A 57,671-nucleotide genomic window follows, 5' to 3' on the forward strand; every position below is an offset into this window, starting at 1 on the left:
CCCCTTAAAGACGATAAGGTAGATAGGTCAGGAGTGTAAGCATGGTGACATGTTAAGCGGACTGATACTAATAGGTCGAGGGCTTGACCGAAAAGGCAAGCGAGCTTGAAAGAAGAAAAACTACTGTCTGGTTTTGAGTGTCCTGAAGACACTTGAAAAGAAGAATCTGGTAATGATAGCATGATGGACACACCTGTACCCATTCCGAACACAGAAGTTAAGCATCATCGCGGCGAAGATAGTACATTGTGCGAAAATAGCTCGTTGCCAGTTCCTTCTTTTTTTTTATGTTTTTACATACTATTAATCATAAGTTCAAATTGAAATGATAATTTTATTCTATATGGAGGGGAAAAGATGTTACAAATAACAGATATCTGTAAACAGTATAAAACGGGAAATTTTATTCAAAAAGCTTTAGATCATGTCAGCCTTAATTTAAGAGATAATGAATTTGTGGCGATACTTGGTCCAAGTGGCTCTGGTAAAACCACACTTTTAAATATTATTGGTGGATTAGATAGATATGACAGTGGAGACTTAATTATCAATGGTATCTCTACAAAAAAATATAAAGACCGAGATTGGGATTCTTATCGTAATCACACAATCGGTTTTGTTTTCCAAAGTTATAACTTAATTCCACATCAGACAATTTTATCCAATGTTGAACTTGCGCTTACTATTTCTGGTGTTTCTAAAGCACAAAGAAGAGAAAAAGCAATTGATGCTCTTACCAAGGTAGGATTAAGACAACAAATTCATAAAAAGCCTAATCAGTTATCAGGAGGACAAATGCAACGTGTTGCTATTGCAAGAGCATTGGTTAATGATCCTAATATTTTATTGGCTGATGAACCAACAGGAGCCTTAGATAGTGAAACGAGTATACAAGTTATGGATTTATTAAAAGAAGTTGCTAAGGACAGACTTGTTGTTATGGTTACTCATAATCCAGAACTTGCCAAAGAATATGCAACACGTATTGTTACATTAAAAGATGGAGTTATTTTAGATGATACAAACCCATATCATGTTAAAAGTTTTGTCCCACAACATCGTAATATGGGGAAAACATCTATGTCTTTACTTACATCACTATCCCTTAGTTTTAATAATTTAAAAACAAAAAAAGGAAGGACTTTTTTAACATCTTTTGCAGGTTCTATAGGGATTATAGGAATAGCTCTTATATTATCTTTATCAAATGGTGTTAATACGTATATTCAAACAATTGAAGAAGATACGTTGTCAGAATATCCTTTACAAATTACAAGTACTGGTATAGATATGTCATCAATGTTAGTAGATGATAGTCAAGATAAAAAACAATCTTCTAAAAATGATATTCAAGTAGCTAATATGATGACTACAATGTTTTCTAAAATTGGATCAAATGATTTAGAATCATTAAGGAGTTATATTCAAAGTAATCAAAAACAATTAAAAAATTATTCCAATGCAATCGAATATACTTATAGTGTGACACCACAAATATATCGCTATCAAGATAATACTTATAGACAAGTTAATCCTGATAAAACATTTAGTTCACTAGGAATGGGATCATCTACAAGTTCAAATAATATGATGTCTTCCATGATGTCTACAGATGTCTTTAAATCCATGCCTAAAAATACCAACTTATTTAGTGGACAATATGATATGAAAGCAGGTCATTGGCCAAAAAAATATAATGAATGTGTTGTTGTTCTTACTTCCTCTGGAAAGATAAGTGATATGATGGCTTATACACTTGGTTTAAGAGATTCATCAGAATTAGATCAAATGGTACAACAGTTTGCTAATGAAGAAGATGTAGATGTGACATTAAAAGAGGATGATTATAGTTATCAAGATATTTTAAATAAAACATTCAAACTTGTTAAATCGGCGGATTATTATGAATATGATGAACAATATCATGTATATAAAGATAAATCTAATGATCAAACATATATGAATCAACTTGTTCAAAATGGTGAAGATTTAAAAATTGTAGGCATTGTCCAACCTAAAGATGACCAAACAGCGACCATGTTATCAACAGGAATTTATTATCCATCATCGCTTGTACAACATATTATAGAAAAGTCATTTACAACCCAAATTGTTCAAGATCAATTAAAAAATAAAAATGTGAATATTTTTACAGGAAATGCTTTTGAAGAAAAAAATTCACAATTTGATTTAAGTTCATTATTTACAATTGATCAAAACAAAATGCAATCAGCATTTAAGTTCAATACACAAGCTTTACAATTAGATTTTACGAATTTAAATCAAGAACTGACACATCTATCACTTCCAACATTAGACATGAATCAAATAATTAATCAAATTCAATTTAATGTTTCAAGTGATCAACTTGATCATTTAGCTAATTCTTTATTAAATGGTTATTTAGAATATGAAAAAAATCATCCAGAAGTAAATATTAATCAAGCTACACAAGAATTTATAAATTACTTGCAAACAGATCATGCACGTCAAGTTATAGAAGAACAAGTAAAGAAATATATTGAAGATGGTATTGATCAAAATGAAATGCAACAAATTATCAATGCAGTCTTAGACGATTATAAAAAACAATTAGGCGCAAATGACTTAGATATTACAAAAATAAATGAGTATTTAATGAGCTATTTAAATTCTCAAGAAGCAAAGAATATTTTAACTCAAGAAATGACATCTATTATACAATCAACAAACATAGAAACACAAATTTCTCAAATTATGTCTCAATATATGCAATCATCTATGCAAAATTTATCATCCTCTCTACAAAGAGGTATTCAAAAAAGTATGATGTCTATGAGTTCTTCAATGGCAAATGCTTTTCAATTTGATAGTCATGCTTTTGCAGAAGCAATGAGCTTTAGTGGTGATGAAAATGATTTTATGAGTATTATTTCATCAATGATGACAAGTGAACAAGATTCATATGATAATAATATAAAGAAATTAGGATATGCTGATTTTAAAAAACCAGCAAGTATTAGTATTTATCCTAAAAACTTTGAAAGCAAAGAAAAAGTGATTCACTTTTTAGATACGTACAATCATAAAATGGAAAAAACAAATCAAGAAGAAAAAGTCATTACGTATACAGATTTTGTGGGAACATTAATGTCTTCGGTAACTGATATTGTTAATGTCATTAGTTATGTCCTTGTAGCCTTTGTAGGTATTTCATTGGTTGTTTCTTCAATTATGATAGGTGTTATTACGTATATTAGTGTTTTAGAACGTAAAAAAGAAATTGGTATATTAAGAGCCATAGGTGCTTCTAAACGTAATATTTCGCAAGTATTCAATGCTGAAACATTTATTATTGGCTTGTTTGCAGGTCTTATTGGAATTATTATTACATTACTCGCTCTTATCCCAGCTAATATTGTTATTCACAATATTGCAGATACAACAGCTGTTAATGCTTCTTTACCACCAGTTGCAGGAATTGTTTTAATTATTTTAAGCGTGATTTTAACTCTACTTGGAGGAATTGTTCCTTCTAAAAAAGCAGCGAAAGAAGATCCTGTAACAGCGTTAAGAACAGATTAAAGAGTCTTTCTATTAGACTTTTTTTTCTTTAGATATATAATAAAATCAAGGAGTGAAGATTATGGTAAAAGTAGATTTAATAACAGGTTTTTTAGGATCTGGTAAAACAACTTTCATAAAAAAATATGCTCAATATTTAATTGATCAAGGATATAGAATTGGAATTATTGAAAACGATTTTGGTGCAGTTAATGTTGATATGATGTTATTACAAGATTTAGAATCAGAAAACTGTGAATTAGAAATGGTAGCAGGAGCTTGTGATAAGGATTGTCATCAAAGACGTTTTAAGACAAAATTGATATCTATGGGAATGAGAGGGTTTGATCGTGTTTTAGTAGAACCGTCAGGTATTTTTGATGTAGAAGAATTTTTTGATGTTTTACATGAAGAACCTCTTACAAATTGGTATGAAATAGGAAATGTATTTGCAATTGTAGATGCCTCATTAGAAAAGAATTTATCTAAAGAAGCCTCTTATTTACTTGCAAGCCAAATTGTAAGTGCAGGAAAAATTATTTTAAGTAAAGTAGATACTACAAGTAAAGGAAGAATTGTAGAAACAATTCAACAAATGAATGATGCACTTGCTTTATTTCATGGAAAACCTCTTCTACAAGAAAGATTAAAAATTAAAAAATGGGATGAAATGACCCAAGAAGATTATCAAGAATTATTAAATAGTCAATATACAAATGATTATATTGAAAAATTATGGTTTAACCAAAATGATGCTTTTCAATCTCTTTATTATATGAATAATAGATTCAATCAAGATGAATTTATTCAAAAAATAAATCATATATTTAAAGATCAAGATTGTGGTCATGTCATGAGAGTTAAAGGTTTTTATCAAAAAGAAAAACACTGGTATGAAATCAATATGACTCAAGAAGATACCTCTATACAAGAAATCAATCAAGGGCAAGATGTCATAATTGTTATGGGTGAAGAACTAAATAAAAATAAAATAGATCAATATTTTAAATAGAGATGTCAAAATCTCTATTTTTTGTTAGAATGAATCCAAGTAGGTGAAACAATGAAAATTATAAAATATTTATTACTGATATTTTTTATCATAAGTTTTATTATTTTTTTACTTCCTTTTTTATTAAAAGGAATCTTAAATATTGGAAATATAGCAGGAATGATAGTTTCTTTAGGCTGTTTCCTTATTATCTTTTTTAATAAGCCATTACATCATTTGATTTTTTCTAAAATAATATTATCTTTCATAATCATCCTTTTAGCAATTATTTCTACGTGTTCTTATAAAATACTTACAAATATGAATATATTACCTCAAGAAGAAACAACAGTTGTTGTTTTAGGATGTCGTGTTAAAAATAAAAAACCAAGTCTTGCATTAAAAGAAAGACTTGATAAAACATATCAATATTTAAATGAAAATCCTAAATTACAATGTATTCTATCAGGTGGACAAGGTGCTAATGAAGAAATATCAGAAGCTAAATGTATGTATCAATATCTTGTAAGTAAAGGAATTGATCCTCATCGCTTATATCAAGAAGATAAGTCTACTTCTACAAGAGAAAATATATTGTTTTCTTATCAATTAATTAAAAAAGAAAATTTACCTAAAGCAATCACGATTATTACAAATGAATTTCATGAATATCGTGCACAAACAATAGCTCGTCGATTAAATATCAAAAGTTATGCTATAAGTGCTCATACTGCTTGGTGGTTATTTCCTACATATTTTGTAAGAGAAATCTTTGGCATTGTTTATGAATTTATTCTTTAGGAGGTAAGATTATGGGAGGAATAAGTGTGTTAGTAGTTTTAGGTTTATTTATGTCTTTTTATGCATTATATCTTTTTTTGATCTTTATCAGCATCTTTTATCTTGTTGAAAATTATATTTTTGAAAGTCTTTTTCTATATAATAAAACACATTCAAAAAAATCATGGATTCCTTATTACAGTAAATATCTTCTAGGAAAAGAAGTAGCATTGGAAAAGGAAGGATTATTTTTAATGATGATTGAAATTATGGGAACAATTCTTTTTTATCTCTCTTTAAATGTTCAATTAGGTTCATTAGATACAATTATCTTTTTATTATTTTTAGGATGTGTTTTACTTTCTTTTATTATGAATATTTATATTTTACATCAAATTATAAAAAAGGTTTATCCTAAATATGGAGATTGGATCACTGTTTTCAATGTTTTAACATTGGGATTTTTTAGATCTATAAGTTTATTCCTTGTTAGAAATAAATAATAAAAAGACTATCTTTTTTTAAAGTTTGTGATAATATATTACACGAAATATGAGGTGATTGAGATGAAACAAGTTGTTTTAGAATTTGATGATGAAGAAATGGAATTATTAGAAGAACAATTTAAACAAATTCAAGATGTTGCTGGAATGGAAACAATTGAAGATTATATATATTATGCGACAATGTCACATTGTAAAACAATGCAAGCAGCATCAAAAATGTTTGGACAATCAGGTGATATTGAAAAACTTATGGCTGATGAAAATGTTCATGTTGGTGTTGTAAACATGCCTATTCAATTATCTAATGTAGAAGATAAAGATGAATTTAGTAGATATTTAAATGATGTTTTAAATGATGCCGTAAAAGACTTCATGAATCGTAATAATGAGCCACTAAATTAAAAAAGCACGTGAGTGCTTTTTTAAATATCTTTTACTTTTTGAGAAAACTCATCAAACCAATCAGAATGATAATTTTCAACATAACCTTGATCAGATAATTGAGTCAATTCACTATCAATAGGTAATTGACCAAGTAATGGAAGTTGATAACGATCAGCCACTTCTTGACTATGACTCTTACCAAACATATAAATTTTCTTATCACAATCAGGACATTTAACATAAGACATATTTTCAACGATACCAATAATATCGACATCCATTTTTTTAGCCATATTAACAGCTTTACTTACAATCATCCCTACAAGTTCTTGAGGACTTGTCACAATGATTATACCATCTAATGGAAGTGATTGAAAAACTGTAAGTGGAACATCTCCTGTTCCTGGAGGCATATCAACAAACATATAATCAACATCTCCCCACATTACATCAGACCAGAATTGTTTGATCATTCCTGCAAGTACGGGACCACGCCAAATAACTGGTGTATCATTTGATTCTAATAATAAATTCGTAGACATAATTTTAATTCCTTGACTACTTTCAACAGGTGTGAATTCTTTACCATTAGATAAAACTTGTTTGTTTTCTACGCCAAAAATACGCCCTATAGAAGGTCCTGTAATATCACCATCTAGAATAGCTACTTTATATCCTTCTCTTTGTTTAGCAAGCGCCAATAATGAAGTTACTGAAGACTTTCCAACGCCTCCTTTACCACTTACAACACCAATCACTTTTTTTACATGAGAATGTGCATTCATTGGTGCTAAAAAATCTTTTTTTGAACATGTACTTTTACATGAATTACAATCATGATTACAATTAGCCATACTACTCTCTCCTTTAACCTCTATACATTATAACCTAAAATCAAAAAATAAAAAAATAATATGATTGACTTTATATTAAAAACTCTTAATAATTAAATCTATGGAGGAAATTTATGAAAAATTTAACTACAGGTCATTCTTTAAAACTTATCTTTTTCTTTGCTTTACCTTTAATGTTCGGTAATCTTTTACAACAACTTTATATCATGGTAGATACCATGATTGTAGGGCGTTTTGTAGGTGTTGATGCATTAGCTTCTATTGGTGGGGCAGATTGGATCAACTGGGCTATTTTAGGACTTTTAATGGGCTTTACACAAGGATTTTCAATTCGTGTATCTAATTGTTTAGGGGCTAATGATGAAAAAGGAATGGAAAAATCAATTGCGATGTCCTATCTTTCATGTTTTGTAATAGCAATTTTAGTTATCATTTTTTCACAAATAATTATCGAACCTTTATTAAAACTATTAAATACACCAAGTCATACAATTCAAGGATCTATTACCTATTTAAGAATCATGTCTGGTGGAGCTTTAATTGTAATCTTTTATAATTGTTTTTCAAGTATTTTAAGAGCTATAGGAGATAGTCGTACACCGCTTATTGCAATGGTCATTGCTGCTTGTTTAAACGTTATACTCGATTTATTATTTGTTTATATCTTTCATCAAGGAATTGCTGGTGCAGCAATAGCAACATTGATTTCACAATTATTTGCAGCTACTTTTTGTTATTTTAAATTAAGAAAAGAATTACCCTTTAAAATTAAAAAAGATAGTTTTCAAATAGATCAAAAACTTATTTATCAACTCATTAAATTAGGTTTACCATTAGCTTTTCAAAACTTGATTATTGCTTTTGGTGGAATTGTTTTACAATCTGTAGTTAATGACTTTGGTTTCTTATTTATTGCTGGTTATACAGCAACAAATAAACTCTATGGAATATTAGAAGTTGTTGCTATATCCTTTGGTTATGCAATTACAACCTTTGTTTCACAAAACTATGGAGCTAAAAAATATCAAAGAATGAAATCCGGTGTTTTTCAAGCAAATATTTTATCTGTTTTTATTTCCATTGTTATTATGATCGTTATTCTATTCTTTGGTAAAAAAATATTATTACTTTTTATATCTACGACACCAAAACAAACACAAATTGTTTTAAAATATGCTTATGATTATTTATTTACAATGGCTGTTTGTTTACCAGTTTTATATATGTTATATTCTTATAGAAGTGCTCTTCAAGGGATGGAAAATACGATTATTCCAATGGTATCAGGAATTGTTGAGTTAATTATGAGAGTATCAGCAGCACTTATTTTACCGCATTATATGGGTGTTTATGGAATATATTTAGCAGAGGTTCTTGCTTGGATTGCTGCTGCAATCATGCTTTATATTTTTTATCATATAGATTTACATCAATTAGATAAAGGAGTTATGTAATTTGGGTTGGCTTATTTTTATGTGGTTTGTCATTTTAATTGTAATGCTTATTCTTTATTTTATCATGATTGCATTTAAGGTAAGTAAGTTATATCATGATATAGAAAAAAGACAAAATGATGATTTTGAAAATATATCAAAGTTTAAAGAAAGGATGATGAAATAATGTTAGGAACATTATATGTTGTTATATCAAGTTCAAAAGAAGAAGATTATCAAAAAGTAAAAGAGGAATTATTAGAAATCTATCCTGATTTTTCAGTATCTCCTTACAAAGAATCACAAATGGAAAAAGATGCTGTTGAATTCTTTGCGACTTGTCAAATAACAAAAGAAAAAGCACAAGAAGTTTTAGGTCAATTAAATAATGATTGGGATGGAGAAGTAGATGATTGTATTGCTTATGGATTTAATACAAAAATGTTTGATTCTCTTGTCTATCATTTAAATTTTCAATTATACGATTAAAATGGATGCCATGGCATCCATTTTAATTTGTATAAATTCCTGAAACAGTAAGCGTACTAGTACCTACAGGAATAGCTAAATTAGGAATTGTAAGTGTTGTTCCAGTAACATAAGTTGTTGGATCATAGATAATAGGTGTAGGTGAATCAGGTGTTGTTAGAGAAATACTATTAATTGTATATCCTGTTGGGAAAACATCACTAAATGAAACATTTGTTGCAGTTTCATTACCATTATTGATAATTTGGAAAGTATAAACAAGTGTGTCTCCACTATAAATACTAGCTTTATTTGCTGATTTGGTAATATCTAATGATACATAATTTGCTAGTGTGACAGTTGCACTAGGATTTGGTGTGACAGCAACGATAGGACCAGTGGTTGATCCACCATTGGCTGTAATTGTTTGTGTATTTGTAAGCACATCTGGTCTTGTTGTAGGTGTCGTTGTTTCAAAAATAATAAGCACATTATCATTAGGATTTATTACATTATCAATGGTAAAAATAACTGTATTATTTGTTATTTGTACGTTTACTTCAATCGGTGTACCATTTAAATAACCTTCTACACTATTATCAATATATTGAGTGAGTCCTTTAGCTAAATCATCGACAACTGTTAAATTATAAAGTGAAGCACTTCCTGTATTTTCTACTCTTGTTACATAAGTGATTGTTTGATTAGGGGTATAAGTATCAAGAAGTGCTTCTTTAGTAGCAGTTAAGTCATAGAGACTTAATATTTGAGTTGTTACTGTATTTGAATTAGTTGTCATATTGTTGTAAAGCAAAGTGGCTTGATTGGCTATATTGTCCATAAATAACCTCCTTTCATTGTACTATATGAGGAATTAAAAAAAGATGTATGGACAAAAGGGCATAGAATAATTATTATTTTTGTGATAGAATTTCAAGTAATTTAAGGAATCGAGGAAAGATATGGATAAGAAAAAAAGGTTATCGGATGATATTGCTGAGATGCTCCTTTCGATGATCGTCGTTGAAAAGAAATATTTACCAGGAGATAAACTTCCTAATGAGATTGAATTATCTAAAGAATTAGGAGTTAGTCGTATTACATTAAGAGAAGCGATACGTATTTTAGTAACACGACATGTTTTAGAAATTAAAAGAGGGAAAGGAACTTTTGTTAGAGAAGATTATGATGTTCAAAGTTATGAAAAGTTCAATATACTTCCAGAAGTTAAAATGGGGGCAGATGATCTTTATGAAATTCGTTTGATTTTTGAACCAGAAATTGCTTATTATGCAACCCTTCGTGCAACAGATAAAGAATTAGAAAGAATTAATGCTTTAAAAAACGAAATTGAAGAATGTATTACAAATAAAAAAAGTTATGCAAAACAAGAAATGTTATTTCACTGTTCTATTGCTCAAGCAACTCATAATGAATTTATGTCTAGGTTAGAACCAGTACTTCAAGAATCTATTCAAAAAGGGGTATTTCTTTATGAATATGAACATGTTTCTAATCAAAATATTATTTCAGATAATAAAACGATTATGGAGTTTATGAATGCAAGAAACGCTGAAGGAGCTAAAAGTGCTATGCGTATTCACATCTTGAGGGCAATCAATCAATTAAAGTTAGAAAAGAAATAATTGATGATTGTTAAAAAAATATTTAAAGAGAGCAGACAACGCTATTGACATAAGACAACGTTAGACGTATAATGGGTAACGAAAAAGGAAATCGAGTAATAAAAATTAAGGGGGATATTAAAAATGGCAAAAATTTTTTATGAATCAGATTGTGACTTATCATTATTAGATGGGAAAACAGTAGCCATCATCGGATATGGTTCACAAGGACATGCACATGCATTAAACTTAAAAGAATCAGGAGTAAAAGTCATCGTAGGATTATATGAAGGATCAAAATCATGGAAAAGAGCTGAAGAACAAGGATTAGAAGTTTATACTTCAGCAGAAGCTGCTAAAAAAGCAGATATTATCATGATCTTAATCAACGATGAATTACAAGCAAAATTATACAAAGAATCAATTGAACCAAACTTAGAAGAAGGAAACATGCTCATGTTTGCTCATGGATTCAATATTCATTTCAACCAAATCGTACCACCAAAAAATGTTGATGTAACAATGATTGCACCCAAAGCACCAGGACATACAGTAAGAAGTGAATATCAAGCAGGAAAAGGAACACCATGTCTAGTAGCCGTAGAACAAGACTACACAGGAAAAGCACAAGACATCGCCTTAGCATACTCACTAGCAATTGGAGGAGCAAGAGCAGGTGTACTAGAAACAACATTCAGAACAGAAACAGAAACAGACTTATTTGGAGAACAAGCAGTCTTATGTGGTGGAGTATGTGCTTTAATGCAAGCAGGATTTGAAACATTAGTAGAAGCAGGATATGATCCAAGAAATGCATACTTTGAATGTATCCATGAAATGAAATTAATTGTAGACTTAATCTATCAATCAGGATTTGAAGGAATGAGATATTCAATTTCAAATACAGCAGAATATGGAGATTATATTACAGGACCAAAGATCATTACAGAAGATACAAAGAAAGCAATGAAACAAATCTTAAAAGATATCCAAGATGGAACATTCGCAAAAGACTTCTTATTAGACATGTCAGCGGCTGGAGGACAAGCACATTTCAAAGCAATGAGAAAATTAGCTGCAGAACATGAATCAGAAAAAGTCGGAAAAGAAATCAGAAAACTTTATTCTTGGTCTGATGAAGATAAATTAATCAATAACTAATCAATTATGAGGATAGAAATATCCTCTTTTTTTATGCAAAAAAGCTATTGAATATAAAATAAATAAGTAAAGATTAAATTAATCTCTACTTATTTAAAACATTCAATAAATTGATTTATAAGAATAGGTGTTTCTTCATTCTTTCTCGTAATAAAAGCAATACCTGTATATAAATCTTTATCTTCTAAATAAGCATATTCTAAAGAAGAATCATAATTTAAAGATAAGCTACTTAAAGGAACGATAGCAACACCAATACCACTGTTTGCCCAAATAAGAGAAGTTCGGCTATCGTCACAAGTCACTTTTATTTGAATTTGAATGTGTTTATTTAGGCTATAATCATTGATTAAAGGAAGATATCTTTGATGGATAATCAAAGGTATCTTTTTTAAGTCTTTCATTTTAGAAATAGGTCTTTTAAAATATTCTTTTTTACCTATAACAATCATAGGTTCTTTTTCTAAATAAAACGTATTAACTTTAGAAGTATCAAAAGGAGTTCTAACAATCCCTAAATCAATATTATGAGACAATAATAAATCAAGTATTTCATAAGTAGAACCTTCATAAATACGATATTGAACATGATCATAGTGTTCAATAAAATGCTTAATATTATCTTGTTGAATTAAACCACCATTAGAAGAAGTAATTCCAATTCTTAATACATCTTGAAAAGATTCTTTTAATTCATTTTTAGTAATTTCAGTTAAATCTAATATTTGAAGACATCTTTTATAAAAACGCATTCCTGCATCTGTTAATTCAATTTGTTTATTTCCTCTTTTTAACAAAGTAATACCAAGTTCTTCTTCTAATTGTTTAAGTTGAATAGATAAAGGGGGCTGTGCCATATGTAAAACCTGTGCAGCTTTAGAAATAGTTCCTTCTTCTACAATTGTTTTAAAATACTTCATTTGTCGAATATCCATTATAAATCCTCCTTTATATGTTAATAATATAATTATTATATAATATATATATTTTACATATAGATAAATCTTATCATATAATAACGCAGAGGTGAAGAATGTGAAACTGTTAAAATATGTAAAAGAGTTTAAGTTTTCAGCAACTTTAGGTTTTTTATTTAAAATCTTTGAAGCTGCTTTAGAATTATGTGTTCCCGTTGTTATGGCCTCTGTCATTGATAAAGGAATTGCTTATAAAGATACCAATTATATTTTAAAATGTGGGCTCGTCCTTATTGGTTTAGCTGTTTTTGGTTATTTATTTGCACTTGTTTGTCAATGGTATGCTTCCCTTACATCACAAAGTGTGGGGACACAACTTAGAAAAGATATGTATCATCAAATCAATCAATATGATGATGCCAATTTAGATACCCTTACAGCACCATCATTAGTTACAAGACTTATTAATGATGTAGTACAAATTCAATTAGCTGTAGCGATGACGATTCGTCTTACATCAAGAGCTCCATTTTTAATGATTGGTTCATTATTTATGGCGTTTATGATCAGTGGTTCTTTATCAATGATCTTTGTTGTAGGGGCGATTATTTTAGCGGTATCGATGTTATCAATTACAATTATTTCGATGCCTTATTTCTCTCGTATTCAAAAGTTATTAGATAAGATTGCTTTAATAGCAAGAGAAAACTTAAAAGGTGTACGTGTTATTCGTGCTTTTTCAAATCAAAATCATGAAGTAAAAAGATTTAATTTAGAAACAAAAAATCAAAAAGATGAACAAGTAAAAGTAGGTAAAATACAAGCTTTATTAAATCCCTTTACTTATTTAATTGTAAACTTTGCAATCATTATTATTATTTATGCTAGTGGTTTCCAAGTCAATGTAGGAAGTCTTTCTCAAGGGGAAGTTATTGCCTTAATTAACTATATGAATAGTATTTTACAAGCACTCATTGTCTTTGCGAATGTTTTATCAATCTACAATAAAGCTACAGCAAGTTATCAAAGAGTTTTTGAAGTACTTGAAACAACACCGCAAGTAGAAGATCAAGGAAGTTATTCAACCCTTATTCCTAATGAAAAAATGATTGAATTTAAAGATGTCAACTTTGGATATCTTCAAAAAGATGTGTTACACAACTTATCATTTACGATCAATAAAGGTGAAACAGTAGGAATTATTGGAGGAACGGGTGCTGGTAAATCAACACTAGTATCCCTTATTGGAAGAAATTATGATGTTAGAAGTGGACAAATTAAAATAGCTGGTAAAAATATTCAAAATTATAAACTAGAAACATTAAGACAACATATCAGTTATGTTTTACAAAATACATCATTGATTTCAGGAACAATTAAAGAAAATATTTGTATGTCAAAACCTTACCAAGAAGAAACAATGAATAAAGCTTTAGAAGTTTCACAAGCTAAAGAATTTGTAAGTCGTCTTCCTCAAGGAATAGAAAGTGCTGTTGTTCAAGGTGGGAAAAACTTCTCTGGTGGACAAAGACAACGTTTAACAATAGCTAGAGCACTTTATAAACAAGCGGATATTTTAGTTTTAGATGATTGTTCAAGTGCGTTAGACTATGCAACAGATGCTGCTTTACAAAAACAATTACAAGAATTAAAAGAAATGACAAAAATTGTTATTTCTCAAAGAACAGCGTCTTTAAAAAGATGTGATCGTATTATGGTTTTATATCATGGTGAACTTGTTGGTTTTGATTGTCATGAAGAATTATTAAAAAATTGTACGGTTTATAAAGAAATTTATGAATCTCAAAATAGTAAGGATGGTGATCTCAATGGATAAAAAAACAATTAAAAGATTGCTTACATATTGTAAACCTTATCGTTTTTTAATTATGTTATTAACACTTTTATCAATTGTCTCTGTTGTCTTTACTTTACTTACACCTGTTTTAATAGGTCAAGCAATAGATTTATTGGTTGGAAAGAATCAAGTTCATTTTCAAGCGTTATTGAACAAACTTATTTTTATTGGAATTGTTATTTTAATTATTTCTTTGATTCAATGGATCACGGGACAAATTACAAATACAATTACTTATAATATTACGAATGATTTAAGAAATAGAGTATTTGATCAAATTCAAGTTCTTCCTTTAAAATATATTGATGCTACAAGTCATGGAGATATTTTAGGAAGATTGATCAATGATATTGATTTAATTGGACAAGGCTTATTACAAAGTTTTACATCCTTGCTTACAGGAATTGCAACAATTGTAGGAACGATTTTGATTATGGCTTATATTCATTTTTCGGTAGCTGTAATTGTGGTTGTTTTAACACCACTTTCTTTACTTGTCGCTTCTTTGATTGTTAAAAGAACACATTCTTATTTCCAAGAACAACTTGCTTTAAGAGGGGAAATGAATGGTTATTGTGAAGAAATGATAGGTAATCAAAAAATTGTTAATATTTTTGATTATCAAGAACAAAACGAAGAAAAGTTTAATGAAATCAATGAACGTATGCATAAAAGTGGGGTTATTTCACAATTCTATGGAGCTTTAATTAATCCTACAACACGTTTAGTTAATAGTATTGTTTATGCTGCTGTTGGTATTTTTGGAGCATTTCAAGTATTAAATGGTTCATTTACAGTAGGTATTCTTTCAAGCTTTTTAACATATGCTAACCAATATACAAAACCATTTAATGAAATATCATCCGTTATGTCAGAAATGCAAACAGCCATTGCGGCTAGTCAAAGAGTCTTTGCATTATTAGATGAAGAAACAATCCAAGAATTAACAACATCTAAAATCATTGAAAATAAACAAGGACATATTATCATTGATCATTTAAATTTCAGTTATGATCCAAGTAAACCATTAATTCAAGATTTTAACTATGAAGCTAAACCAGGAACAATGACAGCTATTGTAGGTAAAACAGGTTGTGGAAAAACAACATTAATTAACTTATTAATGCGTTTCTATGATCCTCAAGGTGGAAAAATTACAATTGATGATGTTAATATTGAAGATATGAACCGAGAAGATTTAAGAAAAATGTACGGTATGGTTTTACAAGATAGTTGGTTATTTAAAGGGACTATTAAAGAAAATATTGCTTATGGAAAAACAAAAGCTAGTGATGAAGAAATCATTGAAGCGGCTAAAAAAGCACGTGTGCATAAATATATTATGTCTCTTCCTCAAGGATACGATACAATGGTCGAAGAAGATGGTGGAAATATGTCTCAAGGACAAATGCAACTTGTGTGTATTGCACGTATTATGTTAACACATCCACCAATGTTGATTTTAGATGAAGCAACAAGTTCAATCGATACGCGTACAGAATTACAAATTCAAAAAGCTTTTGATGAAATGATGAAAGGAAGAACAACCTTTATTGTTGCTCACCGTTTATCAACGATTAAAAATGCCAATCAAATCATCGTTATGGATCAAGGACATATTGTAGAAATTGGTAATCATGAAGAATTGCTTCAAAAACAAGGTTATTATCATCAACTTTATTACAGTCAATTCGAAACTGAATAATCAAGAAAGTTACGATTTTAAGTCGTAACTTTTTTATTAGTTACTTTGAAGTAACTATACCACAATATTGTGCGTGCTTTTTTTTATTAGAAATAAAATTATAATGAAAAACGAAAAAGGAGGCACAACAATGAATGTTTCAACTTGTTTAAATATTTTAAGAGAAATCAAAGATGTTGCTTTTGCAACCGTTGATGAAAATAATCAACCACAAGTAAGAATTATAGATGTGATGTTGGTTGAAGATAATAAATTATATTTTTGTACAGCAAGAGGAAAAGATTTTTATAAACAATTAAAAAATCATCCATACGTTGCAATTATAGGAATGAATAAAGAGTATCAAATGGTTCGTTTAAATGGACTTGTTAAACGATTAGAAAAGCAAAAATATTGGATAGATCGTATTTTTAAACATAATTCATTAATGAATTATGTTTATCCAAATGAGAGTCGTTATATTTTAGAAGCCTTTTGTCTTGAAGAAGGTGAACTAGAATTCTTTGATTTAGGCAAAGAACCTATTTATAGAGAGAGTTTTTCAGTGAATAAAGAGATAAAACCTAAGGGATTTATCATTAGTAATCAATGTATTCAATGTGGCTTATATCAAAAGAATTGTCCACAACAATGTATTTCAAATTATCAAATTCAACAAGAACGTTGTTTATATTGTGGATTATGTTATGAAAAATGTCCTGTACAAGCAATAGAAAGTAAAGTATTGTAATATTCATACATTAGCTAAAGTGATTGATAATATAAGAGAAAGAATGCAAAGTGATGATAGTTTTTCTTATTCCTATTTTCCGGTAATTCAATTTTATGATTATGGAAATGAAATTAAACAAAAACTCTCTATTGGTTATGGCAAAGAACTTCCTATAGGGAGTTCCTTAGAAATTATGTATGAGGAAAATAATCCTAAACGTATATTGATTTTAGAAAATAATCCACAAAAAAAGCTATATATCATTTTTATAATTGTGGGTATTTCTTCGTTAATAGCAGGTTTAATAATACGTATTCTTTAAAGACTTACGAGATGATTTCGTAGGTTTTTTTATTAGAAACTTTTTTGGACTATCCGCCCATTGAAGAAGGTAGGAGAGATTGCTAAAATAATAATAGAAATGAGACAAATGTGAGACGAATTATCTTTAAACATATGATACAATGATAGAAAATGTAGATGATCCAACAGAAATCAAAAGATATCGAGATGTCGTAGAAATCAGTCAAAGTATGTTTGCAGGAAATTATGATGACTTAAGAAATAATCGTAAAATCGAAACAGAAAGCTTCACGATGGCGGCAACATTTACGTGTACAAATATTAGAAGAGAAGACTTACCAGAAGAAGATGAAATCAATATGTGTAAGGCAATGGATCAATTATTTCAAAGAACGAGAGATGAAAGAAAACTCAATACTTTAAAAGAATTGCTTAAAGTGAAATTAGGAACTTTATCAAGTCCTTTAGAAAAACAACTCACAAATACATTGCTAGAAAAATTGAATGAACTTACATTAAATATCTTTAACATCAATAGTGAAGAAGGTGTTTTAAAAATTATTAATTAAAAAATAAACAGTTTGAAATAAATGCTATCTCAAACTGTTTTTTAATGTAAATTATTCAATTAAAAGAAAGATTTAAAGGAGTAGTTGATTCTTTTGTACCATGAGGAAGACGTTTTTTTAAAGGAATGACTTTAAAACCAGGGCATAGATACATAAAAGGGGAATAACGTAATTCATGGCTAAGTATAGAAATAACTGTTTTTTGATCTAAAGATGTATAAACATCAAAAACAAGGTCAAAATCTAAAGGATGAATGTTTTTTAATTGAATGCGAGAATCTTTATGATTTTTAATCATTAATTTAAAAATGTGATAGTTACCTGCTGTAATACATAATTTCATGAAAGCACCTCCTTTTATAGTTTGAACAAAAGCATAAATAATATGATTAAAAATAGACAATTTTTATTAAAAAAATTATAATAAAGGAAACGGGGAGCTTTTTGCTGAGAGTAAGTATTGACTTAGACCCATAACCTGATTTGGATAATGCCAACGTAGGAGATATAAACGTTAACAGAGTTCAACAGGGCTCTCTTTTTATTTCCAGGGAAATAAAAAAAGAATATTGTAAAGAAAGAAGGAAATTTGATGAAATTAAATAAAGAAGATTTATTATTGTATGGAGTAACAGATTCAAAATATTTAAAAGGAAGAAAAATGTCGGAATTAGTTGAAGAAGCCATTCTTGGTGGTGTAACAATGATTCAACTAAGAGAAAAAGAAATGACACATGAAGCATTTAAACAAGAAGCATTGGATGTTCAAAGTGTGTGTCAAAAACATCATGTTCCTTTGATTATTAATGATGATGTTGAATTGTGTAAAGAAATTGATGCAGATGGGGTTCATATTGGGCAAGATGATTTAAATTTAAAAGAAGCAAGAAAAATATTAGGTGAAGATAAAATTATTGGTGTATCTGCACATAATTATGAAGAAGCAAAAATAGCTTTAGAAAATGGGGCTGATTATTTAGGTGTCGGAGCTATTTTTGCAACTCAAACAAAAGATGATGCACAAAATATTTCAATGGATACATTAAATGAAATTTGTCAAAAAGTTGATATTCCTGTGGTTGCCATTGGTGGTATTAATCAAGTGAATATCTTAGAATTTATGGGTGTTGCTATTGATGGTGTTGCTATCGTTTCAAGTATCTTTGGAAGTGATGATATCCAAAAAGCAAGTAGCCTATTAAAAGATAAAATTCAAAGAGTTATCTCTAACAAAATGCCAACTTGCCTTACAATTGCAGGTAGTGATAGTAGTGGAGGTGCAGGAATTCAGGCAGATTTAAAAACAATGCTTGCAAATCGTGTTTATGCCATGTCTGTTATTGCTGCATTAACGGCTCAAAATACAACAGGAGTCGACGCGATTTATGATGTGGGTGCTTCTTTTGTCGCAAGTCAAATGGATAGTGTGTTTACAGATATTTATCCAATGGCTGTTAAAATTGGAATGGTTTCTCAAAAAGAAGTCATTTTATCTATTAGTGGAAAGTTAAAACAATATCATGCACGTAATATCGTTGTTGATCCTGTGATGGTGGCTACAAGTGGGGCAAAACTTATTAGTGATGAAGCTATTGATACATTAAAAGAAAATCTCTTCCCACTCGCAACGGTTTTAACACCAAATATTCCTGAAGCCGAAGTTTTATCAGGATTAAAAATCAATAATGAAGAAGAAATGTTAACAGCAGCTAAATATATTGGAGATCATTATCATTGTGCAGTATTACTTAAAGGTGGACATCAAATCAATGATGCTAATGATTTACTTTATAAAGAAGGTAATTATCAATGGTTTAAAGGAAAACGTATTAATAACAATAATACTCATGGTACGGGATGTACTTTATCAAGTGCGATTGCTTCTTATTTAGCACGAGGTGAAAATTTGGAAAATGCTGTTAAAAAAGCTAAAGATTATATTTCGGGAGCGCTTGCGGCAATGCTTGATTTAGGACAAGGACAAGGCCCAATGGATCATGGTTATGTTTTAGATAAAAAAGATTAGACGAATTGTCTATTTTATAGGTATAATAGTGGCGGGTGATGAAAATGAATTATTATGAAGAAGCCTTGAAATTACATGAAAAACATCAAGGAAAAATACATACGGAATTAAATTGTGAAATTAATACAATGGATGATATGTCTGTTGTTTATACGCCAGGGGTTGCTGAACCTTGTCGTAAGATTGCTGAAAATGAAGAAGATGTTTATCGTTATACAACAAAATCAAATACAATTGCTGTTGTCTCAAATGGAACAGCTGTTTTAGGACTTGGAAATATTGGAGCCAAAGCTTCGATTCCAGTCATGGAAGGAAAAGCTGCTCTATTTAAAAAATTCGGAGATGTCAATGCGGTACCTATTTGTTTAGATACACAAGATAAAGAAGAATTGATTCAAACAGTTAAAAATATTGCACCATGTTTTGGTGGAATCAACTTAGAAGATATTGCTTCTCCAGATTGCTTTGAAATCGAAGAAAGATTAGATCAAATGTTAGATATTCCTGTATTCCATGATGATCAACATGGAACAGCTGTTGTTGTTTTAGCGGCCTTATATAACGCTTTAAGAGTGACAAAAAAAGATATCAAAGATATTACAGTTGTTTTAAATGGACCAGGAGCTGCAGGAACAGCTATTATTAAAATGATGCATACAGCCGGTGTTGGTAAAATTATTGCAGTGGATGAATTTGGGATTTTATATAAAGATAGACAAGAAGGACTTATTCCTCATAAGCGTGCTTTATGTGATATTACTAATCCTGATAATATGCAAGGTACATTAGCTGATGCATTAAAAGGTGCAGATGTTTTTGTAGGTGTTTCTAAACCAAATCTAGTAACTGATGAAATGGTTCATTCAATGAATAATGATCCAATTATCTTTGCAATGGCAAATCCTGAACCAGAAATTACTTATCAAAAAGCCAAAGCAGCAGGAGCAAGAGTTGTTGGAACAGGTCGTTCAGATTATCCAAATCAAATTAATAATGTTTTAGCTTTCCCTGGTATTTTTAAAGGAGCATTAGAAGCAAGAGTTCCTTCAATTACACCAGAAATGAAAGTAGCTGTGGCTAAAGCTATTGCAGATACAATCAGTGATGAAGATTTAAATGAAGAAAATATCATGCCAAAAATCTTCAATAAAGATGTGACAGCAGCTGTTGCTGATGCAATTAAACAATTTGCTAAATAAAAAAGATATTAACAAAATAAATGACCCTACCTATTTGGTAGGGCTATTTCATATAATTATATTATCATAGTTAAAGTGAAAGAAATCGATGATAAATATGGGTAGAGAGAATAGGGTGAAAATGATCAGTGAAAATAATTGAGATAAAAGATAGAAATGATGAACTATTAAATACACTGTAAATGTTTGGGAAGATTCTGTAAAAGCCACACATACATTTTTAAATGAACAAGAAATTGAACATATTAAAGAATATATTCCAATGGCATTAAAGAATGTTGAACATTTGATGGTTGTAGATAATGATGATGCTGTGGGATTTATGGGAATTGAAAATCATAAATTAGAGATGTTGTTTATAGCTTCTAACCAAAGAGGAAAAGGGCTAGGTAAAGCTTTACTACAATATAGTATGAAGAATTATGGTGTTTGTGAATTAACGGTAAATGAGCAAAATCCGCAGGCTATTGGTTTTTATGAAGTAATGAGATTTAAAACATACAAGAAAACAGAATTAGATGAAGCAGGAAACCCTTATCCGCTGTTATATATGAAATTAGATAGATAAGATTTTATAGAATTGTTTAAAAAATTAATTATAATGAATATGAAAAAAGAACAACAAACGGTTTACCTTGGATTTTAATAGTATGAAATAACTATCACACATTTTTCTAGAAACAAGAGGTAGTTATTTTTGTTATATATAGAAGTAATTTTACAATGATATCTATTACTGACATGCTTAATGCAAGTGTCCATACTAAATAATATATAACAAAAATGATTCTATTATGATAGAATGATACAAGGAGGTACATAGTATGGAAGTTATGCTTATTGTTGGGTTATTTGCTTCATCTGCGCTTTCCTTAAATTTTATTGTTAATCAAAAATATAAATTAGCAGGATCAATGAATATTATTAACTTATGTTTAGTGGTAGCGACAGCTTATCAATTTGATCAAGTAAAGAATATTGTTTGGTTATTTGGAATTGCGACAGGAGTTGTACTTGTTTATTTTGTAGTAAGATTTCTTTTAAAGAAGAAGAAAAAAGAAAAACAACAATCTATTGAAAATAAGGTTGTTGATGTAGATGTTGTAGATAAGGAGAATTAGAGAATGGAAAAAGTATTAATTGAAATTGAAATGGAAAATGGAGATGTGATGAAAGGAGAACTTTATCCTGAAGTTGCACCAATTACAGTAGAAAACTTTTTAAAATTAATTGATGAAGATTTTTTTGCAGGATTGATTTTCCATAGAGTTATCCCAGAATTTATGATTCAAGGTGGGGGATATACAAAAGACTTTAAAGAAAAACATTGTGATTCTATTAAAGGTGAATTTAAAAGCAATGGTGTTAACAATGAATTAAAACATACAGAAGGTGTTTTATCTATGGCTAGAACAATGATCAAAGATTCAGCATCTTCACAATTCTTTATTATGCATAAACCAGCACCACATTTAGATGGTGAATATGCTGCATTTGGTAAAATTACTGAAGGTTTAGATATTGTAGATCAAATTGCCAATGTCCCTACAAACTTCCAAGATTGTCCAACAGCACCAGTTGTGATCAAAACAATTAGAAGAGCGTAATTGTATGAAAGTAATGTTTATATCAGATATTCATGGTTCTTATTATTGGGCAAATAGGGCCATTGAAAAATATCATGAAGAAAAAGCGGATAAACTTATTATTTTAGGGGATATTTTATATCATGGACCACGTAATGATTTACCTAAGGATTATAATTGTAAGAAGGTTATTGCTTTATTAAATCCTTTAAAGAAGGATATTATTGCAGTTAGAGGAAATTGTGATAGTGAAGTTGATCAAATGGTTTTAGATTTCCCTATGCGTAGTGACTATGCTTTAATGGATGTTGATCAACATCATTTCTTTATGACACATGGACATTTATTTAATGAAGATCAACTTCCTTTATTAAATGAAAATGATATTTTGATTTATGGACATTTTCATAAACCACTTGCTAAAAAAGAAAACGGTATTTATATTTTAAATCCGTCTTCGATTTCTTTACCTAAAGAAGGTACGAATAGCTATGGTATTTATGAAAATGACTGTTTTACAATTAAAACATTTGATAATGAAATTGTAAAACAAATACAATTAGATTAATGAAAGAATCGTTTGATAGATAATATCAAGCGATTTTTTTAATGTGTGCCGGGCATGGCACTAATTCAGTTGGAGATAAACCAACCACAGGTATTTACCGCCAAGTGTAATGAACCACAAGTCATTGTCAGTGATGGCAAGGATGGAGGAAGTGGTGTAGTGATTCTTTTGAGCGTACGAACAGAAACTTGATATAAGGCTAAATGGTGGATGAGATTGCATTACAAATCGAAGTCCAAAAGGTAAACGTAAAACCAAGACAGTAAATCAAGACGTTGTAAAAGTTAGAGGATTAGTGAATTACCCCGAGAGGTTTTGTGGACAACGAATTCCAGTAAACTTTAAAAGCAGTGATGGTACCGTTGGTCGAGAAAGGCTTGTCACAAAAAGTCAGCTGAGGTCGTAGTAGGTAGGACACACAATACTAAAGGACCTAATGTTTATATGATGTTTACTCATCATAAGCAATGTTTGAACAGTTCGAAATCGAGAATGGTCTCATAATTGGAAATCGCAATTCCATGGAGATGAAGGTAGAGGGAATGGTTTCAAATATATTTACGAGTGAAGGAAGAAACAACATGAGATTAATTGAAGTGATATTAGATGATAAAAATCTAAATGAAGCAGTCAAGAGGGTCAAGCGTAATAAGGGTGTAGCGGGAGTTGATAAAATGATCGTTTATGAAATTCATACGTATTTTCAAAACAATAAAGAAAGAATCAAAAAGGAAATATTGGAAAAGAAATATAGACCTCAACCAATTGCAACAGGTGAATTAAAATTACCAATTAGTGGTTATGTGCATATGATGAAAGTTTTTGAAAGAATGGTTTGTGAAGCAGCGGTTACTGGAAATAGAGATTTAGCTGTAACAGCTTTAAATATGAATCTGTTATGTCAAATTGATCATGATGCTAATATTGTTATTGATGAACTTATTGAAGCGCATAAAGACTATTTACCACAGTTTAAACAATCTTAGGATTGTTTTTTCTTTTACACAAAAATAATCTTCTTGTTAAAAAGTCCGTGCAAATTAATTAAAAGTATGGTATTTTTAGATATGGTAGGAGGGATAGTCTATGGTTAAATATATTGATATCGCAGATGATATTAGAAGTAAAATATTTGATAAGAAATATACATATGGACAAAAACTCCCTTATGAATATGTATTATGTGTTGCATACCATTGTAATAAAGAAACAATGAAAAAAGCATTAGATATATTAGTCAAAGAAGGTTTAATTGTAAGAAGAAGAGGAGCAGGTACTTTTGTTAAAGATTATGATGCTTCTTCAGAAGATGCCACACAACTTAAACAATCAGGATTAGGCTTAACACGAAAATTAGATGGAAAAGTGGATTTAAAAAGTGAAATTATCGAGTTTTCTGTTATTCCTAGCGATGAACATATATCTAAAAAATTACAAATAGAAGAGGGATCCTTTGTCTATCATATTATTAGAAAAAGAGTAGTGGATGATTTGCCGTATTGTCTAGAGATTACATATATGCCCATCTCAATTATTCCAAATCTAAAATTGGAACATTTAAAAGGCTCGATTTATCAGTATATAGAAAAAGAGTTAAAATTAAAGATTCAAAGTTCTCATAAAACAATTCGTGCACATTTATCAAGTCCACTGGAACAAGAACAATTAGGATTAAAAGAATATGAACCTTATATTGAGGTAGAACAGACAGCTTATTTAAGTAGTGGGATTATCTTTGAATATTCATTTACAAGGTATCATTACAATAAATTCGAACTTCAAACTGTTACTGTTCAATAGTGAAAAACACATCAAAAACGCTATTAAAATGATAGCGTTTTCTTTTTTTTACAAAAAAATTCAAGAAAAATACCGGCTTTTTAAACCTTGAAAAATCCTTATTTTATGCGGATTTTTTAAAAAAATATGTTTTTTAAAATTAAAAGTATGGTACTTTTAATTTAAAAAACCATTGACTTTTATTTGCATAATAGATTATACTATTAGTGTCAAAAAAATATTTAAGGGAGGAAAAATTTATGGACAAAATGGCGGATGTCTTAGGTCGCGCTGGTGCATGGTGCGGTCAAAACAAATATTTATCTGCAATTAAAAATGCGTTCCAAAACTTCATGCCTTTAACAATCGCTGGGGCAATTGGGGTTTTATGGTGTAACGTATTAGTTAACGACCAAACAGGTTTAGGATTATTCTTCAAACCAATCATGGCTTTAGATTTCTTAAATCCTGCATTCCAAGCCGTTAACTTCTGTACAATCAGCTGTATCACAGTTGGTATCACTCTTGGTATCGCCCAAGAAATCGGTGTTTGGAACATGGGAGCTGAAAGAGCTGGTTATATTCCAGGTTTAGTAGGTTTAGCTGCATGGTTATCAGTTACAAACACTTCACACATGGTAGACGGAGCTAAAGAAGCTTTCACTGGTATTGCTGGTAACGAATTAGGAGCTACTGGTTTATTCACTGGTATGATCATTGGTGTATTATCTGTAGAATTATTCTGCTTCTTCGAAAAACAAGATGCATTAAAAATTAAAATGCCAGAACAAGTTCCACCAGGAGTTGCTCGTGCATTCGAAGTTTTAGTACCAGCTACTATTACTTTAATCATCACTGCTTGTATTGGATCAGCATGTTATAACTTAACTGGTTTATACTTAAATGATGTTATCAAAAATGGTATCCAAGGTCCTTTAGGAGCTGTAGGTGCTACAATCCCAGGTGTTATGATTATCTATTTAGTAATCATGTTATTCTGGTTAGTAGGTATTCATGGTAATAACATGTTATCTGCAGTAAAAGAAGCATTATTTACTCCATTAGCGCTTGAAAACGTTGAAGCTTTCAATAAACATCAAACTCCAAAAAATATCATCAATATGTATTTCTTACAAATGTGTGGTGAATTTGGTGGTTCAGGTGTTACTATCGGTTTAGTAATCGCAATCATGATCTTTGGTAAACGTGAAGATAATAAAGCAATCGCTACATTATCATTAGTTCCAGGTTTATTCAACATCAATGAAACAGTTACATTTGGTATTCCAATGGTATTAAACCCAATCTTAGGTATTCCATTCGTAGTTGCTCCATTAGTCACAATCATTATTGGTTATGTATTAACAGTTATCGGATTCTGTCCAGTTGCATGTTTAACAGTACCTTGGACATGTCCACCAATCGTATTTGGTTTCTTAGCATGTGGTGCTAACGTAATGGGTGCAGTAACTCAAGCAATCTTAATTGTTGTTTCAACAGTTATCTATGTACCATTCTTAATCTCTTACGAAAAATATCAAAACAAACAAGCTGCAGAAGCTTAATATTGATAAATTAAATAAGATAATGAATAAGGGCGGGATTCCCCGTCCCTTATTTTTTAAAAAAATATTTAATGAATATGAGTTGACTTTATTAAAGAAAATTGATATTTATTAAATATTGAAAGTATAGAATTAAAGAGGGGTTTTTATGGAATCAAAAAAAGTCGAATCAAATGCGGAATTAACACCATTTGAAAAAGAATTTAAAGTTCAATTAAATTTACCTGCTGCATACTTTAGTGTATTTTATGCAATCTATGTGGTGTATATGATTGTTTCGGGTAATTTTAGTGATTTACCTGCGGTTGTTGTATTAGGTGTCATTGCTATTGGGTATTTATTTGGATATAGACCTTATAAATATGTTGTAAAAAGAAGAACTTTAGAAATTCATAGAAGAATTGGAAAAACAAAAGAAATTAACTTAATGAACTGTGAAACAATTACAGATCCAATCGCTAAAATGACAAAGATCATTACAAATGCACATTCATATGAAATCTATATGGATGATGGAACTCGTCAAACAGTTGCTCCAAAAGATCAAATGGGATTTGTGGATGCTGTTGTTCATTCAAATAAGAGAATTCACTGTCAAGTTGAAGAATATAACCAAACTCATCGTAAATGGGAAAAGAAAAGAAGAAAAGAAGAAAAGAAAGCTAAAAGAACTGCTGCTCAATAGTATGCAGCTCTTTTTTTGTATAAAATAAATAAAAAATTATCAAAATGATAAAAACTTTGTAATAGTTGTTGACAACCTATATTTTCGTTTGTATAATGACATCATATAAATGATAATTTATATACTAAATAAGGGGGATACAAAGATGGAATTTAACAAGTTAGTTGAAGATTATGGATGCCTAGCTTTTACTGATGATGTTATGAAGGAAAGAATTCCTAAATCAACATATAAAGCATTCCATGAATCGCTTGATAAAGGCGAAGAATTATCAAAAGAATGTGCAACTGTTATTGCGAATGCAATGAAAATTTGGGCAGTTGAACATGGAGCTACACATTTTACTCACTGGTTTACACCAATGACAGGATTAACTGCAGAAAAGCATGATGCTTTCTTAGAACCAGATGGGTCAAAAGCTGTTTTAGAATTTAGTGGGAAAACATTAAGAAAAGGAGAACCTGATGCTTCTTCATTTCCATCAGGTGGTTTAAGAGCTACTTTCGAAGCAAGAGGATATACAGCATGGGATTGTACATCACCTGCATTCGTTAAAGATGGAACATTATATATTCCAACGTTATTCTGTTCATATACTGGGGAAGCATTAGATAAGAAAACACCTTTACTTAGATCATGTGATGCATTAAGTAAAGCAGCTTGTCGTTTGTTACCTTTAATTGGGGTTGAAGGGGTAACTAAAGTTTCTGCTTCAGTAGGGGCTGAACAAGAATATTTCTTAGTTGATGATAAATATTATCAAGAACGTATGGATTTAAAATTAACTGGTAGAACTTTATTTGGAGCTATGGCACCAAAAGGACAAGAATTAGAAGATCATTACTTCGGTTCTTTAAAACGTAAAGTTGCGGCTTTCATGAAAGATTTAGATGCTGAATTATGGAAATACGGGATTCCATCTAAAACAAAACATAACGAAGTTGCACCTGCACAACATGAAGTTGCTTGTGTTTATGCAAAAGTAAATATTACGACAGACAACAACCATTTATTAATGCAAATTGCTCAAGATATCGCTAAAAAACATGGTTTACGTTGTTTATTACATGAAAAACCATTTGCTGGAGTTAATGGTTCTGGTAAACATGATAACTGGTCAGTAATTACTAATACAGGAATCAACTTATTTAATCCAGGAAAAAATCCTGAAGAAAATAAACCATTCTTAGCTGCATTAGCTTGTACAATCAAAGCTGTTGATGAATATGCTGAAATCTTACGTATGTCAATTGCTTCTGCTGGAAACGATCATCGTTTAGGAGCTAACGAAGCACCACCAGCAATCATTTCTATGTTCTTAGGTGAAGAATTAGATAAAGTAGTAGAAGATATTTGTACTGGTAAAAAATCTGATCATGAAGAAATTGGACGTTTTGATACAGGTGTTTCTGTAGTACCAACTTTCTCTAAAGATAATACAGATCGTAACAGAACTTCACCATTTGCCTTTACAGGTAATAAATTTGAATTCCGTGCTGTTGGTTCTGCACAATCTGTAGCTGGGCCTAACACAATTTTAAATTCTATGTTAGCTGAAGAAATGACACAAATGGCTGATGCTATTGAAGGTGGAAAATCATTTGAAGAAGTTATTAAAGAATTTATTTCTGAACATAAGAGAATTATCTTCAATGGTGATGGATATTCAGCTGAATGGGAAGAAGAAGCAAAAAGACGTGGACTTCCTAACCACAAAAACACTGTTGATGCTTTGAAATGCTTAAAAGATCCAAAATATATTGATATGTTAGATCGTCAAGGTGTTTATACAAAAGTAGAAATCGCTTCACGTTATGAAATCTTATTAGATAACTATATTAAAACAATTCAAGTTGAAGCTTTAACTGCAGTTAAAATGGTTAAAACACAAATTTATCCAGCAGCTTGTGATTATTTAGCTAAAGTGTCGTCAGAAGTTGTTGCTGCAAAAGAAGCAGGTATTCCAGCAGCATTCTTAACTGAAGATGCAACAAAACTTGCAACATTATTACAAGAAGCTAAAGATAAATTAACAACATTAGAAGATAACATCTCAAAAGCTCAAAATAATGATGCTGAAATCTTTGAAGTTGCTACTATGTGGAGAGATGATGTCTTCGGTATTATGCAATCATTAAGAGAAACAATTGATACAATTGAAGAATTAGTAGATGATTCTTATTGGCCAATTCCAACTTATGTAGACTTATTATTTGGTATTTAATATATATACAAAAATCGGTTCTATGAACCGATTTTTTTGTCCTTTCTTTTATTAATGATATAAATAATTAAAATCATAATCAGTGCACCTGTAGAATCAATACATACATCCCTAAATTGTCCAGCTCTACCAGCAATAAAGAGTTGATGAAATTCATCTGTGCAAGCATATAAAAATGTAAAAATGAATGATTTTACTAATGATTTTTCAATATGTACAATTGTTTTATAAATTAAAAATGCAAGAATGGCATATTCTGTCATATGCGCACATTTTCTTACAATGAAGGAAAGGGTATCTCTTGTAATTGGAAGTATGTAAATAATGATATCCACAATAAAATTACTTTGTTTAGAAGAATCATTTCCTGGAGTTTGTGACATCACAAAGATAAAAATCATCCAAAGAATTGTAAGTATTAAGTATTTATTTTTCTTCATAGCTGCATTATAACAAATAATAATTATAAAATAAATGTTTACAATTGTATACAATTTGATATAATGAAAACGTATATCGGATGATAATGGCGAAAGAGATTCTATAAGAACACCGAAGAATTAAAGATTTCAGGTAAAAGGATCGCTATTGGACGAACCATTGGAGAGATTCATTCAATTGAACACCGAAGGAGCAAGCCCGTTAGGGTGAAACTCTCAGGTAAAAGGACAGTGGCTAAATAGTATTTTTTCATTATTAATTCCGACTAATTTATTAGGAGGAGTTTTTTTATGCAATTACTAACACAAATATTAAAACAAATTAATGATTATGTATGGGGATTACCACTTATTTGTCTGTTATTAGGGACAGGTATTTACTTTACCTTCAAATTAAGATTGATCCAACTTACAAAATTAAAATTAGCTTTTAAATGCATCTTTAAAAAACAAGAAGGAGATGGAGATGTCAGTAGCTTTCAAGCTTTATGTACTGCACTTTCTTCAACGATAGGGACAGGAAACATTGTCGGAGTTGCTACAGCAATTGCAGCAGGTGGTCCAGGTGCTTTATTTTGGATGTGGATTTCAGCCTTTTTTGGGATGGCTACTAAATATTCCGAAGGGTTACTTGCAATTCGTTATCGTCAAAAAGATGAAAATGGTGAGATTGCAGGAGGACCAATGTATTATTTAGAAAAAGGTCTACATAGTCCTTTGCTTGCAAAAATTTTTGCTTTCTTTGGAGTCAGTGTGGCGTTACTTGGAATTGGAACATTTACGCAAGTAAAATCAATTTCTGATGCTCTTACTATGTCATTTAGCATTCCACGTTACATAACAGCAATTCTTCTAACAATTGCAGTTGCTTTTATTACCATTGGAGGAATCAAAAGAATTGCTTCGGTGGCAGAAAAAGTTATTCCATTTATGTGCGTTTTATACATTGGAGGGGTTGTTTTAATACTTGTGTCACATATTACAGTATTACCAAGTACTATTGCTTTAATTATTAAATCAGCTTTTAGACCTCAAGCAGTTTTTGGTGGAGGAACTGGAATTACTATGGTTATTGCGATGCAAAAGGGAATTAGTCGAGGTATTTTCTCGAATGAAAGTGGACTTGGAAGTGCTCCAATTGCGGCAGCTGCAGCAAAGACAGATTCTTGTGTAGAACAAGGACTAGTTTCAATGACAGGGACATTTATTGATACGATTGTTATTTGTACAATGACAGGTCTTGCTATCGTGTTGACACAATCTTATACAACAGGATTAGATGGTGCAGCGATGACAACACATGCATTTTCAGTGGGACTATTTATTCCATTAATTGGTAAATATATTGTCAATATTGGTCTTGTATTCTTTGCCTTTACAACAATTATTGGATGGAATTATTATGGTGAAAGATGTATGTATTATCTTAAAGGATTAAAAGCAGTAAAGATTTATAAAATTGTTTTTATTATATTTATTACAATTGGACCATTTATGTCTTTGGAATTTATCTTTGTTTTAGCTGATATTGTTAATGGTTGTATGGCAATTCCAAACTTAATTGGTTTAATTGGTTTAAGAAAAGAAATTGTTGAAGAAACTGAACAATATTTTGAATGTGATCAAGAAATAGAATTTATAACAAATATAGAAGGATAGCGAGGCTATCCTTTTTCTATTAGCTGAATAATGTTTTGTAAGATTTTATTCGTAGAATTTAAATGGTAGTAGAAGGAAATGGGAGAGGAAATATCTAAATCTTGATATTGAAGATATTTAGAATACTGATTTGATTCGATAAAATCATGTAAAATAGCATATCCTTCTTTTAAACATACTTTTAAAAGTGTTTGTTCGATTTCATAGTTTTCTAGCGATTCTTGTCTTACATCATAGATAAGTTTTAAATTATTTAGAGAACAATCTTGATGGTAATATTTTCTTAAATGACCTTTTTTTAATAAAAGATGATTTTCATCTTTTATTTCAGGATATTCAAAAGTAATAATCGCATCTAGTTTTCTTTCTTTAAATAAATGTAATAGTTCTAAACGTGAATAAGCTTGATATTGTAGATGAATCAAAGGGTAATTTTCTTTTATTTTTTGTAATAAGTTTAAAAGTAATTCATCATCTAATGATTTAATAAAACCAATAGAAAAAGTACAACGCTTTCCTCTTCGATATTCTTCTATGACTTTATAACTTAAATCAATATCCTCTAATATTTTCTTGGCATATGGCAAGTATGCTTGTCCTTCACTTGTAAGAGAAACAGATTTCTTTGACCGATGAAATAAAGGAATATCTAAATCACCTTCTAAACACTGAATTTGTTTAGTAATAGCTGTTTGACTAATATAAAAATTTTGAGCTGTTTTTGTAAAATTAAGTGTTTCACTTAAATCAACAAAATATTGAAGTTGTCTAATATTCATAAAATCACCTCATAACTTATAGTTATTATAATATGAAATAATAATATTGGAAAGTTATTAAAGAGGTTTATAAAATAAGAATGAAAAGAGGGATGATATGAAAAGATATTTATATTATTTATTAGGAATGAATATATTAGTTTTAGGGATTACATGTAATACATTATCTGATTTAGGAGTAGGGGCCTTTAGTACACTTCCTTATGCGGTAAGTTTTTTAACCTTTCTAACATTTGGACAAGCAAATATTGTTTTTTATTTAATCTTCGTTTGTATTCAAATGATTCTTGAAAGAAAAATCAGTATGAAGTTTATTTTAGAAATTCCGTTTTCTTTTATTTTTGGTTTTTTGGTAGATTTATATCAATACATAATACCTACAATAAATTTGAATTTTTATACACAAATCCTTGTGTTATTAATAGGGAATACGTGTTGTGCAATAGGTGTGTATTTTATGATTAAAGGAAATTTAATTATGACACCTGTTGATGGTTTGGTATTAAGTATTTCAGAAGTTTTCCATAGACCTTATTCTTTATGTAAGAACATCTTTGATATTAGTATGATTCTAGCAACAATCATTATTTGTCTTATTTGTCATAGTTCTATTTATGGTGTTGGTATAGGAACTGTATTTTCAGCTTTCTACATAGGGCGTGTAATAAGCGTTTTAGAAAATTTTAAATTTAAGACATATAAAAAATGCTATTAAAAAATAATAACTCAATTGATTGAATTTTAAGTCGGAGGGAAAATGCAAAAAATATATTATGAAATAACAAAAACAATGAATAATTTACCTATAAGTATTTGTCCTCATAAAAAAAGCCCATGTAAAATTTGTACAGGACATTGGCATAGGTCTTTAGAATTATCAATAGTGTTTGAAGGAAAAGTTATTTTTTTTAATGATGGGGTGAAAAGAATTCGTTATAAGAATGAAGTGAATATATCAAATTGTGAAGAAATTCATTATTCTATACCTCAATATAAAGAATTTGATGAAAAAATTGTAGGATATACAATGCATATAAATTACGGATTTTTAAAGAAAATGATACCTGATATTAAGAATATATATTTCAATATTGACGAGCCGTTTTTAAATAAGAAAATAACAAAATATATGATGGATATTTATAGCTTTTATATAAGTAATCAATCTACCAAATATATGAACATATTAATGGTGACACTGGAAATGTTAATTTTTTTATACGAAAATTGTAAAAATGAACGTAAAATGATTAAAACAGAAAAGACAAAAGATATATTAGAATATGTTAATAACCACTATAATGAAGAATTGCTTGTATATGAGGTAGCAAAACGTTTTGGATATTCTAGAGAGTATTTTTCAAGATTTTTTAAAAAAGAAATAGGTATTTCATTTAAAGATTATTTAACTCAATATAGATTAAATAAATCGCTAATTGAGTTAGAATTGAATAACAAAACAATTACTGATATTGCGTTTAATACAGGATTTTCTAACGAAACACAATACATTAATTCTTTTAAAAAAATATTTAAATTGACACCAGGACAATATAGAAAGTCACATATTAATGACGAGAAAGTCACTAAATAAATATAATTTATCTATTATTTTCTATATATTTTAAATATAGAAAGGAAGGGTATCATGAAAAAAATTACAACTTATTTATTTAGTATGATGTTGTTGTTCTCTTTTGCAGTTATTCCAGTTTATGCATTAGATGGACAAAACGTTAATTTTGATTTACATTCTATAGTTTATGATGATGGAGAAGCTATAGATTCTGTTGTTTTGAAAACATCTAATCTAGAAATTGATCATAGTAAGATAACAAAAGATATGTTTAAAGTTCATGCAACAGGAACAACAGTATATTCTAGTCAACTTGAAAATGAATTTTTTGGTCCTAATTCTCAATCTGGTTTACAACATTGTGGATTATATGATGAAGAAAGAGAAGTTGAAAGTGTAGAAGAAAAAAATGGAAATATTATTTTACACTTAGTGACCAATAAAGAAACAAAAGGGAAAAACACATTAGATTTTACAGCAAATTTTACAACGTTAAAAGGATGTAATTCTTTATTGAATATAAAGTATACAATTACTTTGAATGAAGGATTACCATTAAAAGATGGAAGTGAATTAAGTAATATTCAATTTTTACAAAATGAAAAAATCATAAATGAAGAAATTGATAAATTTAGCGCAGGTGAATCAAATGGGTTAAAATATCAATTTTATACACCTAATAATGCAAATGATGGGAATAAACACCCACTTATAGTATGGTTTCATGGAGGTGGAGAATCTGGATTTAGAGGATTGCACTATAATAATCTTTCTCAATTAAAAGCAAATAGAGGAGCTGTTGCTTTAGCAAGCGATGAAGCACAAAATATTTTTAATGGAGCATATGTATTGGCACCTCAAACTCCACATGAATGGTCAGAAAATATTGATGATTCAACAAAATTGATTAATAATATTATAAAAAATAATAATATTGATTCAAATAGAATATATTCTTATGGATGTTCAGCAGGAGGATATATGGCATTAGATATGGTTGTACATAATCCAAATTTATTTGCTGCAGTAGTATCAACATGTCCAGCTATTGATCAACAAAACATAAAGACATATGGTGAAGGTAGAATAATTACAGATGAAGAGATAAAATCAATTAATATACCAACATGGGTTATTCAAGCTAAAGATGATACAACAGTTAAATACGAAGAAAGTGCATTAAGAGTTTATACTTTATTAAAAGATAAAGGTGCTATATTAACTACATATGAAACAGGTGGACATAGTTCTTGGATTCATACAGCTAAAAATGAGCCAGCAAATAATGGAGAACATTTATGGCAATGGACAGCTAAACAATCTTTAAATGATGAAATAAAAACACCTGTAGAAAATACGATAAAAAATGAACCTGTTAAAAAAACAAGTGCAGTTAAAACAGGCGATACAAACCATGTTTATTTATATGTTGTAACAGGAAGTATTAGTATGGCTGTAATGGCTGAGTATATTCACAATAAAAATAAAAAATCTATAACAAAATAATTAAAATATTACTAAAAAATTACGAAGCAATAATTCGTAATTTTTTGCTTTATAATAGTAGAAAAAGAAGCTTAACAAAGTTAAACTTCTTTTTAAAATACTTAATTATTAGTCAGTTAAATCTTCTCCGTTAGAAGCAATCACTTTTTTATACCAATAGAATGAATCTTTTTTATAACGATCTAATGTTTTTAAATCAAATTCATCACGATCTACATAAATAAATCCATAACGTTTAACCATACCTTCATGAGTTGAAATTAAGTCAATTGCTGACCATGGACAATATCCCATCATTTCTGCTCCATCAGAAATAGCTAAATGAATTTGTTCGATGTGTTTTCTTAGATATTCAATTCTGTATTGATCATGAACTTTACCATCTTCAGTTAAAGTATCATAAGCTCCTAAACCATTTTCAGTAACGATCATTGGTAAGCGATATCTTGAATACATTTCACGAATTGTTGCTCTGAATCCCATAGGATCGATTTCCCAACCGAATTCAGTAGTTGGTAAGTTAGGGTTTTTATATCCTCTATAAACACCTTTTTCACCACGAGCAGTTTGTTGATCTGCACCTGGATCTAATTTTTCAGTTCCATCACTTGCTTCTACAGTAGCAGTATTATAATAGTTGAAACCGATGAAATCAGGATGACCACTCTTTAATGCTTCCTCGTCACCTTCGCCAAATTCAGGACATGCATCATTTTCTTCTAAATAAGCCCACACTAAGTTGTTATAAACACCATAAACAGCCATATCTAAGTATAACCAGTTTCTAATAGCGTTGTAGTTTTGTGCAGCTAAAACATCTTCTGGTTTACAGCTTGCTGGGTAAACTAATGAAATATTTGGAGCTGGTCCAATTTTAGCACCTGGTAACATTTCATGACATAAAGCCATAGCTTTTGCTTGTGCTACTAACATATGGTGGTTTTGTTGGTAAGTTTCTTTTAAAACATTTGTACATCCTTCAGGAATCATTAATGTTCCAATAACTGGTCCAACTAAAGTTAACATGTTTTGTTCATTGATTGTTAACCAATATTTAACACGATCACCAAAGTTTTCAAACATAACTTTTGCGAAGTTTAAGAACCAATCAATTGAGTCTCTGTTTCCCCATGATCCACGTTCATCTAATGCTGCAGGCATATCGAAATGGAACATAGTTACTAATGGTTCAATTCCATATTTTAAACATTCATTGATGACATTGTTATAGTATTCAATCCCTTTTGGATTTACTGCTCCTGTTCCTTCAGGAATAATTCTTGACCAAGAAATTGAGAAACGATAAGTTTTGAACCCCATTTCTGCCATTAAAGCGATATCTTCTTTATATCTATGATATTGATCAGCACAGACTTTTAAATCAGAAGTTCCTTCTGGTACGACTTTTACGTCTTGACATGATGGACCTTTTCCATCTTCTAAACTAGCACCTTCTACTTGATAAGCACTTGTACTTGCTCCCCAAAGGAAATCTTTAGGAAATGGTTTTAAAGTTTTGTGTAACATTTATATATCCTCCTTAAATTCAATGGTATTATACATAATTTATAAAAATATATTTATTTTTTTTAAAATATGAAAAAAATAGAACAGTTACGATTGTAGCTGTTCCCATTTTTCCATGATTTCCATTAATTCCATTTCTTTTTCATCAATAGAATCAGTAATTTCATTATATTTTTTATAATTATTCATGACTTCTTCACTTGTTAGTTCCTCTTTTAAAGAATTAATTTCTTTTTCTAAAGAATCAATCGTTCTTTCAAGCTTTTTAATTTCATTCTTTGTTTTTTTATCAATGATCTGTCTTTGTCTTGCTTCGGTAACCACTTTTTGTGTTATCTCTACAACAGGTGTCTTTTGAGCTAAATAATCATCATAATTACCATTATAAGAAAGACATTGATCTTTTTGTACTTCAATCACACGCGTTGCAATTTTGTTTATAAAATAACGATCATGACTAATAAATAAAATCGTTCCTTCAAAGCTCTTTAAAGCTTCTTCTAGGACTTCTTTAGAAGAAATGTCTAAGTGGTTGGTTGGTTCATCAAGAATTAAGAAGTTGGCTTGTTTTAATAAAACTTCTGTTAAAACAACACGTCCTCTTTCTCCACCAGAAAGCATGGCAATATCTTTAAAGACATCATCGCCTCTAAAGTTAAACATAGCAAGGGTACTTCTAATTTCTTGATTAGTCATACGTGGATAACAATCACTAATTTCATCAAAAATTGTTTTGTTATAGTTTAAAGATTCATGTTCTTGGTCATAGTAGGCCATTTCTACGTGACTACCAAAACGTATTTTTCCATGATCAATAGGAAGTTGACCTACAAGAGCTTTAAATAAAGTGGTTTTACCAACGCCATTTTCCCCAACAATCGCAATGCGCTCACCTTTTTTAATATCAAGATTACAGTGTTCAAAAACCATTTGATCATAACGCATTGATAAATCAGTGACTTTTAAAACATCATAACCTGATTCAATAGCTGGTGTAAATTGAACAGTGATGGCACTTGGTAAATTTTCTGGTCGATCAATACGTTCAATCTTTGCAAGTTGTTTTTCTTTGGATTCTGCACGTTTAATACTTTTTTCACGATTGAATGATTTTAATGTATCAATACTTTCTTGTATTTTTTTTATTTCTTTTTGTTGATTGATATAGTGTTTTAAATCAATAGCACGTTGTGTTCTTTTTTGAATAGAATATTCTTCATAGCGACAATTATAACTGTGACTTTTTCCATTTTCTATTTCAATAATCTTATTAGAAACAACATCAATAAAATAACGGTCATGGCTGACCACAATCAAAGCATTTTTATAACCCTTTAAATAGTTTTCTAAAAAGGAAATAGCTTGACTATCTAAATGGTTGGTTGGTTCATCTAAAACCAAAAGTTTAGGCTCTTCTAATAAAAGCTTGGCAAGACAAAGTCTGGTTTTTTGACCTCCAGATAATTCATGGACATATTTTTGAAAGTCATCTTCCACAAAGCCCATTCCTTTTAATACACCAATAATACGACTTGGATAACTAAAACCATCTTTTTCATTAAATCTTTGAGTTAATGAATCATATTCATTCATAACTTGTTCACTATGATCGTAAGACATCATACTTTCTAATTCACGCATACGATTTTCTATTTGAATAAGCGGATCAAAGACTTCTAAAGCACATTCATAAATGGTTTTATTCATATCTAAATCATGATGTTGTTTTAAATAACCAACATTTAAATCACGGCTTTTAAATAAATCACCACTATCATAACTTTCTTCACCAATTAAGATATTTAAGATAGTTGTTTTACCAGCTCCATTGACACCAATAATCGCAATTTTATCATGGTCATCTACTTTAAAACTAATATCTTTTAATAAATCAATTCCTTGAAATGATTTCTTTATATTTGAACATTCTATAAGCATTTTTCATCACCTCGACTATTCTATCAATAAAATAAGTTGTTTACAAATATTCTTTGTATAAATCTTGATAAGTGGAATCCACTTCTAATAAAGCATTCATACTTAAATAGAAAGATTCATCGAAGCACTTTTCTTCTTTTTTAATACACCATAAAGCTTCGTGACCTGTAAAGGTATGTGCTAAAGCTTGATATAAAATCTCTGGATTAGATAAATTATGAATTTCCTTTTGTTCTTGAGCTTTTTTTATAATAATGATACAAAGTTTTGTAAGATTATCACGCATATCAAAGCTATGACGATTTTCTTTTAAATTCGCAATAAACATTTGACTAAATAAATCATAACCATATTTTTTAGTATCTTTAATTAATGTAGAAAAGACAATAAGTAATTGTTGATAGTGACTATCACTATCAACTAGTTTATACGTGTCTTTTACAAGATGATCTATTGTTGAATCATAAAGATCTAAAATAAGTTCTTCCTTATTATTGACATATTTATATAAAGTTGGTTTGGTGATATGTAATTCATTACAAATATCTTGAATTGTGACATTGGTATAACCTTTGTCTAAAAAAAGCTGAACAGCTGTTTGTGATATTTTTTCTTTTGTTATTTTCATAAAATTCTCCTTAAAAATAATATACCATAATTTAACGCAAAGATGCTTGTTAAAAAATTCACTTTTATTTAATGAAAGCGTTGACATTTATTTTTACAGTTATATAATTTACTTGAGTTAAATAAACATTTACTATGGTAGAGGAGGAAAAAGAAAATGGCTAAGAGTTTATTTGATAAGACATACATAGGAAAAATGAAATTAAAAAACAGAATTTTCATGTCACCTATGGGAACGACAGGAGAAGCTGATGGAGCTTACTGTAATGAAGGTATTGATTATTTTGAAGAAAGAGCAAAAGGTGGCGCTGGTTTAATTATTACAGGTGCTAACGTTGTTTCGACAAAATATGAACCAAGACCATGTACAGAACTTTCTGATTTCCATCATGTAGAAAGATTAAATATGTTAATTGAAAGATGTCATGCTTATGGTGCAAAAGTCTGTGTACAATTATCACCAGGTTTAGGACGTCAACAATTTACTGATCCTTTTACACCACCTTATAGTGCGGGTAGTGTAGGTGCATTCTGGTTCCCAGATTTAATTTGTAAACCTTTTTCAAAAGAAGATATTCATTATTTAGTAGAAAAAGTAGGGTACAGTGCTTCACTTGCTGTAAATGCTGGTGCGGACTGCGTTGAATTACATGCGTATGGAGGATATTTATTAGATCAATTCCATTCTGTTCAATGGAATAATAGAACAGATGAATATGGTGGAACACTTGAAAATCGTATGCGTTTTACATTGGAATGTATTGAAGCAATTAAAAAGAATGTTCCAGATACAATGCCAGTGCTTGTTAAATTTACACCACATCAAAGAGTAGAAGGCTTTAGAACCATTGATGAAGGTATTGAAATGGCTAAAATCTTAGAAGAAGCAGGGGTTGATGCTTTACATGTTGATACTGGATGTTATGAAGAATGGTTCCAAGCAATCACTACTGTTTATAGTAAAGAAGGATATAAATTAGATGTACAAAAAGCAATTAAAGATATTGTAAGTGTTCCAGTATTAGGTGATGGTAATTTAAAAGATCCTGAAGTGGCTAAAAAAGCTGTTGAAGATGGTATTTTAGATTATGTAGGACTTGCTCATCAAATGTTAGCTGATCCATATTGGCCTAAAAAAGTCAAAGCACATCATGAAGAAGATATCGCTCCATGTGTTGGATGTAATGAATGTTTACTTGCTGGATTTAGTGGAAAACACTACTATTGTGCGGTAAACCCATTATGTTATGCAGAAAAAGCTTATGCTTTACCACTTCCAAATGGTCAAAAACGTAATGTATTAGTTATTGGTGGAGGTCCAGCTGGCATGATGGCTGCCATTACTGCAAAACGCCGTGGTTTTGATGTTGATTTATATGAAAAAGAAGATAAATTAGGTGGAACTTTATGGCCTGCAGGTGGTCCTGATTTTAAAGCGGATGTTTTAAAATTAATTAAATACTTAGAAACACAATGTAAAAAACTAGATGTGAATATTCATTTAAATTCACCTATTACTAAAGACAATCTTGAAGGAGATTATGACAAAGTTATTTTAGCTGCTGGTTCAACTCCTGCTATGCCACCAATTCCAGGTATTGATACCACAGTTCTTGCGAGTGATTATTTAACACATCAAGCAACAGTTGGTAAAAAAGTCGTTGTTATCGGTGCTGGACTTGCTGGTACTGAAGCAGCTTGTGATATTGCAGGAAAAGATGGAGATGTCACATTAGTTGAAATGTGTCCAGATATCTTATTTACAGCGAACCATTGTTTAAATAATGATCAACATTTAAGAAAAATGGTTAAAGATCGTGGTGTTAAAGTAGAAGCAAACGCTAAAGTAACAAATATTACACCAACAAGTGTTACATTTGAAAGAGATGGACAAACAATGACGCTTGAATGTGATACTGTTTTAAATGCTGTTGGATTTAGACCTAATAATCAATTAGAAGATTTATTAGATGAAAAATATGATGAAGTTGCTGTTATTGGAGATGCTGTTGCACCAAGAAAAATTTTAACTGCAATTCATGAGGGATATCATGCAATCCGTGTGATGGAATAGGAGATATTAAAGATGATTAGTTTTGATTTAACAGGGAAAGTAGCGGTTGTTACAGGAGCTTCAAGTGGGCTTGGACAACAATTTGCAAGAGCATTAAGTGAACAAGGATGCGATGTCGCTATCCTTGCACGTAGAAAAGAAAGATTAGAAGAATTTTCTAAAGAATTAAAACAAAATGGACATGATTGTTTACCTGTTTCATGTGATGTTACAGATGAAGAAAGTATTAAAAATGCGGTTAAAGCTGTCGTCGATCATTTTGGAAAAATTGATATTCTTGTAAATAATGCTGGTGTTGTTGAATACTCAAGTGGTCTTCATGATCATACAACAGCCCAATGGGATAAAGTTTTAGATACAGATTTAAAAGGTGTTTTCCTCATGGCAAGAGAAGTTTCAACTATTATGATGAAACAAAAATATGGAAGAATTATTAATATTTCATCGGTTGGTGGTATTCAAGCTGGACCTGCTCAAGTAAGTTATTTTGCGGCTAAAGGTGGGGTTGTTAACCTTACAAAAGCCATGGCAGGAGATCTAGCACCTTATGGTATTCTTGTTAATGCGATTGCACCAGGTGTCTATGATACAGAAATGACACATGATGCTTTAGATGCACCAGGTTCTCTTGTTTTAAAAAACAGAGTAGCTCTTAAGAGATTTGGTCGTGAAGGTGAAATGAACGGAGCACTTATCTATTTTGCAAGTGACGCTTGTACTTATACAACAGGACAATTACTTGTTATAGATGGTGGAATGACAAGTATGCTTTAAAATGAAAAACAATATCCATGTGGATTGGATATTGTTTTTTTGCATAAACAAGAACATTTTTTGTGAAAAAACATAAAATAATAAGGTATGAAATTAGATAATTGTTCAATTGTATACAAAAATGCAATATTCTGTTGAAATAAAGAAAGCCCTTTGATATAATACAAAGGTACTTTAAAAAAGTTTAAGTAGGGAATTGTTAAAACTAGGAGGAAAGGGAAATGAACTTATTAAAGAAATCTTTATCTGTTCTTGCTGTTGCTGCAATGGCTGTATCCTTAGCTGGATGTGGTGGTTCAAGTAGCTCAAGCAAAAGTACAGAAAGTGGCGAAAAAGTATTTCGCTTTGGTCAATCTAATCCAAAAGTTGGTTTAGATATGCAAACTAACACTACCTCAGGGGCTTCTTCTGTTGCTGACAACGTATTAGAGGGATTATATCGTTGGAATGATGATAATAAAGAAGAATGTGTTCTTGCTAAAGATATGCCAGAGGTATCTGATGATGGATTAACTTATACAATTACACTTAAAAAAGGTGTTAAATTCTCAGATGGTTCTGATTTAACTACTGAAGATGTTAAATATACATTCGAAAGAATGTTTACACCAGCAACAGGATGTACAAATACATATATGTACAACATGATTACTGGTGCTCAAGATATGTTAGATGGTAAAGCTACTGAATTAAGTGGTTTTGAAACAGTTGATGATTACACTTTTAAATTACATATTGATTACAAATTTGCGCCATTTATTGCTAACTTAGGTATGGACTATGCTTCAATTTATCCTTCAGATGCATGTGCTGCTGCTGGTGAAAACTGGGGTAAAGGAACTAACTTAATTGGTACTGGTCCTTATGTAATTAAAGAAAATGATGAACAAACTAAAGTTGTAATGGTACCAAATAAAAAATATCATGGTAAAAAAGCTAACTTAGATCGTTTAGAAATTGTTTATATTGATGATGCAAGTACAAAAATGATGGAATATGAACAAGGTAACATTGATATGTGTGACTTAGATACTTCATTATTAGATCAATATAAAGATAGTGATTTAAAAGATGAAATTACTCAAGTAACTCCATTAGGTACATATTTCTTATCAATTAAAGATAATGATCCAGTATTAAGTAATAAAGCAGTTAGAGAAGCAATCTCATTAGCTATTAACCGTAAAGAATTATGTAGTACTGTATTAAATGGTGCTGCTGAACCAGCTTCATCATTCTTAAATCCAAGTGTTCCAGGTCATGATGACAAATTAAAAACTTATGAACATAACGTTAAAAAAGCTAAACAAGTTTTAGCTGATGCAGGTATTTCAAACCCTACATTTACTTGCAAAGTTAGACAAAAAGAAGAAAAAATCGCTACTGCATTACAAGCTTACTTAAAAGAAGCTGGAATTACTATGAATGTAGAAACAATTGATGCAGGTATTTGGTCTTCAGCTAGAGCTGCTGGTGAATTACAAGCTACAGTTCTTGGTTGGTTCCCATTATATGCAGATGCTGATAACCAAATGTATACTTATTACTATTCAGAAAACGCTGTAGGAAAAGGTGTATTCTACAATAATCCTGAATTCGATTCATTAATGAAAGAAGCTCGAGAATCAAATGATTCTGATAAACGTGTTGAATTATACAAAAAAGCAGATTATATCTTATCTCGTGATGATTATGGAACAATTCCATTATATTATGGTAAGTTACAATTTGTTGCTAAACCATATGTAAAAAATGCTAAATTAGGAAACTTAATTTATCATTTATATAACATTGATATTGATTTATCTAAAAAATAGTAAATGAAATTAAATAAGTGTTAATCATATATGGAATGCAGCAATGCATTCCATATATTTATTGTAGGAAAAAGGAGGAAAAATATGACGAAGTATTTACTAAAACGTGTATTACAAGCTATTGGTGTCGTTTTTTGTATTTCGTTAATCACATTCTTTGTGTTAAACATTGTGCCTGGTAATCCAGTTGAAATCATGTTAGGTGAGTTCGCTGATCAAGCAACGATTGCACGTGTTACACATGAAATGGGATTAGACCAACCAATTTATATTCAATATTTCAGCTGGTTAGGAAATATGCTTCAAGGAAACTTTGGAACATCATATTTCCAAAATAAACCAGTAATTGATATTTTAACAAGTTCATTTTTAGTAACGGCTAAGCTTGCTGGTATTGCTTATATATTAGCTGTTGTTTTAGGAATAGTAGTAGGTGTTGTGGCTGCCGTTAATCATGGTAAGTGGGTTGATTCAGCTTTAATGACAATTTCTGTATTTGGTATTTCAGCTCCCGCATTCTGGATTGCTATCATCTTACAAATTGTTATCTGTTTGAAATTTAATTTATTACCTTTATCAGGTATTGATAGTTTTAAATCATTTATCTTACCAGGTATTGCCTTAGGTACAAGATATGCAGCAAGTATTGCTCGTATTACAAGAACAAGTATGTTAGATGTTTTATCACAAGATTACATCCGTACAGCTGAAGCTAAAGGTTTAAAAGGTTGGGTTGTTACAATTAAACATGCTTTACGTAATGCGTTAATTCCAATTATTACAATTGCAGGATCTGATTTAGGAAACATCTTAACAGGATCTGTCTTAGTAGAATCTGTATTTTCAATTCCGGGAATTGGAAAAATGTTAGTAGATAGTATTAATACACGTGATTTACCAATCGTCCAAGGTGGCGTGATGTATATTGCGGTTATTTGTGTCATTATGTATTTAGTAGTTGATTTACTTTATACAGTAGTCGACCCAAGAATTCGTTTAGGAAAGGAGTCATCATAAAATGTTTAAAAAGAAAAAAGATCAAACATATCAAAGTTATTGGTCAATCAGTTGGAACATTTTCAAGAAAAATAAAGTAGCAATGGTATGTTTGTTCATCGTTATTCTTTTATGCTTAATTGCTTTATTTGCACCATTGATTGCTCCTTATGATCCAAACAAACAAGTTCTTACAGATCGTTTAATGAAACCTTGCGGACAACATTGGTTTGGTACAGATGATTTAGGAAGAGATATTTTTTCAAGAATTATTTATGGATGCCGTGTTTCTTTAAGTGTTGGTATCATTTCACAAATTATTGCGACAGTTATTGGGTATACGATGGGTGTTTGTGCCGGATATTTTGGTGGAAAAGTAGATTCTGTTATTTCATTTTTAATTCAAGTATTTTCATCTTTTCCATTCTTATTATTTGCGATGGCAATCATGTTCGTTTTAGGACCAGGTTTAATTAACCTTTACTTAGCGCTTGGCCTTTTAGGTTGGGCTTCAACAGCCAGACTTATCCGTGGGGATGTTATGCGTCTTAAAAAGATGGAATACATCGATGCATGTAAAGTCAGCGGTGGAAATAGTTTTAGAATTATTATGAAACATTTATTACCTAACTGTTTATCAACATTAATCGTTACTGTAACATTAGGTATTCCAAATGCAATTATGTCAGAAGCATCATTAAGCTTTTTAGGTTTAGGTGTTAAAGCACCAATGGCAAGCTGGGGTTCAATGATTAGTTTTTCACAACCATATATTCGTAGTGCAACATACTATTCAGTAATTCCAGGGTTAGCTATTATTATTACAGTATTAGCGTTCAATATGTTAGGTGATGGATTAAGAGATGCGCTTGATCCAAAATTAAGATCGTAAAAAGGGGAAAAGATATGAGTGAAAATAAAGAATTATTAGAAGTCAAAGATCTTGGTATTACCTTCTTTACAGATCGTGGAGCGCTTCCTGCTGTACAAGAAGTAAGTTTTAATATCAAACCAGGAGAAACTTTAGGAGTTGTTGGAGAATCTGGTTGTGGTAAAAGTATGACAGCTTTATCATTAATGCAATTAATACCATCTCCTCCAGGTAAAATTACTGCTGGTGAAATTATGTATAAAGGGGAAGATTTATTAAAGAAATCTCCTAAAGAAATGAGAGATATTCGTGGTAAAGAAATCTCAATGATTTTCCAAGAGCCAATGACATCTTTAAATCCAGTTATTACTGTTGGAAAACAAATTATGGAAGCTGTTTTAACTCATGAAAAAATGAGTAAACAAGAAGCTAAAGAACGTGCTTTAGAAATGATTAAACTTGTAGGTATTCCAATGCCTGAAAAAGTATTTGCTTCTTGCCCACATCAATTGTCTGGTGGGATGAGACAAAGAATCATGATTGCGATGGCACTTTCATGTAATCCATCATTATTGATTTGCGATGAACCTACAACAGCATTAGATGTGACTATTCAAGCACAAATCTTAAAATTAATTAATAAAATGAAAAAAGAATTAAATACAGCCGTATTATTAATTACACATGATATGGGTGTTATTTCAGAAATGGCAGATAATGTAATCGTTATGTATGCAGGTAAGATCGTAGAATATACAAATGTAGAAGATTTATTTAAAAATCCTTTACATCCTTATACTATTGGTCTAAGAAGATCAATCCCTGATATCGATAGCGATGATCAAGAAGAATTGGAAGTTATTCCTGGTTCTGTACCAATGCTTTATGAACTTCCAAAAGGATGTTTCTTCGCACCACGTTGTAAACATGCTAAAGAAATCTGTCATCAAGAATGTCCAGCAATGATGGAACATGGTGAAAACCATTTAGTTCGTTGTTGGAAATATCATGAAAGATGGAATAAGGAGGATGTAGAAAATGGAAAATAATCAAGACGTTTTATTAAAAGTAGAACACTTAAAGAAATATTATTCTATTAAATCATCTTCTTTAAGAGGTAAAAAAAGCGTTGTTAAAGCGGTAGATGATATTAGCTTTGATGTTAAAATAGGAGAAACTTTTGGGATTGTTGGTGAATCAGGATGTGGTAAATCAACAATGGGTAAAAGTGTAATCCGTCTAATTGAACCAACTGAAGGAAAGGTTATCTTAGATGGTCAAGATTTTACAAGCTTAAAAGGTAAAGAATTACAAGAAGCACGTGATAAAATCAAATTGATTTTCCAAGATCCTTATGCTTCTTTAAATCCACGTATGACAGTTAAAGATATTATTGCTGAACCAATTGATATCGCTAAATGTTATAAAACAAAAGAAGAACGTGATGCACGTGTTGTGGAAGTTATGAAACAAGTTGGTTTAAACTTAGATTACATGTATCGTTATCCTCATGAATTTTCAGGAGGACAAAGACAACGTATTGGGATTGCCCGTGCAATTGCTTTACAACCAAAATTGATTATTTGTGATGAACCTGTTTCAGCATTAGATGTTTCAATTCAAGCAAAAATCATTAACTTATTAAATGAATTACAAGAAAAAATGGGTATTGCTTATATCTTCATTTCCCATGACTTAAGTGTTGTAAAACATATTGCTGATAGAGTAGGGGTTATGTATTTAGGTAATATGATGGAAATGGCTGATACAGAATCACTTTATGCCAAACCATTACATCCTTATACTCAAGCATTATTTTCAGCAATTCCAAGAATCGGAAAAGAAAGAATTGAAGATAAACAAATCTTAGGTGGCGATGTGCCAAGTCCAGCCAACCCACCAAAAGGATGTCGTTTCTGTACAAGATGTCCGAAAGTAATGGATATTTGTAAAACAGAGAGACCCGATTTTAAAGAAGTAGAACCAGGTCATTTCTGCGCATGTCATTTATATGATAAAAAGTAAAAGGGGTATTATAAAATGGAAATGAATATTAACAAAAATGAATTAGTTGAATTATGTAAAGAATTTATTGATGTACCAAGTCCAGTTAGTTATTATGAAGAAGTTTTCCCTTTATTAGAAAAAAAAGCTGCTGAATTTGGATTAGAAGTAACTTATGATCGTAAAAGAACAGCTTACATTACTTTAGAAGGAGAAGATAATTCTAAAACAGTATGTTTGGGTGCTCACTTAGATACAATTGGTTTAGTTGTTCGTCATATTGATGATAACGGTCATTTAATTGTAAGACAATTAGGTGGTGTTAACTACCATAGTATGGAAGGTGAAGGTGTTACTCTTATTACAAGAGATGGACGCAAATATAGAGGTATGGTTATTTGTAAAGCTCACTCAGTTCATGTATTTGAAGATGCTAGAACAATGCCAAGAGATGAAGATCATATGGAAGTTATCTTACATGAAGATGTTCATTCTAAAGAAGAAGTTATGGCTTTAGGTATTGATCATGGTGATGTGATCTCTGTAGATCCTCATTTCGAATATACACCATCAGGATATGTTGTTTCACGTTATATTGATGATAAAGCTGCAGTTGCTGCATTAATCGAAATGATGGCTTACTTCAAAAGAAATAACTTAAAACCAAAATATCGTACATTATTAGCTTTCCCAATTTATGAAGAAATCGGACATGGTGGAGCTTATGTACCAGAAGAAGTAGAAGAATATGTTGCTTTAGATATTGGATTAATTGGGCCTGATTATCATGCTGATGAAAAAACAGTAAGTATCTGTGCTAAAGATAACTATTCTCCATATGACAGAGAACTTACTACAAGAATTATCAACCAAGCTAAAAAAACAAACTTACATTATTGTGTTGATGTTTTCTTCCATTATGGAACAGACGCTAATGCTGCAATTCGTGCAGGTAATAATGTTTATGCTGCAGCATTTGGTATGGCTGTGATCAATTCACATGGTAAAGAACGTTGTCATATTGATTCAATCGTAGATACAACAAAACTTGCGATTGCATATGCCTTAGATTTATAAAAAAAGCGGAGCTTTTGCTCCCTTTTTAAATGATTGATAACTGTATACAATATACAATTTTAATGGAATATACGTAAAAAAATCCCTTTATTTACTTAGAATGTATTTACAATAATACACATGGAATGTATAATTGTATACAATCGTAATAAGGGGGACGTAGAATAATGAATTTAGCGTATAAAATCTTAAGTACTAAACTTAAAAGTGGTGAGTTAGTCGCTGGTCAACAAATAGGGATTCAAATTGATCAAACATTAACTCAAGATTCAACAGGGACAATGGCTTATTTACAATTAGAGGCAATGGGAATTGAACATGTAGCGGTTGAAAAGGCAGTTGCATATATTGATCATAATATGTTACAAACAGGTTTTGAAAATATGGATGATCATGAGTTTATTCGTAGTGTAGCAAAAAAACACGGAATTACTTTTTCTAAACCAGGAAATGGTGTTTGCCATCAATTGCAATTAGAAAACTTTGCAAAACCTGGTAAAACATTAGTAGGATCAGATTCACATACACCAACATGTGGTGCGATGGGAATGATTGCTATTGGGGCAGGAGGATTAGATGTCGCTGTAGCAATGGCAACAGGTACATATTATTTACAATGTCCAAGTGTTGTTAGAGTGAATTTAGTAGGTAAAAAAGCAAAATGGGCTTCGGCTAAAGATGTTATTTTATATATTTTACAACAATTATCTGTCAAAGGTGGAGTTAATAAGATTATTGAATACACTGGAGAAGGTTTAAAAGAATTATCATTAACAGATCGTGCAACTATTTGTAATATGGGGGCTGAATTAGGGGCAACGACTTCTGTCTTTCCAACAGATGAAATTACTAAAGAATACTTAATTCAACAAGGAAGAGAAGAAGATTATGTTGAATTAAAAGCGGATGAAGATGCTACATATGATGAAGAAATCATCGTTGATTTATCAAAATTAGTACCATTAACTGCTAAACCACATAGTCCAGATGCAGTTGTACCAGTAAGTGAATTAAAAGGAATGAAAATTAATCAAGTAGTGATTGGTTCATGTACAAACTCATCACTTCCTGATATGTTAAAAGCTGCAAAAATCTTAAAAGGAAGAAGAGTAGCAACTCATGTATCACTTGTTATTGCTCCAGGTTCTTCTAGTATTCTAGCAATGCTTTCTAAATGTGGAGCTTTAGCGGATATGATTGCCTCTGGGGCAAGAATTCTTGAATGTGGTTGTGGACCATGCATCGGTATGGGGCAAGCACCACTTTCTAAAGGTGTTTCTTTAAGAACTATCAACCGTAACTTTAAAGGACGTTCAGGAACAAATGATGCTAGTGTTTATTTAGTATCACCTGAAGTTGCTGCTTTAAGTGCAATCAAAGGATATTTAACAGATGAATTTGAAGATGATATGTATTTAGACGATATTGAAAATACACCATTTGTGAAGAATAAGAATTTCTTTATTGATGAATATGATCCTCAAAATGAAGTTTATATGGGACCAAATATTAAACCAGTTCCTCGAGGAGATAAATTACCAGATACATTTAAAGGTAAAGTATGTTTAAAAGTAGGAGATAATATTTCTACAGACCACATTGTGCCATCTGATTCTAAATTACTCCCATATAGAAGTAATGTGCCACATCTTGCTAAATTCTCTTTCTGTAAAGTAGATGATCAATTCTATAATAGATGCATTGAAAATGGTGGAGGATTTATTGTTGGTGGAGATAACTATGGTCAAGGTTCTTCACGTGAACATGCAGCCCTTGTTCCTAATTATTTAAAGATCAAAGCAATTTTTGCTATTTCATTTGCAAGAATTCATCGTTCGAACTTAATTAATAATGGTATTTTACCACTTGTTATTAATCAAAAAGATTACGATTTCTTTAATGATCAAGATGAATATGAATTAATTAATTTATTAGATAGTGTTGAAAACAATAAAGATATTACTGTTATCAATAAAACAAATAATCAAACAATTACCGCAAAATTAAAATTATCACCAAGAGAAAAAACAATGATTCAATATGGTGGTCTATTAAATGCAATTAAAGAATTAGGAGGTGACTTTTAATGAAAGCAGTATTAATTCCAGGTGATGGAATCGGAAAAGAAATTTCACAAAGTGTTGTTGACATTACAAAAGCGATGAATTTAGATATTGAATGGGTAGAATATCAAGCTGGTGCAGAATATGCTGCTAAAACAAAAGAAGTCTTTGAACCAGGACTTGTAGATGCTATTAAAGAATATAAATGGGCATTAAAAGGTCCAACAGCAACACCTATTGGTACAGGATTTAGAAGTGTCAATGTTGCTTTAAGACAAAAATTTGCAACTTATGCCAATGTAAGACCAATTCGTTCTTTTAAAGGAATTGATTCTAAATATGAAAATATTGATTTAGTCATGATTCGTGAAAATACGGAAGATCTTTATAAAGGAATTGAATATATGGTGGGTGATGATGTTGCGCATGGTATTAAATTAATTACTAGAGAAGCCAGTGAAAAGATTTGTCGTTATGCTTTTGAATATGCAAAAGCAAATGGTAGAAAAAAAGTCACAGCCATTCATAAAGCGAATATTATGAAATTTACAGATGGATTATTCTTAGAATGTTTTAGAAATGTAGGTAAAGATTATCCAGAAATCGAAAAACAAGAAGTAATCATTGATAATATGTGTATGCAGCTTGTTTTAAGACCAGAAACATTTGATGTATTGGTTGCTCCTAATTTATATGGAGATATTGTTTCTGATTTATGTGCAGGTTTAGTAGGTGGATTAGGATTTGCTCCTAGTGGAAATATTGGAGATGAATACCGTATTTATGAAGCTGTTCATGGTAGTGCTCCTGATATTGCAGGAAAAGGAATTGCCAATCCAAGTGCATTGCTTTTAGCGTTTGCTTTAATGTTAGAAGCCTTAGGACAAAATGATCAAGCAAATAGGCTACGTGATGCACTTTCAAAAGTCGTAGAAGAGGGAAAAATTGTAACGCGTGATATTGGTGGACATGCTTCTACAAAGGAATTCACGCAAGCAATTATAGATAGGTTATAGTATGAAAAAAAATATTTTAGAAAATGCAGGACATGGTTCCTTAGGACATCGCATCTTTTGTATTTTAAGAGATAAGATTTTAAATGAAGAATATGAAAAAGGACAAAAATTAAATGAAGTTGTTCTTTCTAAAGAACTAAATATTTCTAGAACACCTATTAGAGAAGCTTTAAAACAATTAGAGTTAGAAGGATTAGTTAAAAGTATTCCTAATAAAGGAGTTTATGTATTAGGTTTTTCATCAAGAGATATTGATGATATGTTAGAAATTCGTGTTGTTTTAGAAAGTTTATCTGTACAACTTGCTATTGATCGTATTACTCAAGAAGAATTAGATAGAATTAAAGAAATCTATGATTTATTAGAATTCTATGCTGAAAAAAATGATCAAGAAAGATTTACAGAAGTAAACATTGATTTCCATGAAGCTATTTATAGAGCAACTCATTCACAATATTTTGAACAATTATTGTCAGATATTAACTATTATATTCATGTTACTTCCAGACATTCAATTAAACAACCAAATCGTTTAATTGAAGCAGCACAAGAACATAAAGAAATTTATGAAGCGATTGTAAAGAAAGATAAAGCACTAGCAAAAGCAAATGTTGAAAAACATATTAGAAAAACACAATCATTAGTAAGAAATTATTATGATGAAAAAGATGAAACGCAAGAGTAATGATTCTTGTGTTTTTCTTTTTAATAAAGTGCTATAATAAAAAACGAATTGGGGGAGAATTATGGAAAGAAAAGAGTTTTCAATTGCTCGTTTTTTAAGCTCTAAAAGTCGTTTTGATAATATTGTTTTATTAGAAGGATTTATTGTTGGTATTTTAGCGGGTATTGTGGGTGTTGTTTATAGATTGTTGCTTTCTTATGGAGAAAAGATGGCTTATTTTGTAGTGGATTATATCAAAAATAACACACTTCATTTATGTATTTGGATTGTATGTGTTTTAATTATTGGTTTTATTATTTCTAAGCTTTTAAAATATGAATCTTATATTTCAGGAAGTGGAATTCCACAAGTAGAAGCAGAAATGATTGATCAAATTGATGAAAAATGGTATAAAGTTATTCTTGCTAAAATGGTAGCAGGGACACTTTCTATTGTAGGGGGGTTATCATTAGGTAGAGAAGGACCAAGTATTCAACTTGGAGCAATGGTTGGTAAAGGACTAGCTTCTGCATTTAAAAGAATGAAACTTGAGGAAAAATATCTTTTAACGTGTGGGGCAGCAGCAGGACTTTCAGCAGCCTTTAATGCACCACTTGCTGGGGTGTTATTTGCTTTGGAAGAAATCCATAAAAACTTTTCACCACTGGCACTTGTTACTGTTATGGTAGCATCTTTAACAGGTGATTTTATAAGTAAAAATATTTTTGGGATGACCCCTTCACTTTATTTTCCACTTGCAGATACTTTGCCTTTAGGACAATATGGTTTTCTTATTATTTTAGGGATTATTGTTGGTGTATTAGGTGTTATTTATAATAAAACAACTATGTTTACTTTAAAACTCTATGATAAAATTACATTCTTGAAAAACAATCAAAAAATCTATATTCCTTTATTGATTTCTGTTGTTTTTATGATCTTTTATCCAGATGTTTTATGTGGTGGACATCATATTATAGATATTCTTCATGAAGGAAACTTTGTCTTAAGTACCATTTTATTACTTTTATTAATGAAATTTATCTTTTCACTTATTTCCTTTGGCTCAGGCACACCAGGAGGTATCTTCTTTCCTTTGCTTGTTTTAGGAAGCTTAATAGGTTGTGCGTATGCTTTAATTGTGACAACTTATTGTGGTGTTCCACAAATGTATTTTAATAACTTTATAGTTGTAGCAATGGCGGGATTATTTGCGAGTATTGTTCGTGCTCCTATTACAGGCATTGTTTTAATTGCAGAAATGTGTGGAAGTTTATCACAATTTTTACCAATTGCTGTATGTAGTTTTGTTGGTTATGTTGTAGCTAATATGATGAAATGTGAACCTATTTATCATAGTTTACTTAATCGAATGATTAAAAATGGCAATCATGAAATTTCCTTAGAAGAAAAAGAAATTCTCCATTATTCTGTAGAACTTGGTTCATGTTGTTTAGATTTACCAATCAAAGAATTAGGATTACCTAAAGAATGTATTATTATTTCTATTAATCGAGGAATTGAAGAAATTGTACCACGAGGAGATACAATTCTACATTTAGGTGATCATTTAACAATCTTAGTGAATAAAGAAAATAGAGAAGTGACAAAAGATATCTTACATAAATTTTTTACATTGGAAATATAGGTAATAATATGTTTAGAGAAATGAGAAGAAAAAAACAAAAATTAACTGAAAAGCAATGTATTGATATTTTAAAAAGAGCAAAAACAGCAACACTTGCTTTACATGGTGATGATGGGTATCCATATTCAGTTCCTGTTAATTATGTTTACTTAGATGGAAAGATTTATTTTCATGGAGCAAAATCAGGACATAAAATAGACGCTATTAAAAATAATTCTAAAGTATCAATAAGTATTATTGATCAAGAAGATGTTATTGAAGAAGAATTAACAACTTATTTTAGAAGTATTATTCTTTTTGGAAAAGCAAAAATCTTACAAGATGATGATGAAATCTATCAAGCGGTAAATGCTTTAGGATTAAAATATTGTAATGATGAAGTTGCAGTTGAAAAAGAAATTCAAAGAGAATGGAAAGATCTTTGTTGTGTAGAAATTATAATTGAACATTTAACAGGTAAACAAGCGATTGAACTTGTAAAATAAAAAATAAGGAAAAAATCCTTATTTTTTTAATGTCTGAATTGTATCAATTAGTTCAACATCTAAAGAAGATAGATAATTGAAAGCTTGTTGATAAATATCATCTTTTAATAAAGCATCAGGACTATGTGCATCAAAGCCAATGATTGCTTTATTTTTATAGTGACTTGCAATTTTCCAAAAAGCATTATTTGGATAATGTCTATGTGTCATAAATCCTAATAGATTAAATTCTAGAGGCATATCTTTTTCTTTAGCATAAGCGCATAAACGTGACATTTCTTCTTGATAAAGTTTTGAATCTTTATCATAGTAAACAAGATCAGGATGAGCTATATAACTATAAAGACCTGTATCGATTGCTTTAATACAATGATCTACATAAGCTTTTAAATAGTATTCATTGACAGGACTTCCAAAGTATTGATGAAGTTCATCTGTTTCATAGTAATGATTTCCTAAAATAATGTAATCAATTTGTTTATCTTTTAACATCTTTTCAAGCCAAGGCATATATCTTTCAAAATATTCACATTCTAATCCAATTAAAATAGAAATTTGATCTTTATATTTTTCTTTAAGATAACGAATGCTTTCAATATAATCATCTAATTGACTTTCAGGCATACGCATTGTTGCTTTAAAAGAAGAATCATAATGCCAAGGTGTATGATCAGAAAATCCTAATTCTTTGATGCCAGCTTTAATAGCTGCTTTTACATATTCTTCATCTTTTCCACTAGCGTGATAGCATCTCGCGGTATGGGTATGATAATTATTTTTATTCATGGTTTCACCTCGAAAATATTATAATACAAAAAAAGGAATATACAAATGTATATTCCAAGCAATTATTATAATCCAAGTTTTGCTTTCATAGCAGCTAATTCATCTTCAACAGAAGCGTCACTACCGTTTGATGTATACTTATCAGCAAGAGTAGAAGCAGCACTTGTATGAGTGTTTAATTCTGCTTCAGCAGTTGCAGCATCTAACATTTTTTCAGCTTTCTTTTCATAGCGTTCAAATGATTCCATAGAAGATTTTGCTTTATCTCCACCAGAAACAATTTTATTAATATGTTCTTGAGCTTTAGCAGAAGCAACTGTTGCTTTAATAGCATCTCTTCTAGCTTCTAATGTTTCGATATCGTTTACTAATTTATCATGCATTTGACGCATTTTATCAGCATTGGCATGAGTAAGTTCTTGTGTTTTTTTGTATGAAACAAGATTGCTTTCATATTGTTGTTTTTTAGCAATCAATGTTCTTGCATCATCTTCATTACCCGCTTTTAAAGCATTTTGAGCAGCTGTTGTGTATTTAGCAATTTCATCTTCACATTCTTGAACTTGACGATCTGCACTTTTTGCATCAGCAATAATGTTGGCTGTTTCTTTTTTTACTTCAGCTAAATCTTCTCTTAAATCTCTTAATGTTTGATCAATCATTTTTGCTGGATCTTCGCATTTGTCTAATAAAGCATTAATGTTACTTTTCATAATGTCTGTAAATCTTGTTAAAATTCCCATAGTTAATCTTTCCCTTCTTCATTTAAGTATTTGTCTCTTAATTCATCTGATTTATCAAGAGGTGTTTTTAATATTTCAACTGTTTCTTTAGCTTTTTCTTTATCTCGTTTAAATTTCATACGCAAGATATAAATAATTCCACCAATTACAATGATAATGCCAACAATAATACAAATGATTTTAATAATATCATTAGAAGTTGTTGATTTTTCCATAATCGTATTTGCTGTTGAATTAAATGTCTTTGTAAATACCTCTACTGTAGAAAGTGAATCATCTGTCCAATAACGATCTATGTAGTTCCAAAAAATATTAACAGCTTCACTATCCATTACCGAAGTTACCTGTTTCCCATTAACATAAGCCATATAACCTATTTCATTAGGATCTTGATCTTCATAGTAAACAAATAAGAAAGTATCTTCGTTATCAATGTTTTGTTCATACCAGTTTTGTGCATAATTATCTTTTTGACTATCACTTGTAAGTGTTTCATCATAGCTCTTTAAATAAATATAAGGTTGAATTCCTGTTTTGTTATAGAAATTCTTAAGATTTTTAGAAAGTTTTGATGTGTTTTCTACATAACCTAGTTCATCTTTAATGCAGTTATTATCGTAAGGAATAGGATTTTCTATCTTTTCACGATTGATTGTTGATGTAACGTCACTATCATCACTAGCAATCATAAAAAAGCTAAAAATAACAACTGCGAAAACAATTAAACAAGCGATCAAAGTTCCTAAACCACTTGAAGAACTAGTATAAACATTTCTTCTATATCCATAATAGCCTCTTCGAGGAGGTGGTGGAGTATGATGATAATGATGCATAGAGGGACCTCTGTTAAAAGATGAGCTTCCTGTAGGACGACTTGATCTGCCAACATGGTGTCCGCCTCCAACACGACTACTTGAATGCCCACCAGAAGAGCGATGTCCTCCACCGCTAGTTCCAGGTCTTGGCATATTTTCACCTCTTTTCTTAATATTTTATTATAGTAATTATACCTTAATTTTCTATGAAAAAATAGAGATAAGATAAAAATAAAAAAATGAATAAAAGAGATTGACAGTATAGTTAGTCTATGCTAACATATAGTTGTGGTTAGCGAAGGATAACTTACAGAAGGAGTAAAGAGCTATGAAAAATAAATTCAA

Annotated in this window: 55 protein-coding genes, 2 rRNA genes and 2 riboswitches; of the genes, 45 read left to right on the top strand and 12 right to left on the bottom strand. The window is 30.3% G+C overall.

The genetic code is table 11. From position 1 onward, the window contains the following. From C7U54_RS09655 to C7U54_RS09685, 7 genes are all read left to right on the top strand, one after another. Window positions 1-91, top strand: a 23S ribosomal RNA gene (locus C7U54_RS09655); the annotation flags it as partial. A gap of 74 nt (window positions 92-165) precedes the next feature. Then, window positions 166-273: ribosomal RNA gene (gene rrf, locus C7U54_RS09660) — 5S ribosomal RNA — on the top strand. A gap of 84 nt (window positions 274-357) precedes the next feature. Then, on the top strand, window positions 358-3,564 hold the full coding sequence (locus C7U54_RS09665) for an ABC transporter ATP-binding protein/permease (RefSeq protein ID WP_107030155.1): 3,207 nt from the start codon (window positions 358-360) through the stop codon (window positions 3,562-3,564). Between the two features lie 61 nt (window positions 3,565-3,625). After that, window positions 3,626-4,555: a GTP-binding protein gene (locus C7U54_RS09670; RefSeq protein ID WP_107030156.1), complete on the top strand. Its 930-nt coding sequence runs from the start codon at window positions 3,626-3,628 to the stop codon at window positions 4,553-4,555. Between the two features lie 51 nt (window positions 4,556-4,606). Further along, window positions 4,607-5,335 (top strand): YdcF family protein, encoded by a 729-nt coding sequence (locus C7U54_RS09675; RefSeq protein WP_107030157.1) that lies wholly within the window; start codon window positions 4,607-4,609, stop codon window positions 5,333-5,335. 11 nt (window positions 5,336-5,346) lie between these two features. Continuing rightward, window positions 5,347-5,817 carry a hypothetical protein gene (locus tag C7U54_RS09680; protein WP_107030158.1) on the top strand — a complete coding sequence of 157 codons (471 nt, stop codon included), beginning with the start codon at window positions 5,347-5,349 and terminating at the stop codon, window positions 5,815-5,817. A gap of 63 nt (window positions 5,818-5,880) precedes the next feature. Beyond that, window positions 5,881-6,222: a hypothetical protein gene (locus C7U54_RS09685; protein ID WP_022002559.1), complete on the top strand. Its 342-nt coding sequence runs from the start codon at window positions 5,881-5,883 to the stop codon at window positions 6,220-6,222. 20 nt (window positions 6,223-6,242) lie between these two features. Here C7U54_RS09685 and C7U54_RS09690 read toward each other — a convergent pair whose 3' ends face one another. Beyond that, on the bottom strand, window positions 6,243-7,058 hold the full coding sequence (locus tag C7U54_RS09690; RefSeq protein WP_022002560.1) for an Mrp/NBP35 family ATP-binding protein: 816 nt from the start codon (window positions 7,056-7,058) through the stop codon (window positions 6,243-6,245). 113 nt (window positions 7,059-7,171) lie between these two features. Here C7U54_RS09690 and C7U54_RS09695 point away from each other — a divergent pair, with 113 nt between their 5' ends. From C7U54_RS09695 to C7U54_RS09700, 3 genes are read left to right on the top strand one after another with little or no spacing between them, the layout of a single operon-like run. Beyond that, a complete protein-coding gene (locus tag C7U54_RS09695; RefSeq protein WP_107030159.1) occupies window positions 7,172-8,512 on the top strand; it encodes an MATE family efflux transporter in 1,341 nt (446 codons plus the stop codon). 1 nt (window position 8,513) lies between these two features. Continuing rightward, window positions 8,514-8,678, top strand: a complete 165-nt coding sequence (locus tag C7U54_RS14615) for a hypothetical protein (protein WP_022002562.1) — start codon at window positions 8,514-8,516, stop codon at window positions 8,676-8,678. Further along, entirely contained in the window at window positions 8,678-8,980 is a 303-nt protein-coding gene (locus tag C7U54_RS09700; protein ID WP_107030160.1) for a hypothetical protein, read from the top strand. Before C7U54_RS14615 ends, C7U54_RS09700 begins: the two co-directional genes overlap by 1 nt. 22 nt (window positions 8,981-9,002) lie before the next feature. Here C7U54_RS09700 and C7U54_RS09705 read toward each other — a convergent pair whose 3' ends face one another. After that, window positions 9,003-9,800 (bottom strand): DUF11 domain-containing protein, encoded by a 798-nt coding sequence (locus C7U54_RS09705; RefSeq protein ID WP_107030161.1) that lies wholly within the window; start codon window positions 9,798-9,800, stop codon window positions 9,003-9,005. Between the two features lie 121 nt (window positions 9,801-9,921). On the opposite strand from C7U54_RS09705, the gene C7U54_RS09710 reads away from it, so the two are divergent. Together C7U54_RS09710 and ilvC are read left to right on the top strand one after the other, a co-directional pair. After that, a complete protein-coding gene (locus C7U54_RS09710) occupies window positions 9,922-10,605 on the top strand; it encodes a FadR/GntR family transcriptional regulator (protein ID WP_107030162.1) in 684 nt (227 codons plus the stop codon). A 123-nt stretch (window positions 10,606-10,728) separates the two neighbouring features. Further along, the gene (ilvC, locus tag C7U54_RS09715) at window positions 10,729-11,745 is read left to right on the top strand and encodes a ketol-acid reductoisomerase (RefSeq protein ID WP_107030163.1); all 1,017 of its coding nucleotides are present in this window, start codon (window positions 10,729-10,731) and stop codon (window positions 11,743-11,745) included. 89 nt (window positions 11,746-11,834) lie between these two features. Here ilvC and C7U54_RS09720 read toward each other — a convergent pair whose 3' ends face one another. Beyond that, window positions 11,835-12,680 carry a LysR family transcriptional regulator gene (locus tag C7U54_RS09720; protein WP_107030164.1) on the bottom strand — a complete coding sequence of 282 codons (846 nt, stop codon included), beginning with the start codon at window positions 12,678-12,680 and terminating at the stop codon, window positions 11,835-11,837. Between the two features lie 100 nt (window positions 12,681-12,780). On the opposite strand from C7U54_RS09720, the gene C7U54_RS09725 reads away from it, so the two are divergent. From C7U54_RS09725 to C7U54_RS09745, 5 genes are all read left to right on the top strand, one after another. Further along, entirely contained in the window at window positions 12,781-14,499 is a 1,719-nt protein-coding gene (locus tag C7U54_RS09725) for an ABC transporter ATP-binding protein (RefSeq protein ID WP_107030165.1), read from the top strand. Then, on the top strand, window positions 14,492-16,225 hold the full coding sequence (locus C7U54_RS09730) for an ABC transporter ATP-binding protein (protein WP_107030166.1): 1,734 nt from the start codon (window positions 14,492-14,494) through the stop codon (window positions 16,223-16,225). The genes C7U54_RS09725 and C7U54_RS09730 overlap by 8 nt, the downstream gene beginning before the upstream one ends. 130 nt (window positions 16,226-16,355) lie before the next feature. Beyond that, entirely contained in the window at window positions 16,356-16,955 is a 600-nt protein-coding gene (locus tag C7U54_RS09735; protein WP_107030167.1) for a pyridoxamine 5'-phosphate oxidase family protein, read from the top strand. Between the two features lie 43 nt (window positions 16,956-16,998). Further along, window positions 16,999-17,259 (top strand): DUF3592 domain-containing protein, encoded by a 261-nt coding sequence (locus C7U54_RS09740; RefSeq protein WP_022001424.1) that lies wholly within the window; start codon window positions 16,999-17,001, stop codon window positions 17,257-17,259. Window positions 17,260-17,401: 142 nt separating this feature from the next. After that, entirely contained in the window at window positions 17,402-17,809 is a 408-nt protein-coding gene (locus C7U54_RS09745; protein WP_107030168.1) for a hypothetical protein, read from the top strand. A gap of 55 nt (window positions 17,810-17,864) precedes the next feature. Here the strand turns inward: C7U54_RS09745 and C7U54_RS09750 are convergent, their stop codons facing one another. Further along, a complete protein-coding gene (locus C7U54_RS09750) occupies window positions 17,865-18,152 on the bottom strand; it encodes a hypothetical protein (protein ID WP_022001422.1) in 288 nt (95 codons plus the stop codon). Between the two features lie 249 nt (window positions 18,153-18,401). Between C7U54_RS09750 and thiD the strand changes: the two genes are divergently transcribed. The 11 genes from thiD to C7U54_RS09805 all read left to right on the top strand — a co-directional run bounded on the left by thiD (window position 18,402) and on the right by C7U54_RS09805 (window position 29,441). Next, complete coding sequence (gene thiD, locus C7U54_RS15675) at window positions 18,402-19,835, top strand: bifunctional hydroxymethylpyrimidine kinase/phosphomethylpyrimidine kinase (protein WP_107030169.1); 1,434 nt, start codon at window positions 18,402-18,404, stop codon at window positions 19,833-19,835. Between the two features lie 44 nt (window positions 19,836-19,879). After that, window positions 19,880-21,034, top strand: a complete 1,155-nt coding sequence (locus C7U54_RS09760; RefSeq protein ID WP_022001420.1) for an NAD(P)-dependent malic enzyme — start codon at window positions 19,880-19,882, stop codon at window positions 21,032-21,034. 262 nt (window positions 21,035-21,296) lie between these two features. After that, entirely contained in the window at window positions 21,297-21,602 is a 306-nt protein-coding gene (locus tag C7U54_RS09765) for a GNAT family N-acetyltransferase (RefSeq protein WP_233544744.1), read from the top strand. 256 nt (window positions 21,603-21,858) lie between these two features. Beyond that, window positions 21,859-22,155 carry a hypothetical protein gene (locus tag C7U54_RS09770; protein WP_107030171.1) on the top strand — a complete coding sequence of 99 codons (297 nt, stop codon included), beginning with the start codon at window positions 21,859-21,861 and terminating at the stop codon, window positions 22,153-22,155. A 3-nt stretch (window positions 22,156-22,158) separates the two neighbouring features. Continuing rightward, complete coding sequence (locus C7U54_RS09775; RefSeq protein ID WP_107030172.1) at window positions 22,159-22,641, top strand: peptidylprolyl isomerase; 483 nt, start codon at window positions 22,159-22,161, stop codon at window positions 22,639-22,641. Window positions 22,642-22,645: 4 nt separating this feature from the next. Then, entirely contained in the window at window positions 22,646-23,188 is a 543-nt protein-coding gene (gene yfcE / locus C7U54_RS09780) for a phosphodiesterase (protein WP_107030173.1), read from the top strand. A gap of 581 nt (window positions 23,189-23,769) precedes the next feature. Next, a complete protein-coding gene (locus C7U54_RS09785) occupies window positions 23,770-24,174 on the top strand; it encodes a family 4 glycosyl hydrolase (protein ID WP_241522607.1) in 405 nt (134 codons plus the stop codon). Between the two features lie 100 nt (window positions 24,175-24,274). Beyond that, window positions 24,275-24,988: a GntR family transcriptional regulator gene (locus tag C7U54_RS09790; protein ID WP_107030175.1), complete on the top strand. Its 714-nt coding sequence runs from the start codon at window positions 24,275-24,277 to the stop codon at window positions 24,986-24,988. A gap of 239 nt (window positions 24,989-25,227) precedes the next feature. Beyond that, window positions 25,228-26,532 (top strand): PTS sugar transporter subunit IIC, encoded by a 1,305-nt coding sequence (locus C7U54_RS09795; RefSeq protein ID WP_107030176.1) that lies wholly within the window; start codon window positions 25,228-25,230, stop codon window positions 26,530-26,532. A gap of 148 nt (window positions 26,533-26,680) precedes the next feature. Then, window positions 26,681-27,217, top strand: coding sequence for a hypothetical protein (locus C7U54_RS09800; RefSeq protein WP_022002568.1), 537 nt, complete (start codon window positions 26,681-26,683; stop codon window positions 27,215-27,217). 145 nt (window positions 27,218-27,362) lie between these two features. After that, window positions 27,363-29,441: a glutamine synthetase III family protein gene (locus C7U54_RS09805; protein ID WP_107030177.1), complete on the top strand. Its 2,079-nt coding sequence runs from the start codon at window positions 27,363-27,365 to the stop codon at window positions 29,439-29,441. A 20-nt stretch (window positions 29,442-29,461) separates the two neighbouring features. Here the strand turns inward: C7U54_RS09805 and C7U54_RS09810 are convergent, their stop codons facing one another. Beyond that, window positions 29,462-29,881 (bottom strand): VanZ family protein, encoded by a 420-nt coding sequence (locus C7U54_RS09810; RefSeq protein ID WP_107030178.1) that lies wholly within the window; start codon window positions 29,879-29,881, stop codon window positions 29,462-29,464. An 80-nt stretch (window positions 29,882-29,961) separates the two neighbouring features. Beyond that, window positions 29,962-30,036, top strand: a riboswitch (glycine riboswitch). Then, window positions 30,037-30,123, top strand: a riboswitch (glycine riboswitch). Window positions 30,124-30,172: 49 nt separating this feature from the next. Between C7U54_RS09810 and C7U54_RS09815 the strand changes: the two genes are divergently transcribed. Next, complete coding sequence (locus tag C7U54_RS09815) at window positions 30,173-31,540, top strand: alanine/glycine:cation symporter family protein (RefSeq protein WP_107030179.1); 1,368 nt, start codon at window positions 30,173-30,175, stop codon at window positions 31,538-31,540. Between the two features lie 5 nt (window positions 31,541-31,545). Here C7U54_RS09815 and C7U54_RS09820 read toward each other — a convergent pair whose 3' ends face one another. Continuing rightward, a complete protein-coding gene (locus tag C7U54_RS09820; RefSeq protein ID WP_107030180.1) occupies window positions 31,546-32,319 on the bottom strand; it encodes a LysR family transcriptional regulator in 774 nt (257 codons plus the stop codon). A 97-nt stretch (window positions 32,320-32,416) separates the two neighbouring features. Between C7U54_RS09820 and C7U54_RS09825 the strand changes: the two genes are divergently transcribed. Genes C7U54_RS09825 through C7U54_RS09835 form a run of 3 tightly spaced genes read left to right on the top strand, consistent with a single transcriptional unit; the run spans window position 32,417 to window position 35,401 of the window. Then, window positions 32,417-33,034 carry a YczE/YyaS/YitT family protein gene (locus C7U54_RS09825; RefSeq protein ID WP_107030181.1) on the top strand — a complete coding sequence of 206 codons (618 nt, stop codon included), beginning with the start codon at window positions 32,417-32,419 and terminating at the stop codon, window positions 33,032-33,034. Between the two features lie 42 nt (window positions 33,035-33,076). Further along, complete coding sequence (locus tag C7U54_RS09830; protein ID WP_107030182.1) at window positions 33,077-33,913, top strand: AraC family transcriptional regulator; 837 nt, start codon at window positions 33,077-33,079, stop codon at window positions 33,911-33,913. Window positions 33,914-33,967: 54 nt separating this feature from the next. Beyond that, on the top strand, window positions 33,968-35,401 hold the full coding sequence (locus tag C7U54_RS09835) for a prolyl oligopeptidase family serine peptidase (RefSeq protein WP_107030183.1): 1,434 nt from the start codon (window positions 33,968-33,970) through the stop codon (window positions 35,399-35,401). A gap of 108 nt (window positions 35,402-35,509) precedes the next feature. Here C7U54_RS09835 and C7U54_RS09840 read toward each other — a convergent pair whose 3' ends face one another. The 3 genes from C7U54_RS09840 to C7U54_RS09850 form a co-directional block, all read right to left on the bottom strand. Next, a complete protein-coding gene (locus C7U54_RS09840) occupies window positions 35,510-36,928 on the bottom strand; it encodes a glycoside hydrolase family 1 protein (protein ID WP_107030184.1) in 1,419 nt (472 codons plus the stop codon). 87 nt (window positions 36,929-37,015) lie between these two features. Then, window positions 37,016-38,866 carry a ribosomal protection-like ABC-F family protein gene (abc-f, locus tag C7U54_RS09845; protein WP_107030185.1) on the bottom strand — a complete coding sequence of 617 codons (1,851 nt, stop codon included), beginning with the start codon at window positions 38,864-38,866 and terminating at the stop codon, window positions 37,016-37,018. Between the two features lie 40 nt (window positions 38,867-38,906). Next, window positions 38,907-39,494 carry a TetR/AcrR family transcriptional regulator gene (locus C7U54_RS09850; protein WP_107030186.1) on the bottom strand — a complete coding sequence of 196 codons (588 nt, stop codon included), beginning with the start codon at window positions 39,492-39,494 and terminating at the stop codon, window positions 38,907-38,909. A 156-nt stretch (window positions 39,495-39,650) separates the two neighbouring features. On the opposite strand from C7U54_RS09850, the gene C7U54_RS09855 reads away from it, so the two are divergent. The 13 genes from C7U54_RS09855 (at window position 39,651) to C7U54_RS09915 (ending at window position 54,982) form a co-directional block, all read left to right on the top strand. Then, window positions 39,651-41,567, top strand: a complete 1,917-nt coding sequence (locus tag C7U54_RS09855; RefSeq protein WP_107030187.1) for an NAD(P)/FAD-dependent oxidoreductase — start codon at window positions 39,651-39,653, stop codon at window positions 41,565-41,567. Window positions 41,568-41,579: 12 nt separating this feature from the next. Then, window positions 41,580-42,341, top strand: a complete 762-nt coding sequence (locus C7U54_RS09860) for an SDR family NAD(P)-dependent oxidoreductase (RefSeq protein ID WP_107030188.1) — start codon at window positions 41,580-41,582, stop codon at window positions 42,339-42,341. Window positions 42,342-42,562: 221 nt separating this feature from the next. Continuing rightward, window positions 42,563-44,158, top strand: a complete 1,596-nt coding sequence (locus C7U54_RS09865; protein ID WP_107030189.1) for an ABC transporter substrate-binding protein — start codon at window positions 42,563-42,565, stop codon at window positions 44,156-44,158. 84 nt (window positions 44,159-44,242) lie between these two features. After that, entirely contained in the window at window positions 44,243-45,175 is a 933-nt protein-coding gene (locus tag C7U54_RS09870; protein ID WP_022001690.1) for an ABC transporter permease, read from the top strand. Window position 45,176: 1 nt separating this feature from the next. Next, the gene (locus C7U54_RS09875) at window positions 45,177-46,046 is read left to right on the top strand and encodes an ABC transporter permease (protein WP_022001689.1); all 870 of its coding nucleotides are present in this window, start codon (window positions 45,177-45,179) and stop codon (window positions 46,044-46,046) included. Window positions 46,047-46,060: 14 nt separating this feature from the next. Next, window positions 46,061-47,074, top strand: coding sequence for an ABC transporter ATP-binding protein (locus tag C7U54_RS09880; RefSeq protein ID WP_022001688.1), 1,014 nt, complete (start codon window positions 46,061-46,063; stop codon window positions 47,072-47,074). After that, window positions 47,064-48,050, top strand: coding sequence for an ABC transporter ATP-binding protein (locus tag C7U54_RS09885; protein WP_107030190.1), 987 nt, complete (start codon window positions 47,064-47,066; stop codon window positions 48,048-48,050). Before C7U54_RS09880 ends, C7U54_RS09885 begins: the two co-directional genes overlap by 11 nt. 15 nt (window positions 48,051-48,065) lie before the next feature. Continuing rightward, window positions 48,066-49,106: a M42 family metallopeptidase gene (locus C7U54_RS09890; RefSeq protein WP_107030191.1), complete on the top strand. Its 1,041-nt coding sequence runs from the start codon at window positions 48,066-48,068 to the stop codon at window positions 49,104-49,106. Window positions 49,107-49,273: 167 nt separating this feature from the next. Continuing rightward, on the top strand, window positions 49,274-51,193 hold the full coding sequence (locus C7U54_RS09895; RefSeq protein WP_107030192.1) for an aconitate hydratase: 1,920 nt from the start codon (window positions 49,274-49,276) through the stop codon (window positions 51,191-51,193). Then, complete coding sequence (locus C7U54_RS09900) at window positions 51,193-52,185, top strand: isocitrate/isopropylmalate dehydrogenase family protein (RefSeq protein WP_107030193.1); 993 nt, start codon at window positions 51,193-51,195, stop codon at window positions 52,183-52,185. The genes C7U54_RS09895 and C7U54_RS09900 overlap by 1 nt, the downstream gene beginning before the upstream one ends. Before the next feature lies 1 nt (window position 52,186). Beyond that, on the top strand, window positions 52,187-52,870 hold the full coding sequence (locus tag C7U54_RS09905; RefSeq protein ID WP_107030194.1) for a GntR family transcriptional regulator: 684 nt from the start codon (window positions 52,187-52,189) through the stop codon (window positions 52,868-52,870). Window positions 52,871-52,931: 61 nt separating this feature from the next. Next, window positions 52,932-54,497 carry a ClC family H(+)/Cl(-) exchange transporter gene (locus C7U54_RS09910; RefSeq protein ID WP_107030195.1) on the top strand — a complete coding sequence of 522 codons (1,566 nt, stop codon included), beginning with the start codon at window positions 52,932-52,934 and terminating at the stop codon, window positions 54,495-54,497. Window positions 54,498-54,505: 8 nt separating this feature from the next. Next, entirely contained in the window at window positions 54,506-54,982 is a 477-nt protein-coding gene (locus C7U54_RS09915) for a pyridoxamine 5'-phosphate oxidase family protein (protein WP_107030196.1), read from the top strand. An 18-nt stretch (window positions 54,983-55,000) separates the two neighbouring features. Here the strand turns inward: C7U54_RS09915 and C7U54_RS09920 are convergent, their stop codons facing one another. From C7U54_RS09920 to C7U54_RS09930, 3 genes are all read right to left on the bottom strand, one after another. Beyond that, window positions 55,001-55,768 carry a histidinol-phosphatase gene (locus C7U54_RS09920; RefSeq protein ID WP_107030197.1) on the bottom strand — a complete coding sequence of 256 codons (768 nt, stop codon included), beginning with the start codon at window positions 55,766-55,768 and terminating at the stop codon, window positions 55,001-55,003. Between the two features lie 65 nt (window positions 55,769-55,833). Beyond that, window positions 55,834-56,511 carry a PspA/IM30 family protein gene (locus C7U54_RS09925; RefSeq protein ID WP_022000840.1) on the bottom strand — a complete coding sequence of 226 codons (678 nt, stop codon included), beginning with the start codon at window positions 56,509-56,511 and terminating at the stop codon, window positions 55,834-55,836. A 2-nt stretch (window positions 56,512-56,513) separates the two neighbouring features. Beyond that, on the bottom strand, window positions 56,514-57,479 hold the full coding sequence (locus tag C7U54_RS09930) for a hypothetical protein (protein WP_107030198.1): 966 nt from the start codon (window positions 57,477-57,479) through the stop codon (window positions 56,514-56,516). Window positions 57,480-57,671: the final 192 nt, after the last annotated feature.

The sequence above is a fragment of the Faecalibacillus intestinalis genome, from assembly GCF_003024685.1.
Lineage (GTDB): Bacteria > Bacillota_I > Bacilli_A > Erysipelotrichales > Coprobacillaceae > Faecalibacillus > Faecalibacillus intestinalis.

What these genes read in the sequence shown, in the direction of transcription:
- C7U54_RS09885 (WP_107030190.1), top strand. Translation starts at nt 47,064, where the DNA reads ATGGAAAATAATCAAGACGTTTTATTAAAAGTAGAACACTTAAAGAAA.
- C7U54_RS09685 (WP_022002559.1), top strand. Translation starts at nt 5,881, where the DNA reads ATGAAACAAGTTGTTTTAGAATTTGATGATGAAGAAATGGAATTATTA.
- C7U54_RS09680 (WP_107030158.1), top strand. Translation starts at nt 5,347, where the DNA reads ATGGGAGGAATAAGTGTGTTAGTAGTTTTAGGTTTATTTATGTCTTTT.
- C7U54_RS09670 (WP_107030156.1), top strand. Translation starts at nt 3,626, where the DNA reads ATGGTAAAAGTAGATTTAATAACAGGTTTTTTAGGATCTGGTAAAACA.
- C7U54_RS09930 (WP_107030198.1), bottom strand. Translation starts at nt 57,479, where the DNA reads ATGCCAAGACCTGGAACTAGCGGTGGAGGACATCGCTCTTCTGGTGGG.
- C7U54_RS09795 (WP_107030176.1), top strand. Translation starts at nt 25,228, where the DNA reads ATGGACAAAATGGCGGATGTCTTAGGTCGCGCTGGTGCATGGTGCGGT.
- C7U54_RS09860 (WP_107030188.1), top strand. Translation starts at nt 41,580, where the DNA reads ATGATTAGTTTTGATTTAACAGGGAAAGTAGCGGTTGTTACAGGAGCT.
- C7U54_RS09690 (WP_022002560.1), bottom strand. Translation starts at nt 7,058, where the DNA reads ATGGCTAATTGTAATCATGATTGTAATTCATGTAAAAGTACATGTTCA.
- C7U54_RS09855 (WP_107030187.1), top strand. Translation starts at nt 39,651, where the DNA reads ATGGCTAAGAGTTTATTTGATAAGACATACATAGGAAAAATGAAATTA.
- ilvC (WP_107030163.1), top strand. Translation starts at nt 10,729, where the DNA reads ATGGCAAAAATTTTTTATGAATCAGATTGTGACTTATCATTATTAGAT.
- C7U54_RS09875 (WP_022001689.1), top strand. Translation starts at nt 45,177, where the DNA reads ATGTTTAAAAAGAAAAAAGATCAAACATATCAAAGTTATTGGTCAATC.
- C7U54_RS09805 (WP_107030177.1), top strand. Translation starts at nt 27,363, where the DNA reads ATGGAATTTAACAAGTTAGTTGAAGATTATGGATGCCTAGCTTTTACT.
- C7U54_RS09925 (WP_022000840.1), bottom strand. Translation starts at nt 56,511, where the DNA reads ATGGGAATTTTAACAAGATTTACAGACATTATGAAAAGTAACATTAAT.
- C7U54_RS09820 (WP_107030180.1), bottom strand. Translation starts at nt 32,319, where the DNA reads ATGAATATTAGACAACTTCAATATTTTGTTGATTTAAGTGAAACACTT.
- C7U54_RS09890 (WP_107030191.1), top strand. Translation starts at nt 48,066, where the DNA reads ATGGAAATGAATATTAACAAAAATGAATTAGTTGAATTATGTAAAGAA.
- C7U54_RS09735 (WP_107030167.1), top strand. Translation starts at nt 16,356, where the DNA reads ATGAATGTTTCAACTTGTTTAAATATTTTAAGAGAAATCAAAGATGTT.
- C7U54_RS09840 (WP_107030184.1), bottom strand. Translation starts at nt 36,928, where the DNA reads ATGTTACACAAAACTTTAAAACCATTTCCTAAAGATTTCCTTTGGGGA.
- C7U54_RS09810 (WP_107030178.1), bottom strand. Translation starts at nt 29,881, where the DNA reads ATGAAGAAAAATAAATACTTAATACTTACAATTCTTTGGATGATTTTT.
- C7U54_RS09770 (WP_107030171.1), top strand. Translation starts at nt 21,859, where the DNA reads ATGGAAGTTATGCTTATTGTTGGGTTATTTGCTTCATCTGCGCTTTCC.
- C7U54_RS09765 (WP_233544744.1), top strand. Translation starts at nt 21,297, where the DNA reads ATGGCATTAAAGAATGTTGAACATTTGATGGTTGTAGATAATGATGAT.
- C7U54_RS09760 (WP_022001420.1), top strand. Translation starts at nt 19,880, where the DNA reads ATGAATTATTATGAAGAAGCCTTGAAATTACATGAAAAACATCAAGGA.
- C7U54_RS09700 (WP_107030160.1), top strand. Translation starts at nt 8,678, where the DNA reads ATGTTAGGAACATTATATGTTGTTATATCAAGTTCAAAAGAAGAAGAT.
- C7U54_RS09665 (WP_107030155.1), top strand. Translation starts at nt 358, where the DNA reads ATGTTACAAATAACAGATATCTGTAAACAGTATAAAACGGGAAATTTT.
- C7U54_RS09750 (WP_022001422.1), bottom strand. Translation starts at nt 18,152, where the DNA reads ATGAAATTATGTATTACAGCAGGTAACTATCACATTTTTAAATTAATG.
- C7U54_RS09740 (WP_022001424.1), top strand. Translation starts at nt 16,999, where the DNA reads ATGCAAAGTGATGATAGTTTTTCTTATTCCTATTTTCCGGTAATTCAA.
- C7U54_RS09910 (WP_107030195.1), top strand. Translation starts at nt 52,932, where the DNA reads ATGGAAAGAAAAGAGTTTTCAATTGCTCGTTTTTTAAGCTCTAAAAGT.
- C7U54_RS09730 (WP_107030166.1), top strand. Translation starts at nt 14,492, where the DNA reads ATGGATAAAAAAACAATTAAAAGATTGCTTACATATTGTAAACCTTAT.
- C7U54_RS09895 (WP_107030192.1), top strand. Translation starts at nt 49,274, where the DNA reads ATGAATTTAGCGTATAAAATCTTAAGTACTAAACTTAAAAGTGGTGAG.
- C7U54_RS09790 (WP_107030175.1), top strand. Translation starts at nt 24,275, where the DNA reads ATGGTTAAATATATTGATATCGCAGATGATATTAGAAGTAAAATATTT.
- C7U54_RS09815 (WP_107030179.1), top strand. Translation starts at nt 30,173, where the DNA reads ATGCAATTACTAACACAAATATTAAAACAAATTAATGATTATGTATGG.
- C7U54_RS09865 (WP_107030189.1), top strand. Translation starts at nt 42,563, where the DNA reads ATGAACTTATTAAAGAAATCTTTATCTGTTCTTGCTGTTGCTGCAATG.
- C7U54_RS09710 (WP_107030162.1), top strand. Translation starts at nt 9,922, where the DNA reads ATGGATAAGAAAAAAAGGTTATCGGATGATATTGCTGAGATGCTCCTT.
- C7U54_RS09695 (WP_107030159.1), top strand. Translation starts at nt 7,172, where the DNA reads ATGAAAAATTTAACTACAGGTCATTCTTTAAAACTTATCTTTTTCTTT.
- thiD (WP_107030169.1), top strand. Translation starts at nt 18,402, where the DNA reads ATGAAATTAAATAAAGAAGATTTATTATTGTATGGAGTAACAGATTCA.
- C7U54_RS09880 (WP_022001688.1), top strand. Translation starts at nt 46,061, where the DNA reads ATGAGTGAAAATAAAGAATTATTAGAAGTCAAAGATCTTGGTATTACC.
- C7U54_RS09850 (WP_107030186.1), bottom strand. Translation starts at nt 39,494, where the DNA reads ATGAAAATAACAAAAGAAAAAATATCACAAACAGCTGTTCAGCTTTTT.
- C7U54_RS09775 (WP_107030172.1), top strand. Translation starts at nt 22,159, where the DNA reads ATGGAAAAAGTATTAATTGAAATTGAAATGGAAAATGGAGATGTGATG.
- C7U54_RS09870 (WP_022001690.1), top strand. Translation starts at nt 44,243, where the DNA reads ATGACGAAGTATTTACTAAAACGTGTATTACAAGCTATTGGTGTCGTT.
- C7U54_RS09800 (WP_022002568.1), top strand. Translation starts at nt 26,681, where the DNA reads ATGGAATCAAAAAAAGTCGAATCAAATGCGGAATTAACACCATTTGAA.
- C7U54_RS09705 (WP_107030161.1), bottom strand. Translation starts at nt 9,800, where the DNA reads ATGGACAATATAGCCAATCAAGCCACTTTGCTTTACAACAATATGACA.
- C7U54_RS09915 (WP_107030196.1), top strand. Translation starts at nt 54,506, where the DNA reads ATGTTTAGAGAAATGAGAAGAAAAAAACAAAAATTAACTGAAAAGCAA.
- C7U54_RS09920 (WP_107030197.1), bottom strand. Translation starts at nt 55,768, where the DNA reads ATGAATAAAAATAATTATCATACCCATACCGCGAGATGCTATCACGCT.
- C7U54_RS09745 (WP_107030168.1), top strand. Translation starts at nt 17,402, where the DNA reads ATGATAGAAAATGTAGATGATCCAACAGAAATCAAAAGATATCGAGAT.
- C7U54_RS09720 (WP_107030164.1), bottom strand. Translation starts at nt 12,680, where the DNA reads ATGGATATTCGACAAATGAAGTATTTTAAAACAATTGTAGAAGAAGGA.
- C7U54_RS09825 (WP_107030181.1), top strand. Translation starts at nt 32,417, where the DNA reads ATGAAAAGATATTTATATTATTTATTAGGAATGAATATATTAGTTTTA.
- C7U54_RS09675 (WP_107030157.1), top strand. Translation starts at nt 4,607, where the DNA reads ATGAAAATTATAAAATATTTATTACTGATATTTTTTATCATAAGTTTT.
- yfcE (WP_107030173.1), top strand. Translation starts at nt 22,646, where the DNA reads ATGAAAGTAATGTTTATATCAGATATTCATGGTTCTTATTATTGGGCA.
- C7U54_RS09835 (WP_107030183.1), top strand. Translation starts at nt 33,968, where the DNA reads ATGAAAAAAATTACAACTTATTTATTTAGTATGATGTTGTTGTTCTCT.
- C7U54_RS09785 (WP_241522607.1), top strand. Translation starts at nt 23,770, where the DNA reads ATGAGATTAATTGAAGTGATATTAGATGATAAAAATCTAAATGAAGCA.
- C7U54_RS09830 (WP_107030182.1), top strand. Translation starts at nt 33,077, where the DNA reads ATGCAAAAAATATATTATGAAATAACAAAAACAATGAATAATTTACCT.
- C7U54_RS09900 (WP_107030193.1), top strand. Translation starts at nt 51,193, where the DNA reads ATGAAAGCAGTATTAATTCCAGGTGATGGAATCGGAAAAGAAATTTCA.
- C7U54_RS09905 (WP_107030194.1), top strand. Translation starts at nt 52,187, where the DNA reads ATGAAAAAAAATATTTTAGAAAATGCAGGACATGGTTCCTTAGGACAT.
- abc-f (WP_107030185.1), bottom strand. Translation starts at nt 38,866, where the DNA reads ATGCTTATAGAATGTTCAAATATAAAGAAATCATTTCAAGGAATTGAT.